Source organism: Streptomyces sp. NPDC059037 (assembly GCF_042740015.1).
Taxonomy (GTDB): domain Bacteria; phylum Actinomycetota; class Actinomycetes; order Streptomycetales; family Streptomycetaceae; genus Streptomyces.
Window position 1 is genome coordinate 1 of record NZ_JBHYIG010000002.1, and the last position, 57553, is coordinate 57553.

The following is a 57553-nucleotide window of genomic DNA, read 5'->3' on the forward strand; positions in this document are numbered from 1 at the left end:
GTGGGGAGGGCGCTGCTGAGCGTGGGCTGAGGCTCTGCCTCCGGCGGTTCTTTCCCCAACCCCGCCCCTTCCCGAACTTTCCGGCTCCGCCGGCCGCGAGGTGGCCGTAGATCACCGCCTTCGGCGAGTTCGTCCTCAAACGCCGGACGGGCCAAAAGTGCCATCTGCCGGGCAATCGGGTGGGTGGGCGGGAAAGAATCCGCCGCGAAGCGGCGGTCTTTCGGGAAGGGGCGGGTTGGGGAAGAAGAGTGCATGACCCGTGAGATCAAGGTGCACGGCACCACCGCAGCCGGATACGAAGCCGTACGGGACGAGTTCGCCGCTCTCCTCGCCGGGGAGAAGCCCGAGCATGCCGCGCAGCTCGCCGCGTACGTAAAGGGGAGGCAGGTCGTCGACCTGTGGGTGGGGCCCGACACGGACGGTGACACGCTCTTCGGGGTGTATTCGTCCACCAAGGGCGCCGCCCATCTCACGACCGCCCTGCTCGTGCAGGACGGGGTCCTCGACCTCGACAGGGAAGTGGCCCACTACTGGCCGGAGTTCAGCGCCGAGGGCAAGGGCGGCATCACCCTCCGGGAACTCCTCTCGCACCGCGCGGGCATCGTCGGCGCAGACACCGGCTTCACTCCGGAGGAGCTCGCCGACGACCGCGCCATCGCCGCCCGCCTCGCGACCCAGCGCCCCTACTGGCGCCCCGGTACCGCCTTCGGCTATCACGCGCTCTCCATCGGCGCGCTCGCCGGCGAAGTCGTCTTCCGGGTCACCGGGCGGACCTTGCAGGACATCTACGAGGAGCGTGTCCGCGCCCCCTACGGTCTTGACTTCCACCTCGGCCTCCCCGAGGCAAAAGAGCCCCGCTTCCGCTCCGTGCTGCCGATGATCCCGTCGGCCACGGAGCGCGCCTTCCTCGACGCACAGCCGCCGCAGCCGGACACCCTGAACTCCATCGCCTTCAACCGCAACGGTGCACAGCCCACCGACCTGGAGTCGCTCCCCAACTCCCGCCTCGTACGCGCCAAGGGGCCCGCCTCCGTCGGCGGTGTCGCCTCCGCGCGCGGTCTCGCCGGGATGTACGCGGCGGCGGTCGGCGGGCTCGACGGGCGGGAGCCGCTCCTGAAGGCGGACACCGTGGCCGAGTTCGGGCAGATCCATTCCAACGGGTACGACCTGGTGTCGCAGGCCCATAAATCGTTCGGGGTGGGGTTCCAGAACACCGCCGAAGCCGGGTACCCGTTCCTCGGCGCGGGGTCCATCGGGCACAAGGGCGTGGGCGGCTCGCAGGCGTTCGCCGATCCGCGCAGCGGGCTCGCGTACGGCTACACGCGGCGCAGGTTCCCCTTCCCCGGCGGACCGCCCCCGGAGGACGAGCGTCTCGTACGGGCCATCCATACGGCGGCGGTCACTGGCTGACCGGGGCACTCGCCGACCTGCCGGACCGCATGACAGAGGGCCGCACCCCTGCTTCGGGATGCGGCCCTCGTCACGTACGCGCGGTGCGGGTCAGGCGGTCGCCAGCTCCACCTTGATGTTGCCGCGCGTGGCGCTCGAGTACGGGCACACCTGGTGGGCCTGCTCGATCAGGGACTGCGCGGTGGCCGCGTCCACGTTCGGTATGGAGGCGGTGATCGCGACCTCCAGGCCGAAGCCGCCGGCCTCGTTCTGGCCGATGCCGACCTTCGCGGTCACGGTCGAGCCGGAGATGTCGGCGTTCGCCTTGCGGGCGACCACGCCGAGCGCGCCCTGGAAGCAGGCGCTGTAGCCGGCCGCGAAGAGCTGCTCGGGGTTGGTGCCGGCGCCGCTGCCGCCCATCTCCTTCGGCGGGTTGACGACGACGTCGAGCTTGCCGTCGTCGGTGGCGACGCGGCCGTCACGGCCGTTCTCGGCGGTGGCGACGGCGGTGTACTTGACGTCGATCTGCTGGATGGACATAAGTGCCGGTTCCTCCTGAGACGAGCCGCTCTGCGCGCCCACAGTGCGGCATTTTGGAAAGACTTTATCGGATGCCGGAAGGCGGCCATCCGTCGCCCGCCTCAGGAGGCCCAGCACAGCGGCTCAGACGAGGGAAACGATCATCTTTCCCGTGTTCTCGCCGCGGAGCATGCCGAGGAAGGCCTCCACGCCGTTCTCGACGCCCTCGACGAACGTCTCGTTGTACTTGAGCTCGCCGGAACGGATCCAGCCGCCGACCTCCGCGACGAACTGCGGCTGCAGCGCGGCGTGGTCGCCGACGAGCACGCCCTGCAGGCGGAGCCGCTTGCCGATGATCATGGCCATGTTGCGCGGGCCCGGTGTCGGCTCGGTGTCGTTGTAGCCGGCGATCATGCCGCAGATGGTGGCGCGGCCGTGCACGTTCATCCGGCTGATGGCCGCCTCGAGGTGCTCGCCGCCGACGTTGTCGAAGTAGACGTCGATCCCGTCGGGGGCGACCTCCTTCAGCTGCTCGGCCACCGGGCGCGGGTCCTTGTAGTTGAACGCCGCGTCGAAGCCGTACTCCTCCACCAGGAGCTTCACCTTCTCGTCCGAGCCCGCCGAGCCGACGACCCGCGATGCGCCCTTGAGCCGGGCCATCTGGCCGACCTGGGCGCCGACGGCACCGGCGGCGCCGGACACGAACACCGAGTCGCCCTCCTTGAAGGAGGCGACCTCGAAGAGGCCCGCGTACGCCGTCAGGCCCGTCATGCCGAGCACACCGAGGTACGCCGAGAGGGGCGCGGCCTTGCCGTCCACCTTGGTGGCGTGCTTGGCCGGGAAGGTCGCGTACTCGCGCCAGCCCGCGAAGTGCAGGACGTGATCGCCCACCGCGAGGCCCTCGGCGTTCGACGCGACGACCTCGCCGACCGCACCGCCCTGCATGGGCTCGTCCAGCTGGAACGGCGGGGTGTACGACTTCACGTCGTTCATGCGGCCGCGCATGTACGGGTCCACGGAGAAGTGCAGGTTGCGGACCAGGACCTCGCCGTCGGCCGGGGCGGTGACGGGGGCCTCGCGCAGCGCGAAGTCCTCCGGGACCGGCCAGCCGTGCGGGCGACGGACGAGGTGCCACTCGCGGCTGACGGCGGGGAGCTCTGCGGACTCGGGGGTGACGGACATGCGGGGCGCCTCTCGGAGAATGTTTCAGGTGGTGAAACAACCATGCGCCTATATATTTGATGATGTCAAGTAACGGGGTACTCTGATGCCATGGCCACCAGCAGCTCCCGCCCTCCGCGCACCGACCCCCTGACGCTCGAAGTCGTCGAGCTGATCGGCACGGTCGTGGCCCGCTACCACGAGGAGTACGAGGAGGCGGCGGGCAAGCACGCCCTCACCGGGGCGCAGGCGCGCGTCCTCGGCCTTCTCTCGCTCGAACCCGTACCGATGCGGCGCATAGCCCAGAAGCTGAAGTGCGAGCCGTCGAACATCACGGGGATCGTCGACCGCCTTGAGGCGCGCGGCCTGGTCGAGCGGCGCCCCGACCCGGCCGACCGCCGGGTGAAACTGGCCGCCCCCACGGACGAGGGCCGGCGGGTCGCACGGAGCCTGCGCGAATCCCTGAGCTTCGCCCGCGAGCCGCTGGCCGAGCTCACACACGAGGAGCGGCTGTCGTTGCGCGGGCTGCTGCGCAGGATGGTCGGCGAGAGCGAGGACTGAGCCTGCGCTACGTGCACCACCACAGGAACCGGTCGCACGTCTCCGACGGGGCCGGCTCCGGCTTCGGGTCGGGCTTCTGCGAGGTCGGCGGGGGCGCGGGGCGCGTGGTCTGCGGAGTGTCGGGGGTGTCCGGTGCGGAGCTGGTGACCGGGGCCTGGGAATCGGCCCCGCCGTCCGCCTTGTCCGCCTCCCTCTCCTTGGCCTCCTCGGACTTCTTCTTCCGCGCCGCCTCGTCCTTGTCGGTCGCGGACGCCGATGCCGTGGGGGTCGCCGACGCGGTCGCCGTGGCCCCGTCCTCGTACGCCGTCTCCTCGTCCCGGCCCGCCGACTCCCGTGCCGAAGGGCGCTCGCCCGCGTCCCCGTCCGGCGCGGACGCCGCCGTGGGGTCGTCGGACGGGCCCTCGGTGCCGAGCTCGGCCAGGCTCAGGCCGCCCGCGGCGAGTGCGAGGCCGGCCGTGGCAAGGAGGATCCTGCGGCGCCTGCGCCGGTGCGCCTTGCGGCCGCGCTCCTTGCGGCGGCGGCCCCGGACGCGCGGCGCCGCCACGTCGGACACACCCTCGGGGCCGTCCACCGCTTCCTGCTCGGCGGCGGCCTCCGCGTACTCACGGCAGGCTTCGGCCGGGGTTCCGCATCCCGGGCAGGCCAGGGCGCCGTTGAGGTGCCTGTGGCACGGGTGGCAGTAGTCCATGAGGCATGGAGGCTAGGTGAGCCACGGGGAACAGAGGAAGCGGCTGCCGTGAAGGTTGTGTGCGGAATCGAATGTTCCAGCGGAAAACGCCAGGTGGATGTGGTGCTACTCGGTCAACCCGGCCTGAAAGCACCGCTATCCGGCGAACGCCGCCTGTGCCACGCCCTGGCCCGCGCCCGGCACCACAAGGACCGAGCCGGAGAGCGGGTGCGGCGCGTCGAGTCCCGTGCGCGCGCTGGTGATGTAGAGGTCCCGCAGACCGGTGCCGCCGAACGCGCACGCGGTGGGGCGCGCCACGGGGAGTTCGATCACCCGGTCCAGGTCGCCGGACGGGGTGTAGCGGCGGACGGCGGCGCCGTCCCACAGGGCGACCCAGACGCAGCCGTCGGCGTCGACGGTGAGTCCGTCGGGGTATCCGGCGGTGTCCTCGACGACCGCCAAGGGGCGCCGGGAGCGCGGGAGTTGGTCGTCGCCGAGGTCCAGTACGTCGATGCGCCGGGTCGGGGTGTCGATGTAGTACATGTGGCGGCCGTCGGGGCTCCAGCCGATGCCGTTGCTCACGGATACGTCGCCGAACACCTCGGTGGCGGTGCCGTCGCCGGTGACACGGATGAAGTTGGCGGCGCCCGGTGTCTCGTCGTAGCACATGGTGCCCGCCCAGAGGGCGCCGTCCGGTGCGACCGCCGCGTCGTTGCCCCGGCGGCCCGGTACGGCATCGCGGTGCAGCCACCGGAAAGCGGAACCGTCGGACACGGCGTCGTAAAGACCCACTCCGTCCCGGAGGTTGACCACCAGGCCGCCGCCGGCGCGGGGCTTGGCGGCGCCGACGTGCTGCTCGGTGGCCATGACGGAGCGGTGCCCGGTCGACGGGTCGTAGGTGTGGACGCGTGAGCTCAGGATGTCGACCCAGATGAGCCGCCGGGCGGCGGCGTCCCACGTGGGGCCCTCGCCGAGTGCTGCCTGCGCGCGTACCGCTATGTCCATCCCGGCAGGCTACCCGCGCGCCGCCGATCGGCCCACCGGTCCCAGCTCTCCCCGCAACCTCCTTGCCCTCAGGACCAGTTCCAGCTCGAAGCGGCGGTCCGGGTCGTCCACCTCGTCGCCCCACAGTTCCCTGATCTGCCGCAGGCGGTAGCGCACCGTCTGCGGGTGGACGCCGAGCCGCGCCGCCACCTCGGGCGCACCGCCACGCGTCTCCAGCCAGGCGAGGAGGGTCTCGGCCAGGCGGCGGCCGTGTGCGGGACCGCAGTGGGCCAGGGGTGCGAGGCAGCGCCGGGCCAGGTCGTCGATGAGCTCCTCGGGCTGCAGCAGGACCAGGGCCTCGGTGTGCTCGGTGCAGTGCAGGACCTCGCCGGAGGGCAGCAGGCCGCGCTCCATCAGGCGGACGGCGGCCTGGGCCCAGCGCAGCGACTTGGCGGCGTCGGCCAGTGCCACGGGCGGGCCGATCGCGCCCGACCAGCCCGCCATGGCGCGACGAAGGAGTTCGGGGCGGCCCGCGGCATCGGGATCCGGGATGACCATGCGGGGCTGCTCGGTCTCCATGTCGAGCAGCACGCCTTGCCCGACGGCGGGCGCCACGGCCTCCCGCGCGGGCCTGAGCAGTACGCCGACGGCGACGCGTTCGGGCAGCTGCCAGCCGACTCGGGCGGCCCGTTCGTCGAGGGCGCCGCCCGGCTGTGCCGAAGCGGAGTACGGGCCACCGGCGGAAGCGGAATCGGCAGGCGCCCCGGTCCAGGGGTCGCCGCGCCGCTCGGAGAGCAGCAGCTCCATCAACTTCCTCTGCAGGCGCAGCCGTTCGCCCGCCTGCCGGGCCGCGGCCTCGGCGTAGCCGCGTACCGACTGGTCGACCAGGCCGTCGAGATACTCGAAGCCCGACTCGGCGAGTTCGTACATGGCGGGCGGCGGGATCTCGATCTGCTGGCCGATCTCGGCGAGGCGGCGCCAGGCGAGGCGCACGCCGAGCCGGTAGATGGCCTGCAGCGAGTCGAGGCTGCGGCCGTGCAGGCCCTCGCCGCGGCCGAATTCCTGGAAGACCTCCAGGGGATAGCACGGCCTGCCCTCGCCGGCCGCGATCTGCTGGACGAAGCCTTCGAGGGCGCGGCGGATGCCGATGAGCGCCATGGGCTCGCCCGAGTCGTCGAGGACCACGGGAAGCCCCGGGTACTCGGCGCGGATCTCCCGCAGGATGTCCTGGGCCAGCGCGGGCACCTCGTCCAGGGCGAGCGCGGCGAACTGCCGTACCAGCATCGGCGGGACATCCCGCCAGGCGGAACGGACGGACAGCGAACCCTGGCTCTCGCTCACGGGCACGGTCACTCACTGCCCCCGCGCGGCGGCTCGTAGTGCACGAGGGGCGTATTGGGCTGGTCCGGGGTCGCGTTCAGGACAGCGACGATGCCGAAGGCGGCGGCCACGGCGAGGGCGGCGGCGGCCACGGCGGTCAGTCCTGCGGCGAGCAATCGGTGCATGTCAGGGTCAGCCTCTCTGCTGGAGGTCGTCCCCACCCTGGTCGCACGGCTGGTGTTCGCACAGTCCCTTACCGGCCCCGCCCGGCGAGAGCACAGTCTCATCAATGCATTGACACAAAGTCAAGGGTCCGCCTAGCGTTCCGGCCCCATACGGCTCGGTAACCTTCGCCCCCGCCATCAGGAGTGCCGGATGCGCCGCACAGCCTCGCCCCTCTCGCTGGTCCTCCTGGGACTCGGCGTCTTCCTGCTCGTCCTGGCACCGCTGCTCGCGTGGTACGTCGAGCCGCGGGCAAAACGCACGCCAGTCGACATCGACACCATTACGGTCTTCAAGGGCAAAGGCAGTTATTTCGACACCGACAAGATCAAGACGGTACATAACAAGAACCTCACGATCACGCGTCAGGTACGCGGCAACGTGGAGGACAGCACCAAAGAGCACGCAGTCTGGGACGTGGTCACGTCGGTCGATCCCGACAAGTCCCTGCCGGCCGCGGACCCGCACGACTCGCTCCAGTTCACGCAGGAGCGCTGGGTCACCGACCGGGAGACCAACAGGCCGGTGCACTGCTGCGGCGAGAAGCCGTACTTCGAGGGCGAGGCCTACCTCAAGTTCCCCTTCGACGTGGAGAAACGCTCGTACGTCTGGTGGGACAACACCCTGGGTGCGACCGTCCCGCTGACCTTCCGCGGCACGAAGAAGATCCAGGGGTACGAGGGCTACCGCTTCACCGCCGAGGTCAAGCCCGCCAAGACCGGGACCCGGCTCGTGCCGGGGCGCCTGGTCGGGCAGCCCAAGCGCAGCAATGTGCTGGCCGAGGAGTGGTACGCCAACCACGGCGTGGAGCTGGTGGCCGACAAGACCACGGGCCGGATCATCTACGCCGCGGTCGGCCCCCGCAAGACACTGCGCGCGCCGGGCTCCGACAAGGACGCGACGGTGCTGCTCGACAGCGAGCGCATCGCGTTCACGGCCAAGACGCAGAAGACGCAGGTCGGCCTCGCCGACGACGACAGCAGCCGGCTGAAGCTGGTGGGCACGACGCTGCCCGTGGGTGCGGGTGCGCTGGGTGCGCTGCTCACCGCCGCGGGAGTCGTGCTCGTCATCAGGGGACGGCGGTCCAATAGCGGGGCAAATGGGTCCGGAGGGCCGGGTTCAGCAGCGGAGCCGGACGGTCCGAATAGTGATACGTCCCCAACCGCCCTGCAACCCACCACGATGTGATGAGACGTCAGCTAATGAAACCCCGGAAATTATCACTTCGGTGAGTAGCCGCGTCGAACAGGGCGGCGAAAACTATCCACCCCACCCGAACACAGTCCCCGCACCGCCCCCGCACAGACCGAGCACAGCACCTCCGCAAGACCCCGCACCACCTGAACACCCCCGCACCTGACCGAACGGTTCCACCCCCCACGGATCCGCACCCTGACGAGTTGGAGCACGCATGCCCCAGCACGTGCCATCCCCGCTGCGCGCCGCCACCCCTCGGGTCGCGCAGCGCCTTCCGGCGCCTCCCCCACAGCCGCGCCGGATCGTCTTCCTCGCCCGCCGCGACCTCGGCAATCCGGCCGCGGGCGGGTCCGAACTGCTCGTCGACCGGCTGGCCGACGGCCTGAGCAAGCTGGGCCATCAGGTCACCCTGCTGTGCGGGGGTCCTGCCGCCTTCCGCGACTACCGCGTGGTGTCGGCGGGCGGCGACCTCGGGCACTATCTGCGCTCGCGCTCCGCCTTCGCCCGGCAGGTCGGCGACTGCGACCTCCTTGTCGAGGTCTGCAACGGCATGCCGTACCTGGCGCCGCTGTGGCACCGCGGTCCCACGCTGTGCCTGGTCAACCACGTCCACACCGACCTGTGGGGGATGCGCTTCCAGGGCGCGCTCGCCCCCGCGGCCCGGCTCGGCCGAAGACTCGAGCACTGGTCGCTCTCGGGAGCCCAGCGCGGCAACCTGCTCGTGGCCGTCTCGCCGTCGACGGCCACCGCCCTGCGCGCGATAGGCGTGGAGCGGGAGCGAATACGGATCGTCCACAACGGGGTCGAAGAACCCGGCCCCCTCCATCCCCGCTCCGACGAGCCGCTGTTCCTCGCGATGGGACGGCTCGTCGAGTACAAGCGCATCGATCTGCTCCTGCGGCTCTGGGAGCGCGTCAGACCCGTCACCGGCGGCCGCCTCGTGATCGTCGGCGACGGTCCCGAACGGGCCCGCCTCGAACAGCTCGCGGGGCCCGGCGTGGAGTTCAAGGGCCATGTCTCCGAGGCGGAGAAGCACCGGCTGCTCTGCGAGGCCTGGCTGCTCCTGCACCCGTCGGCGGTGGAGGGCTGGGGCCTGGTCGTCACCGAGGCCGCCACGCGGTTCACCCCCGCGGTCGGCTTCGACGTACCCGGCATCCGCGACTCCATCGAGGACGGCGTCACCGGGCTCCTCGCCCGCGGCGAGAGTTCCTTCGCCGCCGCCTGGTGCGCCCTCGCACTGAGCGCCGAGCGGCGGACGGCCTTCGGCAAGGCCGCCGGCGAGCGGGCCGCCAGCTTCCGCTGGGCCAACTCCGTACGCGAGTTCCAGACGGTCGCCGCAGAGGCGGTCGCACATCACGCCTCCCAGGGGTCCGCGTGAAGGACCCTTCGCTGCGCCGTTCCCTGACCCTCTTCCGGGCCTTCCTGCGTGAGCAGCAGGAGCCCGAGCGGTGCTACACGCTGCTCGCCCGTGACGCCGCCGACCAGGTCGAGGCGTACGGCACGGTCAGGGACCGGATCGTCGTCGATGTCGGCGGCGGCGGTGGCTACTTCACCGAGGAGTTCCGGCGGCGCGGCGCGCAGAGTTTCCTCTTCGAACCGGACCCGGCGGAGCTCGGCGCCAAGCCCCCCGAGGGCTCGGTCGTCGCCGACGGCTATCTGCTGCCGCTCGCGGACGGCGTCGCCGACGTCACGTTCTCCTCCAACGTCCTTGAGCACGTGGACGACCCGCAGACGTTCCTCAGCGAGATGGTGCGGGTGACCAGGCCCGGCGGTCTGATCTATGTCTCGTTCACCAACTGGTACTCGCCGTGGGGCGGGCACGAGTGGGCGCCCTGGCACTTCCTGGGCGCCGACCGGGCCCGGGCCCGCTATGAGCGGCGTACCGGCAAGAAGGCCAAGCACACCCTCGGCGAGAACCTCTTCGCCCACCACATCGGCCCCACGCTGCGCCAGGTGCGGGCCAGGGACGACGTCTCCGTCGTGTCCGCACGGTCCCGCTACTGGCCGTTCCTGGCCGGCGGCATCACGAAGGTGCCCGGCGTGCGCGAGTTCGCCACCTGGAATCTCCTCCTCATCCTCAGGCGGTGTCCATGACCACGGTCCAGGCCCCACCCCCGGCGGCAGTCCGCCCCACGACTGCCGCCCCGGAACCCGAACGGGGGCCACGCTCCAAGCGCTGGCTGCTGGGGTTCTGGGCCGTTGTGCTCGTGCTCTTCCTCGCCGTCAAACCGGGGCGGATGACGTTCGACACCAAGCTCGGCGTCGCCGTCGACCCCTGGCAGTTCCTCTCCGATCTGGGCCAGCTCTGGCACGACCGGGGCGGCTTCGGCGGGATCCAGGACCAGTACGTCGGCTACGCCTGGCCGATGCTGCCGTTCTACGGCCTGGCCAAGCTCGTCCAGCTGCCGGTGTGGCTCGCGGAGCGGCTCTGGCTCTCGCTGATCGTGTCGGTCGCGTTCTGGGGTGCGCTGCGGCTCGCCGAGCGGCTGAAGATCGGCAACAGTGCGAGCAGGCTGCTCGGCGCGGTGGCGTACGCGCTGTGGCCGACGTTCACCGTGGTCGTCGGGTCGACGTCGGCGGCCGCGCTGCCCGGCGCGTTGCTGCCGTGGGTGCTGCTTCCGCTGACGAACGACCGGATCAGCGCGCGTCTGGCAGCGTGCCGCTCCGCGCTCCTCATCCCCTTCATGGGCGGTGTGAACGCGGCGGCGACGCTCGCGTCCCTGCTCCCGGTGGGCCTCTATCTCCTCTCCCGGCCGAACGGACCGCGCAAGCGGAAGCTGATCACCTGGTGGGTTCCGGGAGTGATCCTGGCGACCGCCTGGTGGGTGGTGCCGCTGCTGATGCTCGGCATCTACGGCGAGAACTTCCTTCCGTACGTGGAGAATTCGGCCACCACGACCGGCACGATGTCGGCCACGGAGACGCTGCGCGGCGCCGGCAACTGGGTCGCCTATCTGCACTTCGGCGAGGCCTGGCTGCCCGCCGGATGGACGGTCGCCACCTCCGTGATCGTCGTCGTCTGCTCGGCGCTCGCCGCCGCGCTCGGCCTCGCGGGCCTGGCCCGGCGTGATCTGCCCGAGCGGCGCTGGCTCGTCCTGACCGTGCTCTCGGTCGTCCTGGTCACCCTTGCCGGGTACGGCGGCGCGTTCGGCGCGCCCTTCCACGAGACCGTGCAGAGCTGGCTGAACGGCGGGCTCGTCCCCTTCCGCAACATCTACAAGTTCCAGACGGGCCTCGCGCTCGCGCTGGTCTTCGGCCTGATGCACCTGGTGGGCGTGGCCGCGCAGGCGCGCGGGGCGCGGCCGGTGAAGGGCCGCAAATACGCGCCGCTCATCGCCGCCGTACTCGTCCTGCCCGGACTCGCGTTCCCCTACCTCAACGGGTCGATCCTGCAGCCCGGTTCGTTCCAGAAGCTGCCCAACTACTGGCAGGCCACGGCCGACTGGCTGGAGAAGTACTCCCCCGACTCCCGCGCGCTCGTCGTGCCCGCGACCGCGCACGGCATCTACACCTGGGGCTCGCCCATCGACCAGCCCCTCGACGTGCTCGCCGAGTCCCGCTGGGCCCAGCGCGACTACGTCCCGTTCGGCACGCCCGGCAACCGGCGCGCGATGGACGCGGTGGAGCAGGCGCTCGCCACGGGCGGTGAAGTGCCTGGCCTGCGCGACTACTTGACCCGCGCCGGGATGTACTACGTCGTCGTACGCAATGACCTCGACCCCGACCAGATCGGCAACGTGCCGACCGCGACGGTGAAGCGGACCCTGGAGGAGTCGGGATTCGAGCGGGTCACCGGCTTCGGTCCCACCGAGACCGGCGGGAAGATCCCCAACGACACTCCGCTCCAGGTCGAGGGCCTGTATCCGCGCGAGCGCGCGGTGGAGATCTACGCCCCCGGCTCGGGCGCGGAACGCCCCGGCCAGGCCGGGATCAAGGCGGTCTCCAACACGGCCGTGGTGAGCGGCGGACCCGAGTCGCTGCTCCCGCTCTCCGCCGACCCCTCGATGCGGGACCGCCCCTCCGTCCTGACGGGCGACAACCACCCCGGGATCGGGGCGCCCGGACTCCAGGCGGTCGGTGACGGACTGCGCCGCGCGGACACCCGCTTCGGCCTGGTCAACAACAACACCTCCTATACGTACGGACCGGGCGAACGCAACGCGAGCGACGCCCTCCAGGACGCGGGCAAGAAGCCGCACCAGATCCTGCCCACCGACGGGATCGAGCACCAGACGACGGCGCAGCTGCGCGGCGCGAAGTCCGTCACCGCGTCGAGCTACGGCAACTGGCTCTTCCATCTGCCGCAGTACGACCCCGTGAACGCCTTCGACGGGAACCCCGGGACGGCCTGGGCCGAGGGCAGTCCCGGAAAGCCGAAGGGCTCGTGGATCAAGGCCGAGTTCCGGTCCAAGGAGTCGATCCCCTCCTCGATCAAGGTCATCCCGCTGCCGCAGGAGGGTGTGCGGGCCGCGCCCACCAAGGTGCGGGTGGAGACCGAGCAGGGCAGCGCCACCAGCACCCTGCAGCCCGACGGCATGCGGCAGCGGATCAAGTCGCCCGCCGGTGCGTCGAGTTGGCTGAAGATCACGATCCTGGACGCGCAGATCGGGCGCGCGGGTCTCACCGGTGCCGGGTTCTCCGAGATCACCGTGCCCGGTGTGAAGGTGACGAAGCTCCTGAAGATGCCGTCGGACACCGGCGGCTCGTCCAGGGACACCGCTGTCGGTGCCGACGCGACGACGTACTCGATGCACCGCTCGTCGGACCCGAGCGCGCTGTCGCCGGTGAACACCGAGTCGGGCCTGCACCGCCGCTTCACGACGCCCGCCGATGGCGACTACGAGGTGTCCGCGAGCGCGGTCGCCGTACCGGGCAAGGAGCTCGACAAGCTGCTCTACCAGGTGGCGCCCGAGCAGAAGGACCAGATCATCGCCACCGCAGAATCCACGTCGGGGCTCGGCTCAAGTCTGTCGCCGCGCAATCTGACGGACGGCGACCTGACGACGGGCTGGATCGCCGGCGACACTCCGGTCGTCCATCTGAAGTGGCCGGACAAGCAGGCGGTCGGCGAGATCGTCCTTCCGGCTGCCGGTGGTCTCTCGACGCGCCCCGAGAAGATCGAGATCAGCTCGCCGGACGGCGCCGCGATCGTGGGCGTCGACGAGAACGGCGTGGCGCGCTTCGCGCCGATCACCACGGACGAGATGACCATCACGATCACCGAGACCGCGCCGCTGACGGTGCACAACCCGGTGGCGGACGCCGAGTTGCAGCTTCCGGTGGGCCTGACCGAGGTGTACGTCCCGGCCCTGGACAAGTACCGCACCCCGCAGCCGGAGGCGTCCGCGACCTTCGAACTCGCCTGCGGCAAGGGCCCGGAGCTCGCCGTCGACGGCAAGCTGTACGCGACGAGCGCCAAGGGCTCGGTACGGGATCTGGTGGAGCGGCGTCCCGTCGAGGTGACGCTCTGCAGCCGGGGCGAGGAGAACACCAATGTGTCGCTCGGCTCCGGCGAGCACACCGTCGAGGCCGGTGACGCGGGTCCGCTGACCCTGATGGACGTCTCGCTGACGCAGGGCACGCCGGGCGCGATCGACCGGAAGTCCCGCTCCCTGGACATCAAGGACTGGCTCGGCGACCGGCGCGAGCTGTCGGTCGGCTCGGGCGCGGCCTCGTATCTCTCGACGTACGAGAACATCAACGACGGCTGGAAGGCGACGCTGAACGGCGAGGAGCTCTCGTCGGTACGCCTCGACGGCTGGCAGCAGGGCTGGCTGATCCCCAAGGGCGAGGGCGGCACCGTCAAGCTCACCTACGAGCCCTCGCGCGTCTACGAGATCGGCCTGATCGGCGGTGGCGTCGGCGTGCTCGCCCTGGCCGCCCTGGTCCTGATCCGGCGCCGCGAGCCGAACCCGGAAGGCCCGGACACGGCGCCGCCCGCGCCCGGACTCATCCTCGGCGCGGTCGCGCTGACGCTGGTCGCCGCGGTGATCGCGGGCTGGTTCGCGCTGATCGTGCCCGCGCTCGCCCTGCTCGCCTGGCGCCGCCACGCGCTGCTCGTGCCGCTCGCCTTCGTGGCGATGGCCGGGGCGGGCATCGCGGCGGCCATCGGTGCGGGCGAGCCGATCGCTTCGGACGAGGGGGCGTTCGGTCCCGCGGCCCAACTCCTGGCGATCATCGCGCTGTTCGCGGCGCTGGTGAGTGTGGGCTCCTCGGCTTCGGGGGGTGCGGTGCCTGCGGCTGCGGCTGCCGGGCCTGGGGGTTCGGATGATCCTTCCGGTCCTGACGGTCCTGGCGGCCCCGACTCCCCCGGCGGCCCCGGCAGCGGCGGCGCGACGCCATGGGGCCCGCCGCCCCAGGCCGCCCCGCCCGCGGCTCCCCCGCCGGCCCCGGACCCCTCGACGGGACCCCTCCCGCTGGGCCCCGACCGGGACCTGGGCACCCAGCCGCTGCCCCGCCGCAAGCGCGGGGAGAGCGGACCGGGGGCCGGTGCGGAAACGGAAGGCGAGTCGTCGGAGGGCGAGCCGCAGGCCGCCAGTTCGACCATCTCCGCCCGGGGGCCCGCGTCCGCCCAGCCGGAACCCGCCCCGCCGGGCGAGCGCACCACACGGTTCAGGCGGCGCAGGCCGAAGGCTTCGGGCGGGTTCGCGGGGACCGCGGCCCCGGCAGGCCCGGGGGAGGACACAGAGCGATGACCGCACTCGACCAGCCGGCACGTCACGCGGACGGACCCGAACGGCGGCCGAAACGCGTGCCGTTCCCCGTCGTCGACGAGGTCGCAAGGCACTGCCTCCAGGAGGAGGAGCCGGAGACGGTGCACATCGAGGTGCACCTGCCGGGCACCCCGGACCCGGCCCGGCTGAAGGCCGCGTTCACCGAGGCCCTGCGCCGCCACCCGCGCATCCTGATGCGGGAGGCGCCGGGGCCTTGGTACCGCCGCCGCTACGAGTGGGAACTGACGGCCGAACCGGACGTCGAGGTCGTCACGTTCCCGCCGCCGGAGCGGGACGCGCTGAAGAAGGCCCGCATACGTTCCCTCTCCGACTCGCCGCCGCTGAGCGCGTCGCCGCCGATCCGCATGGAGGTGATCGCTTCCGAGGCGGCAGACGGCCGCCCCGAGGACAGCACCCCCAGCGTTCTCTTCCTCACCATCAACCACACCGCCCTCGACGGCCCCGCCTGCCTCCGCGTGCTCGCGACCGCCGCCGAGCTGTACGGCGGCCAGGACAACTCACCCGCCGCTCCTCCCCCGTTGCGTACGGCCCCGTCGCCCGCCCCCGAGGCGGAACCGGCCCCGGTCGACACGCCCTCCGGGTGGGCGCCCCCCGCCCGGGTGTCCAAGGGGACGCCCGAGCCGTCCCCGGGCAACGGCATGCTCGTCGCGGAGCTTGCCGTGCCGCACCGGCCCAAGGGCTCGCCCTTCACCGTGAACGACCAGCTCATGGTGGCGACCGCGCTGATGATCGCGCACTGGAACCGGGAGCACGGCTCGCGCCCCCGGCCGTTCCGGATCACGATGCCCGTGGACGACCGGCCGCGCGACATGGAGATGCCGATCGGCAACGGCACCCGGCTCGTCGAAGTCCCCTTCAGTGCGGGCGAGTTGACCGGGAAGGAATGGGGACCCGAGGAAATCGGCGCACTGCTGCGGCGCACCGCCGAGCGCACCCGCGCCCTCAAGGCCCTCACCCGGCCCCAACTCGGCCACGGAGCCGCCCTGTTGACCTCCCCCGTGCTTCCCGTCACCGTCCGGGCCGCCCTCACCCGCGGGCTGCGCAGGGCCGCCGGGCCCTGGACCTCCACCACGCTGCTCAGCAACATCGGCCGCGTGCCGTACCCGCTCGACTTCGGTGACGCGGGACGCGCGTACGCCGTCTGGTTCTCCGCGCCCGCCCGCCTTCCGCGCGGCCTGACCGTGACCACCGCGTCCACCGCGGGCCGCCTCCATCTCGCCCTGCGCTGGTCGAAGACGCTGCTCAGCCATGGGGACGGGGCCCATCTGCGGGACCTCTTCGAGCACTATCTGCACGCCACGGAGGAGGGCACCTCGTCATGACAGCGCCCACCAGCTCCACCAGCTCCACGAGCAGCGCCCCCCGCGACCTGCGGGACTTCTACGAGGACCCGTCCGTCCCCGTCGCGTCCGGCGACGCCCGCAGCCTGCGCCAGGCCCGGATGCTCGCCGACGCCCTGGGCCCCGCCACATCGCGCACCGCCGTCGTCCTCGACATCGGCTGCGGCGACGGCACCGCGGCGGCGGCCGCTGCACCGTTCCTCGCGGGGCACCGCGTCATCGGCGTCGACTGGTCCCAGGACGCCCTCAAGCGCGCCCACTCCCATCTCTCGTACGTCGTACGCGGTGAACTCACCGACGGCGGGCTTCCGTTCGCGGACGGCTCGGCCGACGCCGTGCTGTTCAGCGAGGTCATCGAGCATCTCGTGGACCCCGACAGCGCGCTCGACGAGTTGCGCAGAGTCCTCAGGCCGGGCGGCCATCTGATGCTGTCCACGCCGAACCTCGCCGCCTGGTACAACCGCGGGCTGCTGCTCGCCGGGGTGCAGCCCGTCTTCTCCGAGGTGAGCCTGCGCGGCATCCACGGCCGCCCCGGCACCGAGGTCGTCGGGCATCTGCGGCTCTACACCGCGCGCGCCCTGCGGGAGTTCGTCGCCGCGTCCGGCTTCGACGTCGTCCGCGTCGCGGGCGCGCCCTTCCACGGCGTACCACGACCACTGCGCGCCCTGGACCGGCTCGCCTGCGCGGTGCCGAGCGCCTCGTCGATCCTGCTGCTGCACGCCCGAAGGACTTAGAGCCATGTGGTGGGGTGTGGCCGCCGCTCTGCTGGCGAACGTGCTCTACAGCACCGGGTTCGTCCTGGAGAAGCGGGCCCTGACTTCGATGCCGTCCGTCAGCGTGCGAAGCCCGGCGCGGCTCCTGAAGCAGGTGATCAGCAGCCCGCTGTGGATCGGCGGATCGCTGGCGCTCGCCGCCGGGTTCGGCGCGCAGCTCGCCGTCTACCGGACGCTGCCGATCGCCGCCGCGCAGGGCATCTTCGTATCCGGACTCGTCCTTCTGCTGCTGCTCTCCGCCAAGCTGCTCGGCGAGCAGACCTCCGGGCGCGAGCGGTACGCCGTCGGGGCCATCCTGGCCGCGCTGCTCATGGTGGTGCTTTCGCTGCGGGAGGGCTCGGACACGGTCAGCCGCAGCGCGCCCGTGCCGCTGGTCCTCGCCGTCTGTCTGCCCTCGCTCGCGGCGGGGGTCCTGCTGTACGGATCGGCCGAGCGCCGGGCCAGGCACCGGCACCGGCTTCCGACGACCGGCGTCGAGTACGGGGTGGCCGTCGGGCTGCTCTACGGCGTGAGCTCGCTCGCCATCAAGGGCGTCTCCAGCTATCTGACGACGGAGGGGCTCGGCTCGGCGCTGCTCGATCTGCTGGGCTCCCCGTATCCGTATCTCCTGCTCTTCACCGGCGTGTTCGGCCTGGTCATGTCGCAGGCGGCGCTGCAGCGCTGCCGGGCCTCGCTCATCGTGCCCGTGTGCACGACGGTCACCGCGCTGTTCACCGCCGTGCTCGGGACCCTGGCCTTCGGCGAGCCGCTGCCGGAGGAACCGCTGCGGCTCGCCCTGCGCATCGCGGGCACGGCGCTCGCGGTGTCCGTGCTGCTCGCCATGCCCAAGCACGACCCCCGACCCGATCCGCCTGCCCAACCCCCCACCCCCACCAAGGAGCTGACCAGCTGATGAACCCCGAAGACCCACTCCTCAAGATCCTCGCGTGCCCGCTGGACAAGGGCCCGCTGCACCTCCTTGAGCCCGAGGAACCCCTCGTGCCGGAAGAGGTCCTCTACAACCCGCGGCTGCGCCGCCGCTACCCGATCATCGACGGCATACCGCAGCTCCTCCCCTCCTCCGGCGAGCAGATACCGGAGGACGAGCACGAGCAGCTCCTGAAGCGGATCTCGCCGTGACGGGGCCCGACAAGACTGCGGCGGGGCCCCACAAGACCGTCGCCGCCCGCCTCGCCCCGCACCTCCCCGCCCGGCTGATCGGTGCCCTGGCCCGGCTCGTCTACCCCCGCTTCGAACCGGAGCTCGCCCGGCTCGGCGACCTCTGCCCGCGCGGCTGCTCCACGGCGGTCGACGTCGGCGGCTGGTACGGCCCGTGGTCGCGGCGCCTGGCGTCCCGCGCGCGCCGCGTGGTGACCGTGGAGCCGGTGCCGCATCTGGCCCGCCTCCTGGAGGACTCCACGCCCGGCAACGTCCGGGTGATCCAGGCCGCGGCCACCGACCGTCCCGGCACGGCGCGCCTCTGGCTGCCGCGCGGCGACCGGGGCGACCGGGGTGTCTCCTCGCTCATCCGCAGGGACATCCACGCGAAGGCGGTCGACGTACCCTGCCTGACGCTCGACGGACTCGGCCTGCGCGACGTCGACTTCATCAAGATCGACGTGGACGGCAACGAACTCCAGGTCCTTCGCGGCGCGCACGATCTGCTCGCCCGCGACCGCCCGGCGCTCTTCATCGAACTGGAGTCCCGTATCCAGCCGATCACCCCGATCGTCGACCTGCTCACCCGGCACCACGGCTACCAGGGCTGGGTCCTGCCGCACGACACCTGGCTGCCGCTGGCGGGCTTCGACCTGGAGGCGCACCAGCACGACACGGCGTACGTCGTGTCGCAGGGACTGCTGCGCAGAGCCCTCACGCCCCGGCACCCCCGGTACGTCAACTCGGTGCTCTTCCTTCCCCGCGGCCGCCGCCCGGGAGGCGCCGCGGTGCGCGACCATGGAGCCCATGTCCGCTAGCTCCGCCTCCGCCTCCTCGCCGAAGCCCGGCCCGTTCACGCCGCTCGACTTCCAGCTGGTCCTGTTGCGCCGCATGGCCGACCACAACCCGGACCTGGTGGAGGACGCCCGCCACGAGCTCGGCGTCTCCATCGCGGACATGCGCGAGGCCAACCGCCGCTGGCAGGCGATGACCCGCTCCCCTCGCGCACGGGGCTCGGCCTCCCGATACCGCTCGGTGCTCGGCCCACCGGCCGCCACCGTGCCCCGCCGCATCGGCGACCTGGAGTGCGAGGCCCTGCTGTGGCCGGTGCCGCTCTGGCCCACCCTGCGTTTCGAGGTGCTGCTCGCACCGAACGGCGCCGCGTGGAACGAGTGGCTGGTCCGGGCTCCGGGCACCCCCGGACCCGAACTGCGTACGGTGGACGACCTCACCCCCTGGTCGTGCACGGTCGACGAGGCCGCCCGCGCGTTCGCCCCGGCCCGCCCGATGGAGGGAACGGCACCGACACGCTGGCGGCTCGTCTTCACTGCTCCCGACGGTTCGGGTCAACCACGGCGCTGCGTCGCGGAGTTCACCTGGGGGCTGCTCCAGCGGGTGTCGTTCCCGGACGGCGCCTGAGGCCTGAGGAGTGCCACCGCGAGGGCCGACGCCACCAGCAGCGCGCTGACCCACAGCGGCGAGCGGTAGCCGAGCCCCGCGCCCAGGGCGAGTCCGCCGCCCACCGGTCCGATCGCGGCACCCACGTTGAGCGCGGCCGTGGCGAAGCCGCCCGCCAGCGTGGGGGCGCCGGTCGCGGCGTACAGCACCTGGGTGATCAGCGCCGAGCCGACGCCGAAGGACAGCCCGCCCTGGACGAGGACGAGCAGGACCGCGGCCACCGGGTTCCCCGCGGTCAGCGCGAAGAGCACCCAGCCCGCGAGCAGCGCGAGCGCGCCGCAGAGGAGGAAGGGGACGGGCCGCACGTCCGCGAACCGCCCCGCGAGGGTGACCCCGACGAACGACCCCACGCCGAACAGCGCGAGCAGCACGGGCACCCGACTCTCCGCGAAACCGGTGACGTTGGTGACCAGCGGCGCGAGGTAGGTGAACGTACAGAAGGTGGCGCCGTTCACCAGCGCCGCCAGGAGCAGCGTCACCAGGAGCCGCGGCGCGCGCAGCGACCGCAGCTCCCCGCGCGCGTCGGTCCCGGCCGTGTCGGGGGCGCCGGCGGGCACGGACCGCAGGATGGCGACGACGGCGGGCACCGAGACCAGCGCCACCGCCCAGAACGCCGACCGCCACCCCCAGTACTGCCCGAGCAGCGCACCGCCGGGCACGCCCGCGACGCACGCGATGGTGACCCCGCCGAGCAGGACGGAGGTGGCCCGCCCCTTGGCGTCCGGCGCGACCATGCCGGTGGCGGCGACGAGCGCCACGGCGAGGAATCCCGCGTTGGCGAGCGCACCGACGACACGCGTCGCGAGCAGCACCGCGAAGCTGCTGGTCAGCGCCCCGACGACATGGACGAGCAGAAAGGTCACGAGAAAGCCGAGCAGCGCGTTCCGGCGCGGCCGGCGGCGGCTGAGGACGGCCATCAGCGGGGCACCGACGACCATCCCCACGGCGAAGGCCGAGGTGAGGGTGCCCGCGGCGGACAGGGACACGTTCAGATCGGCGGCGATGTCGGGGCCGAGACCCGAGAGCATGAACTCGGAGGTGCCTTGCGCGAAAACGGCAAGTCCGAGCATGTAGATGGCAAAGGGCATGAAGAAGCTCCGCAGAAAGGGAAGGGGATGTCAGTCCACGACGGCGGAGCTCCAGGGCCGGAAGGGCCACAGAGATGCTCAGCCACCGGACATGCCGGGCCGGTGGCTAGAGTCTGTCGGACTCAGGACTGGACATGGCGGCAGGCTAATCACGCCGCACGCACCACGTCCACCCGATTAACTCGCGGCGGTCAGGATCTCCTCCGTCACCGCTGCCAGCGAGCCCGGATGCAGGTCGATGAAGAGGTTCGGCTCGACGAGTTCAAGCTCCATGACGCAGGGGTTCCCGGCCGCGTCGTCGACGAGGTCCACCCGGGCGTAAAGCAGCTCGGGCGCGCCCGGCACCGCGGCCAACGCCCGCTCGGCAACGTCGAGTTCAGCAGCGGTAGGCACCCACGTGCGCAGATCGGGGTGCGGCATCTTCTCATCGTCATAGGCCGCCCCCGGCGCAAGCACCGCACCCTTCTGGACGGCGTGCAGGAACCGCCCGCCGACAAAGACGAGCGCACGCTCGCCGGTCTCGTCTATGCGGGGCATATACGGCTGCACGATCGCGGTGAACCCGTCCTCGTGCATCTTCGCGACATGCTTCGACGCGGCCTCGTGCTCGCCCGCCCCGTACCGGGCCGCGAGACGCGCACCGGCCCCCGACGTCGGCTTCACGACGAACTCGCCGCCGCCGTCCGGGAACTCGATCGGGTCACCGGCCGCCAGAAACCGGGTGGGCACGACGGGGACCCCCGCGTCCGCGAGCTCCCCCAGGTACCGCTTGTCGGTGTTCCACCGCACCACGGACGCCGGATTGGCGAGGACGGTGAGCCGCGCGACGCGTCCCGCCCAGGCCAGGAACTCGGCGCCGCGCCAGCTGTAGTCCCAGGTGGACCGGATGACGACGAGGTCGAACCGCTCCCAGTCGACCCGGGGGTCGTCCCAGGTCACGGTGGCCACGTCAGCCCCCGCCTCTCCGAGCGAGCGCGCAAGCTCGGGGAGATCACGGTCGATGCCGGTCTCCAGCTGGATGCTGCTGGTGACCAGCGCGATCGTGGGGCGGTCGGGTGACACGGAGGCCTCCTGGGGTCGGTTGTGCGCACCGCAGGCTAGCAATCGCTCGACGTGCGCCCGACAACGCCCATGCGCAGGTCACCGGGGTGTTCCGACCAGGCCCGCCTCGTAGGCGATGACCACCAGTTGCCCCCGGTCGCGGGCACTACGCGGCGTGGCCCCTGGCGGCCGCCGTCGTCGCGGTGACGGCGGTGCACCGCCGGGATCAGTGAGCCGCAGCCACGAGCTTGAGCACGGCACCGAGCCCCCGCACGGACCCCGGCGCCGCCCCGCCCGGCAGCACATAGGACCGCAGGCCCGCGCCCGCCGCGCCGCCGTCCTTGGCGGGGTGGTCGCCGACCATCAGGGTGTCGGCTGGGGCCACGCCGAGTTCCGCGCAGGCGTGGCCGAAGAGGAGCGGGTCCGGCTTCTCCGTGCCGTGTTCGTACGAGTGGACCCAGCTCGAGAAGTAGCCGTCGAGGCCGTGCCGGGCGAACGTGGCCCGCAGATCCCAGCCCACGTCGCTGACGATGCCGAGCACGATGCCCCGCGAGGCGAGCGCGGCCAGGGTGCGCTCGGCGTCCGCGTACGGCAACCAGCAGTCCGGGGAGCGGAGTTGCTCGTAGAGGGTGCCGGCGTGCGGCGCGAGGGCCTGGGCGGAGGCGTACCAGGTGGTGAACGCGTGGCGGTGGGCCTCGGGCGAGACGTCGCGGGCGTGCTGTGCCGCGATGACCGCCGGGTCCGCGAGGCCCTCCTCCAGGGCGGTGAGGATGGCGTCCATCGTGGGCTCGTCCACCGGGTCCGGCAGTGCGGCGCGGATGCGGTCGGCGTACGGAGCGATCTGGAAGAGCGTCCCGGAGAAGTCGAAGAGCACCGCGCGGGGCGCGGTGACGGGCGCCGGGGCGGCGGCCCTGATCGGGCCCTCGGGGCCGCAGACGGGCGGGAGTTGGGGAGCTGGCGTCCGGTGCATCCGGTCTTCCTATCGCGCGCCCGGTAAGCGCGTGATCAGGAAAGCGGAGACACACGGCGCCCCGTGGGGGCAGGGCGCCGGTGCCGTCGGTGGGCTCAGAGGGGGAATCAGAGGATGAAGACGCTCTGAGCCGTTTCCGTGTAGTAGGTCTCGCCCGGGTAGACGAGCCACTCGACCGGACCCGAGCAGCCGGGGCCGCTGTGGACCTCGGCGATCGCGTCCGTGTGGTTGGTCACCGATGACGGGAACCAGTCGACGGGGTAGCAGCCGCTCGGGTCGACATATTCGGCGCCGTTGATGGTCAGGACGCCTTCCGCGGCGTACGCCGAGCCCGACATCCCGAGTGTCAGAGTCGCCGCTGCCGCCATCGCCCCCAGAGTCATGGCCATGCGTCGTCGTCGCATCATGAGTGACATCCCCTCCGCCGCACGGGCCGCTCCCTGCGCGGCCCGCTCAAGTCACCTAAAGTAGGCGATCAGGCACGTCACGTATCCGGCGTGCGGGGGCACATCCCGGCGGCACGTGCGCCGTTCACTTCCCTTCACCACATGGTCACGGCACAGCCGCACCATCACCATCAGAGCTCCCAACTGCGCCATCTGCAACGGGAGTTCGTATGATGCGGGCCATGGCAAGTCACGGGGATCTCATAGCGGGGCGCTACCGCATCACCACACCGCTCGGGCGCGGCGGCATGGGCACGGTCTGGCGGGCGAAGGACGAACTACTGGGGCGCGCCGTCGCGGTGAAGGAGCTGCACGTCGTCGCGGGCCTCTCGCCCGCCGACGCCGAGAGCCGGCGCGAGCGCACGCTGCGCGAGGCACGCTCGGTGGCGCAGGTGAGGCACCCTGGCATCCTGGTCCTGCACGACGTCGTCCAGCACGACGGGCAGCCGTGGCTGGTGATGGAGCTGATCGACGGCAGGTCGCTCGCCGACCGGATCGCCGTGGACGGCCCGGTGCCGCCCGCCGAGGCCGCCCGGATCGGTCTTGCGCTGCTCGCCGCGCTGCGTGCCGCCCACGCGGCGGGCGTCCTGCACCGTGACCTCAAGCCCGCGAACGTACTCCTGGAAGCGGCCACGGAGCGCGTGGTGCTCTCCGACTTCGGGATCGCCCAGGTCGACGGGCAGACGACACTGACCGAGACGGGTGCGTTCGTCGGCTCACCCGAATACACCGCGCCCGAGCGCATGTCGGGCAAGCGCACCGGCCCGGAGTCCGACCTGTGGTCCCTCGGTGTGCTGCTCTGCGCCGCCGTGGAGGGCGAGTCGCCGTTCCATCGCGACTCGGTGGCGGGGGTTCTGCACGCCGTCGTGATGGACGAGATCCAGGTGCCGGAATCCGCCGGTCCGCTGACTCCTGTCGTACGGGGACTGCTTGAGCGGGATCCGGCACAGCGGCTCGGCGCCGACGAGGCCGAGCAGGCGCTGCGCGGCTTCCTCGTGGAGGAGCGGATGCCGACCGTGCCCCGCACCCCGGTGGCCCGCAGACCCGCGGCGCCGCCCCCGTCCGACGACGCGATCGTGCTCGGCGCCGCCCCCGCACCCACCGCACGCCCCCGGATCCGTACGGCGCTCCTGGCCGGCGCCCTGGTGCTCGCGCTCGCGGCGGGCGGCACGGGCGCATGGGTCATGACGCGGGGCGACTCCGGCAGCACGAAGACGGACGCCACGGGGAGCGGCGGGCCTGCCGACGAGGTGAGCGAGAAGCCGGGGAGCGCGAAGCCGTCGAAGACTCCGACGAAGAAGCCCTCCAAGAACCCCGACAAGCCGAAGAGCCCCGGCAAGAAGCCGGCCATCGACCCCAAGCCCTCCGCCGACGGCACCGCCAAACCCACCCCCGCCGGGACGAAGACCCCCTCCAAGCCCGCCGAGGACCCCGCCCCCGCGGGGTATCAGACGGTCGACGACCCGACCGGGTTCAGCATGGCGACGCCCACCGGCTTCCTCCGCTCCAACGAACCGCCCCGCGTCTTCTACAACTCGGCGGACAACGCCTTCCGCATCGGCGTCCACCCCCAGCCCCTGGACCCGGACGGCCCCCTCGCGGTGATGCAGCAGGCCCACGAGGACGGCCCTTCGGACTACCCCGGATACCGCGACGGCTCGGTGCGCAAGACCACGCACAACGGCCACCCCGCCGCCGTCTGGGAGTTCACCTGGGACGGCGGCGCCGGTGACGGCGGGCCGCGCCGCACCTACGACCTGAGCTGGGACGAGGGCGGCAAGATGTACGACCTGTGGGTCTCCGCGCCCGCCGGGCGTGCGGCGGCGGGCGAGCGCCACTTCGTCGAGGCGCACCGGTCCTTCACCCTGGGCGGCTCCTGACGCAGGGGCTCAGGCCTTCCCCTCCAGCAACACGGACCGCAGCGTGGGCACATGGCTGTGCTCCGGGTCCCGCACCGCGGTGATCAGGGTGACCGTCCCGGCGTCCGCGAGCTCCCGCAGATGCAGGATCGCGTCCTGCTGCTCCGGCCCTTCGAGCTCGGCGCGGTAGCGGCGCGCGAACTCCTCGTACTCGTCCCGGTGCTGATGGAACCACGTGCGCAGCGCGCTGGAAGGCGTGACCTCCTTGGGCCATTCGCTGATGACGGCGAGCTCCTTGGAGACGCCTCGCGGCCACAGGCGGTCCACCAGGACGCGTACGCCATCGGCTTCGTTCGGCGGGTCGTACACGCGGCGCACGGGGAACGGCTGGGTCTCCATGCCCCCATCGTCGCGCCCCGCGCGGCCGCTCCTTCACCGGCGCGGCGGCAGCTTCACCCGAAGGCTGTAGAGGCGGGTGATCTGCTGCGGGAGTTCGTTGTCGTCGCTGACGAGCAGCAGCCGCAGCCCGCCGTGACCGCCGCGTCCGGTCACCGCCATGCCCTCGATGTTGTCGATCAGCGGGTTGTTGCCGGGCGGCAGGTTCGAGGGTGCGCCCATGGAGGGGCAGTCGGTGAGATCGGCCAGGAGCGTCTTGCGCATCACGCGCGTGTTCCCGTCCAGGTGCTCCACCGCGCCGGTCTCCTCGGCGCCGCGCACCTCGGCGACGTACAGCCGCACGGAGATCACGAAGTCCGGTGTGAAGCCGCGCTCCAGGACGAGGAGGCGGCCGCCCCCGGCCGGCGCGAGCTCGACCAGGCCCATGCCGGGGTCGACGGCGTACCCGTTCAGGGCGTCCGAGTAGCCGGAGACGGACACCCTCGGGGAGCAGGCCGCGCGGCCGGCGGAAGCGGCGCCGACGGGAGCGGCGCCCGTCGCCAGGAGCGCGGAAGCCAACGTCGCCACGTACACAGTCCTGCGAAATTCCATGCCGAACCCCCTGATTGACGGGGCGTCAGTACAGCATCCGATGCCGAAAATGCGAAGAAAACCTGAGCAGGTCCCACAAGGAGAAGCACCACCATGAACCTCATCACTGACGTCACCCGGAGTTCGCACAGCGATGCCGCCTCCCCCGTCCCGCGGGGAGGCGGCATCGCCGTGTCAGCGGTCAGCGCGTCAGGACTCAGCGCGTCGGATCCGGATAGAAGTCCCGCGCACCGCCCTTGCCGTCCTTCGCCTTGCCGAGCAGGCTCGCCGGATACTCGATGAGCCAGTAGCTCGCCGTGCCGACGGCCAGCGCGACCGCGAGCACGATCAGCGCAGCGAACGGGAAACCGGCCTGACTCGTCGGCACCAGACCGGACTTGATGAGCCACAGCATCACCGGCTCGTGCCAGATGTAGAGGCTGTAGCTGATGAGCCCGACCGCCGTCACCCAGCGCGCCCGCAGCACGCCGTGCCAGCGCACCTGTTCACCCGCCCTGACCTGCAGCGTGGTGTAGAGCAGCGTGAACCACAGCACGGACGCGATCGGGTGGTAGTAGGTGTGCGCGAAGTTCTCCGGGTCGGAGAGGTACGACAGGGCGTAGAGCCCCGCCAGCGCCCCCACCGAGAGCGGCACCGTCGCCCGCGCGCTCAGCCTGCCCCGCTCGCCCAGCGCCACGAGCAGCACCGCGAGCGCCATGCCCGCCGCGAAGCCCCCGAAGCGGGCCTGCGGGCCGAAGTACACCGGCCAGTTGGTGTGCGGCACCCCGACGACGTAATGCGCGACGGAGATCCAGACCACCGGCAGGACGAACAGCGCCGCGCACCCCGAAGCGCACACCGCGACACGGGCCCGCCGTGTCGAAAGCCTCCGGCACACCCGTACCGCCACCGGGCCGAGCGCGATGAGCGCCAGGTAGAAGGCGACCTCCAGGGAGAGGGACCAGGTGGGGCCGAGGGTGTAGAAGATCCGCTGCTGGTCGAAGATGTGCGTGAACGTGAGGTGTTCGACCAGGTCCCGCCAGTCCCCCGGCAGGGTCGGATTGCGGCTGGCCCAGACGACGAGCACCGCGAGGAAGTACAGCGGCAGGATGCGGATCGCCCGCCGGAAGAGGAAGCTCCGGCCGGTGCGGATCGTGCCGCCGTCGATGGCGGCGCGGGCGTACGACAGCGTGAGCAGATACGCGGACATCACGAAGAAGAGGTCGATCACCTCCAGTGAGACCAGCGCGCCCAGCCAGGGACTGTCGACGGGCGGGTGCGCGCCCGCCGCGTCGTAGGTGTACCACTCCTGCCATACGTGGAAGAGGACCGTGCTCAGGGCGGCGAGGCCGCGGTATCCCTGGAGTTCGAGCGCACGGCCGCGGGACGGGCGTGGAGCGGGAGCCGGCGTCCGGGGCCGGGTGGCCGTCAGGGCGCTCATGACCGCCCCGCGGGCTCGGGCGCGGCCGCGGACGCGGACGCCGCCGCCCGTGGCGTGACCCGCCACTGCCGGTCGCCGAGCGCCTCCTTCAGGTGCGCCTGGCGCGCCACCATGTTCTTGAAGTGGCTGTAGAAGAACGTCGACACCAGCAGATAGCGCCAGAACCACGCCTTGCGGCGGCGCAGTTCGGGCACCGCGAGCCGCCAGGCGAAGGCGGCCTGCACCACCCCGGCGGACATCGTGACGGCGGCCGCCATCAGGCAGACCGGCACCGCCCAGTCCAGCCGGTCCGCGCCGCCCGCGCGCCAGGCGGCGTGCGCCAGGATCGGCAGGATCTGCAGCGTCAGCCACGGCTGCACCTCACGCCAGCCGAGCAGCACGAAAAGGCCCGTCTTCTGGCGCCGCGAGAACACCGGCGAGCGCAGCGCGCCCCACAGATGCCGCAGCGACACCTGGAGCCAGCCCTGCGCCCAGCGCGAGCGCTGGTTCCACAGCGGCCGCAGCAGGGTCGGCGCGAGCTCACGCGAGATGAGTGTCCGGTCCATGGCGATCCGGGCGCCCTCGTTCAGGGCGCGCATCGTCGAGTCGATGTCCTCGGTGAGCATCGAGCCGTGCATCCGGGTCCTGGCGAGCAGGTCCGTGCGCCAGAAGCCGTTCGACCCGCCGAAGACCCCGAAGCCGTACATCCGGGTCCGGCCGGGATGGCTGACGGCGTAGATGGTCTCGAACTCGACGCCGACCGTCTGGGCGACCCACGAGCTGTCCCCGTTGCGTACGACGCAGTGCCCCTGCACGACGTCGTAGCCGTTGGACAGCCAGTCCCACGCGTGCCGGAAGGCGTTCGGCGCGGGATGGTGGTCGGCATCGAAGATGCCGACGAACTCGCCGTGCACCCGCGTCACCGCGGCGTTGATGTTCTGCGCCTTGGACGTGCTGCCGACGACCGGCAGGAGCACCAGGCGCGGGTCGCCGGCCGCCATGTCCCGCAGGGTGTCCTCGACGGGCAGCGGATGCGGTGTGTTGTACGCGAGGACGATCTCCAGCTCGCCGGGGTAGTCGAGCCGCAGGAACGACTCGACGGTGTCGACGATCGTCGCCGCCTCGTTCGGCAGATAGGCGGCAATGACGGCGCTGGCGGCCGGATAGGGCGAGCCTGCCCGGTCGGGCCTCGGCGTGGCGTCCAGCGAGAACAGGCACTCCAGCATGATCAGCAGCGCGGAGAGCACGAGCCCTGCCACCACCACCCAGTAGGCGAACCCGGCCGCGTCCCAGCCCAGTTCGTACGCCTGCTGGTAGAGCGCGAACGGCACGCCCACGCCGAGCACAAGGGGAAGCACGGGGGAGATCAGCCGGGTCAGCCAGGTGACCAGGACCCGGAACCCGGCGCGGGCTCGGCGGTGGCGGGTCGGGGCGCTCGCCCGCATCCACGGCTCGTAGCGCACCGGGCGCAGGTCCCGGTGGCGTACGGCCTCGGAGACGGCGTCCCGCGCGTGCTCGGCCGCCCTGCCGTGGTCGGCGTACTCGGCGAGCGGGGTCCAGCCGATCGCGGGGGTGAGCCGGACGTTCTCGTCCGCGACGACGAACCGGGTGCCCGCCACCGACGCGGCGAACTCCCGCAGGCTCCGCGTCGCGGTCTCCTCGTCGACACCGGGCATCAGCACGAGCAGCTGCCCGCCCTCGTCCCAGCCGAGCCGGTCGCAGACGCCGCCCATCTTCTCGGCGACACCGGCGAGACGCTCGGCGACCTCGCGCCGCACACGCGGCCCGAGCCGCGACTCCAGGGCGGCCATCTCGGCGACGCCGACGACGGCGAGCACACCGCCGCGCCGGGCGGCCGGCGGGCGGCTGAGCTCGCGGTCGAGCTCGTCCATGAAGTGCGGCCCCGAGTAGAGGCCGGTGCGCGGATCGCGCAGCAGGTTCTCGACCGGGACCGGGACGCGGTGCAGCTTGGCCGCTATCCGCGCGGACAGCTCACGCGGGTCGGACGCCTCCGGCAGGCAGTCGTCGGCGCCGCTCTGCAGCAGATCGGCGACGGTGCCGGGGGCGTGGGTGCGGGCCCCGGTGACCATGAGCAGCGGAAGCGCCTGCCCGGCGGGGTCGGCGCGCACCTCCCGTATGACGTCGGGGCCGAGGCGCCGCCCGTCCGGGCCGTCGTCGAGGGCCACGATCGCGTCGGGCGGCGCGAGCCTGACCTGACGGTGTACGTCGCCGGGTACGGCATGGGTGACTTCGTACCCGGTGAGCTTCAGCGTCCGGGTGAGCAGTTCACGGCTTGGCCCCGGCGAGCCTACGGCCAGGACGTGGCCGCCGGGGGGTGGGGCCGGCATGAGTGGATCGGGCCCCAGGGGCAGTTGAAGGGTCATCAGTGTGGTCCCATCCTGTTCGGATTGTGGGGGGAGGACCGGATTCGTTAGTTGAGCCGCCAACTAGCCCCAGAAACCGGGGCAATCGGCAACATCAGCCTCAACGATCACTGTGACACAGCACCTTCACTGGCGTAACGCCTGTATTACGACTCCGTGCAGGGGAAGCGCAGGCCCTGCGGGGTGCGTGCCCCCGCAGGGCCCCCGCCCCTACTTCACCCCCACCGCCCGAACGATCTCCTGCGTCACCGAACCACCCCGGTCATCCTTCGCCGACGCCCGCAGCGAGATGAACTCGGCAGACCCAGGAACCTTCAACTCGCCACCCCAGGCGGCCTTCTCGCCGTCCCGGTCCAGGGCGACCTGCGTCCAGTTCACGCCGTCGTCGTACGACACCTCCAGCTCGGCGCCGCCGATGGTCCCGACATCCACCGCTCCCTTGACGTACTCGGAGAAGATCCCGACGTCCACGGTCCGCCCACCCGGTACGTCCCCGGCGAGGTCCGTGTCCACGTCGAACCCGAGGTTCAGCAGGGGAAGGAACGTCTTCCGGTCGGCCGGGGTCTCCTTCGACTTGAAGGTCCACTCCGAGTGGCCCTGCGTCGCGAGCCGCCACCGCCCCGGGTCCAGCGTCGTGTCCGTCACGACCTTGTACGTCCGCTCGGCGGGATCCGCGTCCCACACATAGACCCCCGAACTCTGCCGCCGGTCCACCAGCTCCCCGTCCGCGTACACCGCACTGACCTGCGTCATCGAGTCGTCGTTCCACACGTCGCCGAACCCCGTGTGATCGGGCCCGGAGTCGCCCCACCCGGGGACGTTGAACTCCAGTGAGTTCCCGGCCCGTTGCTGCCCCCAGCCGAGCCCGGTACCCAGCCACGGATGCCACACCGGCTTGAACCAGTTCAGCGTCCCGCGCTGACCGCCCCGGTACTTCACGAGGCCGCCGCGTTCCTCCAGGGCGCCGGGGCCGACCGACACGGACTCGTGCCACAGCTGGCCCGCCCCCGTCGACGCGTGGTCCGTCCGCTCGACGGGATAGTCGATCTTCTCCTGGAAGCCGAAGCCGATCGCGAAGGTGTCCGTCAGGGAGTAGCGGAACTCGCCGCCCGGCACCGGCTTCACCGCGTGGAACTTGGTGTCCAGGACGGCGAGTTCACGCTTCGACGGCTCGTACGTCAGGTCGCGCGGCACCGCTCCCTTGTGGCCCTCCGACACGTCGTACACGTACGGCGTGCGGGATGTCGCCGTGGTCTCCACGGCCCTGCCCGCCTTCGCCGCCGCGATGAGCCGTGCGCCGTCCGCCGCGCCGACCGTGCCGATCTGCAGCGGCCGGTCCGCGTTGTCGTCCGTGCCGAACCAGGCGTTGAGCCGCCCCGGCACGTCGTCCGTCACGAACAGCGCCTTCGCGCCCGCGTCCTGGGCGGCCTGCCCAAGGTCGGCGGGTGTCGCCGCCGCCGAGCGGCGCGCGACGACGGCCTTGCCCTTGACGTCCTTGCCCGCGTACTCGGCGGCCGTGCCGCCGCCCACGTCGACGAGCGGCAGCTTGCTGCGGCCGTCGGTGACGGTGCCACCGGGCTGCGCGACGACCTCGCCGAGGCCCTTCACGTCCAGGGTGGGCTTGCCCAGGCGCCAGACGGTGCGGTACTCGAAGCTGCCCTGCCGCACCTTCTCGGTGGGCGCCGCGAAGACGCTGTCGTACTTGACCGGAACCTGGACCGCGCCCATCAGCTCGGCGCCGTTCGCCTTGCGGTCGTACTCCATCAGGAGCTGACGGGTCTCCGTGCGGCGGCCGACGTCCACGCCGATCTCGCGCAACTTCCGTCCGTCCAGGGTGACTTCGCGGTCCTTGTCGAGGACGATCTCGGGCGCGGCGAGGTAGCCGAGGCCGAGGGAGTCCTTGCCGCCGGCGCCGCGCACGTCGAGGAAGGAGGAGAGGGCGTACGTTCCCGGCTTCAGGCGCAGCTCCAGCGTGCCGGAGTCACCGACCTCCGCCTGGAAGGGGTCGACCCCCTCGGCGAGGCGCTGCAGCACGAGGCCCGCCCCGGTCGCGGCGCCGTCACGGTCCTTGACGCGGACGGTGAGCGTGTACCGCTCCTCCTCCTTGACCAGACCGAACGCGGTGTGCGCGACCGGCTTCCCGGCGGCGCTCGCGACGATGCGGCCGCTGGTGTTGCCGACGGGCGCCTTCGCGCCGTCACCGGTCACCGTGGTCGAGGCGGTGCCGTGCGCGGGGACGGTGAGCGTCTTGTCGGCGAGCGTCGCGACACCCTCCGCCGCACCCTCGGCGGCGAGCGTCAACTCCACCGCCGCGTCTGAGGAGTTGGTGTACGTGAGCGTCCTCGTGACCGGCTTGTTGTCGCCGTACGGCCAGGAGTAGAAGCCGAGGTCGGCGCTGCCGCTCGCGGTGATCCGGGCGTCGATCGCGCCGGGCACGCTGACGCGGCCCGCGCCCAGCTCATAGGCCGAGGCGTCGAGCCGCGCGGACGTCGACATCAGCGCGTCCTTGAGCCGCGCGCCGCTCCAGTCGGGGTGCTTCTCGGCGAGCAGGGCCGCGGCGCCCGCGATGTGCGGGGTCGCCATCGACGTACCGCTCATCTCGGTGTAGTAGCCCTCGCCGCCGACGAGTTGGGAACGGGCGGCGAGGATGTCCACGCCGGGGGCCGACAGATCGGGCTTGAGGGCGTTGTCGCCGAAGCGGGGGCCCTGGCTGGTGAAGTACGCGGCCTTGTCGGCGGAGTCGACGGCCCCGACCGTCAGCGCGGAGTCGGCGGCGCCGGGCGAGCCGATCGAGGAGGGGGCGCCGGTGTTGCCCGCGGCGATGACGAAGAGGGCGCCAGTGTCCTTGGAGAGCGTGTCGACGGCGACGGCCATCGGGTCGGTGCCGTCGCTGGCCTCCTGCGAACCGAGGCTCATCGACACGACCTTGGCGCCGACGTCCTTGGCCGCCCACTCCATGCCCGCGATGATCTGCGACTCGCTGCCCGAGCCCGCGTCGCTGAGCACCTTGCCGACGGAGAGGGCGGCGCCGGGCGCGACGCCCTTCTCCTTGTCGCCGTCGGAACCGGCGCCGCTGCCGCCGACGGTCGAGGTCACATGGGTGCCGTGGCCGTTGCGGTCGGCGACCTCCTCGCCCGGGATGAAACTCTTGGTGGCGTCGACACGGTCCTTGAGACCGGGGTGGGAGATGTCGACCCCGGTGTCGAGGACGGCGACCTTCACGCCCTTGCCGGTGAGCCCCGCCTCCCAGGCCTTGGGGGTGCCGATCTGCTCGTTGCTCTGCGCCATGTCGGCCTCGACGCGGCCGTCGAGCCAGATCTTCCCGATGCCGTCGGCGAGAGCACCGCCCGAACCACCCTTCGTACGCGCTGACTTGGTGGCGTCCGGCGCCACCGCCCGCCAGAAGTCACCGGGCGCGTCCGCCTTCACCGCGACGCCGCCGACGCTCGGCAGCGACCGCACCTTGTCGGCACCGCGCGGCACTTCCTGGCCCGCGGCACGCGCCTTCTTGTCGTACGTCACGATCAGCGGCAGGGCGGCGCCCGCCTTCTTCCCGGCGAGCCCCTGCCGGATCAGCTCCGTGACGTCGAAGAGCCGCTCGTCGAGGGTCCCCGCGTTCAGGTAGGGCCGCGCCTCGTCCGGTACGACGGTGATGCGGCCGCCCGATATCTCGCTCCGGACGGCTCCGGTGGCCCCTTCTGGCCGGTCGACGGTGACGGTCTTCTTGCCGCCGCCGAGTTCCGTGACGGTGACCTTGTCGCCGGTCACCAGGGTGACGGTGTGGGCGGCGCGGGCGGCGTGTGCGGCCCGTCCCTGCGGCGCGTCGGAAGGGGCCGCGGTGGCGGCCTGCCCTGCCGGGAGCAGGGCGAACGCGAGCCCGAAGGCCGGCAGCAGCCTCGCTCTTCGCCACGCGGGTGCTCTGGTCATGGGTGCCCTCTCTTCGTCGGACCCGGGCGGGGGTGGTTCCCGGGTGCTGCGACGAGTGTCAGGGGGCTTGTGTTGCGGGGGTGTTGACCGGTCCTGGCGGGAAGCCGCCAGGGCACCTTCCCGCCAGCCACACCTGTCTCAGGCCGTTGCCCGGAAGACGGCTGACAGCGACGAGCACCTTCCGTGACAATGCAGTCGGCAGACAGTCAGGATGTGCGGCACGTGGTGCGCGGGGTTCGACGGGGGCAGTGATGGACGATCTGGTGGAGTTCAGGACCGATGACGGCGCACGCGTCGTCATGGCCGACGTGGACGACCTGCACGGCTCCCACCTCATCTCGCGCCACGGCGAAGGACCCGCGCAGGCGGCCCGCACCTTCGAGGGCTCACTGGCCGGGGCGCGAGCGGCCGCGGAGTCCGCGCTGCGGGTGTTCCGGGACGGCAGCCTGCGCCCCGACTCGGTGGAGATCGAGTTCGGGGTCCGGATGACGGCGGAGGCCGGCGCGGTGATCGTGAAGGGCACGGCGGAGGGCCATCTGGTGGTGCGCCTGGCATGGACGCCCGGCCGGTCCCCGGCGCCCGTCGCCGATCCCCCGGCAGACCTGCCCCCGGAGGCCACCGCCACCTCATGAGCAGCGCATCGTGGCATGCCCGGATCGTCTGCGGCGGCGAGGTCGGGGCCGGGTTCCTGGTGTCCGAGCGGCATGTGCTGACCTGTGCGCATGTCGTGCGGGGCAGCGGCCGGGCGGCGGTCACCGTTTCCTTTCCGCACCGCGGGGACCTCGGCGAGGTGTCCGCGGCCGTCGGTGCGCACGGCGGGTGGGACGGGGCGGGCGCCGATCCGGGTGACCTCGCCGTCCTGGAGCTCGCGCACCCCGTGCCGGTGCGGCCCGCCGAGTTCGCGGCGCCCGACGACGCGTACGCCGAACCCCGGCCCAGACTCCTCGTGTACGGCTTCCCCAAGGGCTATCCGGAGGGCACCATCGCCGAATACCGGGCCACCGCCGCCCAGTTGATCGCCGACGAGTGGGTGCAGCTGGAGGCGTGGAGCGCCCACGGGCAGCCCCTCGCACCGGGGTTCAGCGGCGCGGCGGTGACCCTCGCGGACAGCAACCGCGTGGTGGGCATGGTGTCGGCCGCCGCCCGCGCCTCCACCGGCGTACGCAACGGCAGGATGCTGCCCACCTCCGTCATGGCCCGCTACTGGGCGCCGCTCGGCGACCTCATCCCGACCCCCGGCCACCACCGGGCGGCGAAGGAGCGGCTTCGCGAGCTGGTGGAGCGCGCGGCAGGCAGCGGCCCGGCGGTCGACCCGGAGCGGCTGTACAACGACGCGGTGGGCCCCTTCGGCCCGCCCGTGCCGCGCGGCGGCTTCGGCTCGCTGTGGTCGGCGGCCTGGTACGTGCTCTCCGAGGTCGAGGAGCCGGAAGCGCTGACCCGCCTGGCCGACCGGCTCACCGGGCTGCTCGACGCACCCCGGTCCACGGCCCCGTCCGGTGCGCCGCCGGACTGGTCCCCGATCCTCGTCGAGATCGACCACAGCGGCGCGGGCGACGACCAGCTCCTGGTCGAGGTCTCCGCGTACCGCGAGGGTCACCGCCATCCCGTCGGCTCGGACACCCTGGCCTCCGGCAGCGTGCGGACCTACGTCCAGGAGCGTGTCGACGACGCCTTCTCCCATCTCGCCCCCGGTACGGACGAGTTGCTGGCGTTCGTGCTGCCCCGCGCGCTGCTCAACTGGCCGGTGGCCCGGTGGGAGTGCGGCGCCGACGACCCGACGCCGCTCGGCTGCTCCTACCCGCTGGTCGTCACCGAGCGGTCCCGCCGCAAGGGCGGCCTGCGACATCAACTGGCCCGCAAATGGGAGCACTTGGACGGCCGCCCGGCAGCCTCCCTGCACCGCGTCGAGTGCGGCACCCAGGAGAAGCCGAACAAGCTGCGCTTCCGGCTGCGGCGGGACGGCGCGGACCTCGCGGGGTTCGGGGCACCGCCCCCGGCCGACCGCACCGGACCGGGCGCCGACGTCACGCACTTCGACGTCTCGCTGACCGCCCCCGTGCCGGTGCTGCTGTGGCCCCGCACGGGCTGCGACGGCGCCGACGGCCACGGCCCGGCGGACGCCGGCTGCCCCGGTTCGGAGTTCCTCGACCGCATCGCGGCCCATGTGGACGGAACTTCACCCGCCGAACTGCCGCGCACCATACTGGCGTTGCGCGAGTCCGCCGAGGCGGCGGACGAGCCGGAACGACACTGGGCGCGGGACGTGCAGCTCCTCTGGGACGACCCGCGCTGTTTCCCCGACGCACCCGCCGCCCACCGCAACTCCCCCGTCGCCTGAGCCGCCGTACGAAACCGTGAGCCCGCCGTACAGAACCGTGAGCACGCCGTACGAATACACCGACGTACGAAACCGGAGAACCCAGACCATGTCCCTGTGGCCCGTCTACACCGGCACGAACGAGCCCCACGACGGGATCACCGAGCTGCCTCCGCCCCCGCCCTGGCGCGCCTTCGACGGCGGCCCGGTCCTCGCGACCCCCACGGACGACGGCTCGGCGACCTCCCCGGACCGCGTGCACCGTGCGCACACGTACCGCGCCACGGACACCTGCGTCCAACTCGTCAACGCCGCCCTGTACTTGAGGCGCCCGCTCCTGGTGACGGGCCCGCCCGGCAGCGGCAAGTCGAGCCTCGCGTACGCGGTGGCACGGGAGCTCGGCCTCGGCCCGGTCCTCCGCTGGAACATCACGAGCCGCAGCGCGCTGCACGACGGCCTCTATCAGTACGACCCGCTCTCCCGCCTGTACGCGGCGAAGGACCAGGCCGCACGGGAGCCGCGGCACGGCCGCTCCCGCGGCGTCGGCGCCGAGGAGCGCCGTTCCGGCGCGGGCGTCGAGGACCACCTCCGCCTCGGCCCGCTCGGCACCGCGCTGCTCCCCTACGACCGCCCCCGCGCCCTGCTCATCGACGAGATCGACAAGAGCGACCTCGACCTGCCCAACGACCTCCTGAACATCCTGGAGGAGGGCCAGTACGAGATCCCCGAACTGGTCCGCATCGCCAAGCACACCCCGAAGGCCGACCTGCTGACCGACGGCTCCGACGACCCGGTGACGGTCGAGCGCGGCCGGGTACGCTGCCGGGCCTTCCCCTTCGTCGTCCTCACCAGCAACGGCGAGCGCGAGTTCCCGCCCGCCTTCCTGCGCCGCTGCGTCACGCTGCGCCTCCGCCAGCCGCGGGACGAGCATCTGGAGGAGATCGTCCGCGCCCACCTGGGCGAGCCCGACGCCTACGCCCGTTCCCTCATCGCCCGCTTCCTCGAGCGCGGCACCGGCGGCGAACTCGCCACCGACCAGCTGCTCAACGCCATCTATCTGACCGGCGCTGCGGGCGTCGACGCCGCATCGCGCGACGACCTCGCGCGGCAGCTCATGCCGTATCTGACGCAGTCGGCGGATCCGGGCCCCGATGCCCACTGACGAGCCCCGGGACCGGGGGCCCTTCGCCAGGCTGGCCGATCTCCTCTCCCGGACGGCGGACGGCTCCCGGCCGACGTCGATCGAGCTGGCCGAACTGGTGTGGCTGGCACGGCAGATGGGCGGCGCCGAGGTCGCGCCGCCGGATGCCGCCGACGACGTATCGCATCCGACGCCGTCCACGCCACAGCCGACGCGCGTGTCACCACCGAGCGAGGCACCCGCTGAACGCACCACTCCTCCGGACGAACGGGTGCCGCTGCGGCTTCCGGCCCCGACGGGCAACGGCGGTCCAGCCCCGGCCCCCGGGGCGGACAGCGCACCGGAAGCCGCCTCGGACCACACACCCCTCCGCGTTCCCGTCCCCCCGATGGTGACGCACCCCCTCGCCCTGCAACGCGCCCTGCGCCCCCTCAAACGCCGGGTCCCCTCCCCCGTCGGGCAGGTCATCGACGAGGAGGCGACGGCCCACCGCATCGCCCGCATCGGCGGACATCCGCGCGGCTGGCTTCCGGTGCTCCGCCCCGCCGATGAGCGCTGGCTGCGCCTCTGCCTGGTGTACGACGCGGGCCCGACGATGCCGATCTGGCGCCCCCTGATCCACGAACTGCACACCGTCCTCGCCCAGTCCGGCATCTTCCGCACGGTGGAGCTGCACCGCGCGACACCGGACGGCAAGCTCCCGCCGCAGGCCGCGCACGCGCCCGCGACGGGCCGCACGGTCGTCCTCCTGATCAGCGACTGCATGGGCCCGCAGTGGCGCGAAGGCCCCGCGGGCACCCTCTGGTACCGCACCCTCCACCGCTGGGCCTCCCGGCTGCCGCTGGCCCTGCTCCAGCCACTCCCGGAACGCCTCTGGCGCACCACGGCCCTCCCCACGACCCCGGGCACCCTCTCCGCCCCGCACCCGGCGTCCCCCTCCGCCGCCCTGACCTTCACGCCGTACGGGACGGCCTCCGCGCCCCCACCCTCTGGCGCGACGCCGATCCCGGTACTGGAGCCGTCGCCGACGTGGCTGTCTCACTGGGCATCACTGGTGGCGGACGCGGGCGGCAGCCAACTCCCGGGCTCGGTGGCCTGGTTGAGGCATACCCCGCCTGCCCCGGAGCCCGAGGCCGAGGCCGTCGGCGACCTCACCCCTGAGGACCTGGTACTCCGCTTCCGCTCCACGGCCTCCCCCGAGGCCTTCCGCCTCGCGGGCCACTTGGCGGTGGGCGAGCCACAACTGCCGGTGATGCGCCTGGTCCAGGCGGCGGTGGAGGAACGCCCACGCCCACAGCACCTGGCGGAGGTGATCCTGAGCGGCATGCTTTCCTCGGGCGCGGGCGCCGGGGCGTATGAATTCCGCCACGGCGTACGCGAGTTGCTGCTCCGTACGCTGCCGAGGACCGCGCGGGGGCGTACGCGGGAGCTGCTGGCCCGGGTGGGCGGGTTGATCGACGAGCGGGCGGGGGTGGCGCCCGGGGAGCTGCGGGCGGTGGCGCCTTCCGCCGGCGGGGGCGCCGAGGGCCGGGCTCCTGCGGGGGAGCCGTTTGCGACGGTCACTCCGGAGAGCGTGCGGCAGTTGGGGGGCGGGGCCGGGCGTTCGGAGCTGGTCGGGGGGCGATACCGGCTGATGGAGCGGCTCGGAGAGAGCAGCTGGCTCGCGCAGGACACACGGGAGGAGGGGCGGGCCCTTGTGGTGCAGCGCTTCCCCCGGTGGCCCCGGCGGCACTTCACGCAGGCCGCAGAGGAGCTTTTCCGGTTCCGGCACACGCATGTGGCGACCGTCCGGGACTACGTCGCCCGCGACGATGTCCCGTTCCTGGTGGTCGAGTTCGTCGACGGCCGCAGCCTCGCGGAGCTGCTGGCCGATCACCCCGACGGGCTGCCCCACGATCTCCTCGTGGAGCTGATCCGGCCCATCGCCCGCACCGTCGCCGCGCTGCACGCGGGCGGCATCGCCCATGGCGCCCTCTCCCCCAGCCACGTACGGCTCTCGCGGCGAGGCCCGGTGCTGTGCGGCTTCAGGCTCGCCCCCTTCTCCCCCGAGACCCGCTCGGCGGACCTCCGCTCGCTGGGTCTCCTCGTGCGCGCGATGCGCGAAGGCGCCGAAGCAGCAACAGCGCCGGGAGCGTTGACCCGGCCTCCGAGGACCGCGCGCCTCGCGCGCGGCGAGACGCTGAGGTCGGCCGTCGGCTACCTGGACTCGACCGATCCGGCTCGCTGGGGAGCAGGCCTGCGCCTCCTTGAGCAGCTCGCCGCACCCAGGTCCGGCGACTGCGTCTACTCCGTCCTGGGCCCTCTCCGCGTAACCCGGCAAGGCCACCCCCTCGCCATCGAAACCCCCGAAGAGCAAGCCCTCCTCTGCATGCTCCTGCTCAAGCGCGGCCGCCCCGTCCCGTACGCCGAGCTGACGGAGGGAATCTGGGGCCCCTCCGCCCCCGAACGCGCCGAAGGCGATCTCCGCGCCTGCGCGCACCGCCTGGCCAACACGCTGGCCCCCGAGACCTTGATCGCCGGGGACGAGGGCTACACCCTGCCCCTGCCGTCAGGCCCCGACGGCGTCGACCTGTTCCACTGCCAGCGCCTCGCGGCGGACGCCCAGGACGCCTATTTCGCGGGCGACTTCACCCGCTCCCGGCAGCTCGTCCGATCCGCCCTGGAACTCTGGCGCGGCACCCCCCTGCTCGACGTCCCCGGCCCGGCGGCCCTCGCCACCCGCGTCACCATCGCCGAACTGCGGCAGTCCCTGCTGCGCACGTGGGGCGATCTGGAAGGCCGGGACGGAGATTCCACGGACGAGGACGCCGCCGAACTGGCCGACCTGCTCCGGGAGTTCGACACAGAGGACGACGTCCTCGCCCCCCACGAGGAACTCCCCAGCGCCCAGCTGAACGACCTCGGCGTCAGCCGGGAACTGCCGGACGACCAGCCCACACCCCCGAAGACCACCCTCACCTTCGAGTACTTGACCCACCCCACCGGCACCCAGTCGGAGACCCTGCACCGTCTTGGCCGCGAGATCTCCCACCTCCTCATCACCGGCGGCATCGGCCCCGACCGCTTCGAGCTGCTCCCCCGCCCGCGCGGCTGGGACGTGGCCGTCGCCCCGGAGGTCCACGTACTGCACGCACTGACCGCGGCCCTCCAGCAACTCCCCGCCGCTCTCGCGGAGTTGCCGCACATCGGGCTCGGCGTCACCGTTACCCACGAGCCGGACCCCACGGTGTCCGCCCCGGCCTTCCCCGCCGAACTGCGGCCCGTCTTCGACCGCCCCGGCAGCCGCGCCGTCGTGATCGTCTCCAACGACCTGCACGACCGCCTCGTCCGCTCCGGCCGGATGAGCGACGCCCGCTTCGCGCAGGTCCCGCAGTCCGACGACTGGTACTGCGAGGTCACGGCACCCGCGGACTCCCGGCCGACGGCCTCCCTCAGCACCCCGTTCGCCGGCCGCAGCGCCGTGATCCTCGGCTTCGACGGCCCGGTCGTGCCGCTGTTCCCGGCCTCGCGGGCCCGCGAGGCCGTGCTCGACCTGATGGGCACCCTCACGGAGGCCCGCGGCGTCGACGACGCTCTTGAGGGCAGGCCACCGCTGTCCAGGGCGCTCAATGAGTACGAGGGTGGTGTCCACCCGATGGACCTGCTCCGCGCCCATCAGGACCACGCGTCCGCCGGTGAACTCCGCACCCGGCTCCGGAACATCGAACAGCATGGCCTGAAGAACGCCCGGCCGACCCCGCGCATCCCCGCGCTCCTGAACGCCCTCTCGGAACGGGGCATGGCCGTCGCGGTCGCCGGGGACTGCGACTCCGACGTCATGGCGGAGCTGCTCACCAGGCACGGCCTGGCCGCCAGGGTCCCCGGGGGCACGCACGGCCGCCGCACGGGCTCTCCCCTGCTGCCGGACCCCGACTGTCTGCACCGTGCGCTCCAGGCACTGGAAGCCGAGCCGGGGCAGTGCGTGATGGTCGGCTCATCCGCGGCGGAGCTGCTCGCCGCACGGCAGATCGGGCTCCCGTTCATCGGCTACCGGCGCGACGAGCAGTCCCATCGCCGGCTCCAGGCGGACGGCTGCGAGCAGACGGTGGACTCGCTCGCCTCCCTGGTCGACGCGGTCCGCGGCACCTGACCCCGCCCGGGGCCCCTCACGCCTCCGGCGCCTTCGCGTCGTACCGCGCAAACCCCCGCCACTTGAGCGCGAGCAACCCCACGGCGACGACACACGCGACCCCGCCGCCCGTGACCGCGAGCACCGGCGAGGCCACATCCCCCACCGTCCCCGCCACGAAGTCCCCCAGCCGGGGCCCGCCCGCGACCACCACGATGAAGACCCCCTGCAGGCGCCCCCGCATCTCGTCCGGCACCGCCGCCTGCAGCATCGTGCTGCGGAAGACCATCGAGATGGTGTCCGCGCACCCGGCGAGCGCCAGGAAGAGCAGCCCCAGCCACAGCTCGCGCGTCAGTCCGAAGACGGCGACGGCCGTCCCCCACCCCGCCACCGACAGCAGGATCGCGAGCCCGTGCCGCCGGATCCGCCCGATCCACCCGGAGAAGACACTCCCGAGCAGCGCCCCCACCGCGGGCGCCGCGACCAGCAGGCCCACCGTCGTCGCGTCGCCCCCGAACCAGGCCACCGCCACGGCGGGGAACAGCGCACGCGGATGCGCGAGCACCATCGCGCACATGTCCGTGAAGAACGTCATCCGCAGGTTCGGCCGGGTGGCGAGAAACCGCAGCCCGTCGAGGACCGAGGCCCGCTTGGCCCCGGCCCCGCCCCCCTCCGGCCGCATCGCGGGCAGCCGCCACATCGCGTACAGGGAAGCGCTGAAGGCCACCGCGTCCACCGCGTACGCCGCCTGATAGCCCCACAGGCCGACGATGAGACCGCCCAGCATGGGGCCGAGCATCATGCCCCCGGTCGTCGTGATCGACGACAGGGCGTTGGCCGCGGGCAGCTGCTCCGGTGGCAGGAGCCGCGGGATCATCGACGTACGCGCCGGCGAGTTCAGCGCCCCGCAGACCGCCTGCAGCGCGACCACGGAGTACAGGAACCACACGTGGTGGAAGCCCGCGAACGCGCCCGCCGCCAGCGCGATCGACAGCGCGCAGGAGCCGAGCGCCGAGTACAGGCCCAGCTTCCGCCGGTCCACCGTGTCCGCGATCGCGCCCCCGTACAGACCGAACACGATCAGCGGCACCAGGGAGAACAGCCCGACGAGGCCCACCGAGAAGCTGGAGTGCGTGATGTCGTAGACCTGGAGGGAGACCGCGAGGGAGGTCATCGCCTGGCCGATCCAGGAGATCGTGTTGCCGGCCCAGAGGCGGCGGTAGTCGACGGACGTACGCAAAGGCGTCAGATCGGCGAGTATCCGCCTTTTCGCGACGGGCCCGTGGGGCTCCACTGGGAGCGGGGGTATCGGGGGGTTGCTGTCGGCTTCGGGTGTCCGGGGGCCTTCGGCTTCGTCTTCTTCCGGGGGCGTATGCGTCACACGGGATGCTAACCGCGCGGCCCGCGAGGCGACCAAGACCACCCGTACGGCCGCACCCCGCCCGGCTCAGCCCAGCGCGCGCGCCGCCCGCGGCCATCGCACGATGCGAGACAGGACCGTCGTCCGACGGTCCGTACGGTCTGTGCTCTCGGGAGGATCTGCCATGACCGTCAGTCTGGAGCAGTTGCGCCGCTGCCACATCGCCGTCGACCTGGGTGCCGCGAGGACCCGGGTGTTCGTGAAGGGTGCGGGTCTCGTCGTCGACGAGCCGAGCGCCGCCGCCGTGAACACGCGCACCGGCGCGCTGATCGCGGTGGGCCAGTTCGCCGAGAAGATGACGGGCCGCACGCCCGGCTACATCCGCGTCGTGCGCCCCGTCTCCGGCGGCACCGTCATCGACATCGAGATGGCCCAGCGCATGCTGCGGCACCTGCTCGGCGAGAAGCTCCGCCGCGCTCTGCGCCGCAAGCCGCGCCTGCGCGCCGCCGCCACCACGCCGCACGACGCGGATCCGCTGGCCCAGCGCGCCGCCATCGAGACGATGGTCGGGCTCGGGGCGCGCCGGGTCGAGCTCGTGGACACGCTGATCGCCGCGGCGGTCGGCTGCGGGCTGCCCGTCGAGCAGCCGGAAGCGACCATGATCCTGGTGTGCGGGGCGGCGACCACGCAGGTCGCGGTGTTGTCGCTCGGGGCGATCGTGACGGCCCAGCGGATCCCGGTCGGCGGCGAGGCCATCGACCACGCGATCGTCCAGCATCTGCGCCACCACCACGAGCTGATGCTTCCCAGCCAGTCGGTACGTCCCCTTCAGCTCGCCCTGCACGGCAACGGGCTCACGCCTCAGGGACCCGAGTCGACCGAGATCCACGGCCGTGACGTCGCCACGGGGCTCGCCCGCTCGGTGCACGTCGACACCGCCGCCGTACGCGACGCGATCCACACCCCGCTGACCGCCGTGCTCGACGGCATCGGCAAGGTGCTGCGCGACTGCCCGCCCGATCTGGTGGCCGACCTGGCCGACCGCGGAATCATGATGGTCGGCGGCAGCGCGCTGCTCCCGGGGCTCGACCAGATGCTGCGGGACGCCACGGGGATGCCGGTGGAGATCGCCGAACGGCCGGATGCGTGCGCCGTCCTCGGGCTCGGGGCGATGCTGGAGGGCAAGATCCAGCCGCTGGTCCTCGACCCGCTGTCCGGCTGATCGGGCCGGCCCCTGCCGATACGGGCCGGCTGCCGCCGATCCGAGCTCAAGGGGAGACCGTCCGCATGTCGAAGCCGATACAGAAGCCACTGCCACTGCAGAAGCCGAAGCCGACGGCCACGCGGGGCGCCGGAGCGCGCACGGGCGCCCCGCGATGAACCCCGCAGGCCCGCCCCTCCCCCTCGACCCGCTGCTCGACGCGGTGCTCGGCGTCGGCACGGACCTCGAACTGCACACCACGCTGCAGCACCTGGTGGACAGCGCGGCCGAGCTGACCGGCGCCAGGTACGGCGCGCTCGGCGTCATCGACCCCGCGCACGGCAAGGTCACCGACCTGTTCACGACGGGCCTGACGGAGGCCGAGCGCAGCCGCATCGGCCGCCTCCCCGACGGCCACGCGGGCATCATCGGCGCGCTGATCACCGACCCGCGGCCGCTGCGGATCGACGATCTGACGGCCGACCCGCGCTCGTGCGGCGTACCGCCGGGGCATCCGGAGATGCACAGCTTCCTCGGCGTACCGATCCACGTCCACGAAGAGGCGTTCGGCAATCTCTATCTCACCGAGAAGCGCGGCGGCCCCTTCACGGAGGACGACCTGCAGCTCCTGCGGGTCCTGGCCAGCCAGGCGGGCATCGCGATCGGCAACGCCCGTCTCTACGAGGCGGCCAGGCAGCGCGAGCGGTGGATCGACGGCGCGGCGGCGGTGACCACGGCCCTGCTGACCGGCGAGCCCGCGGCGGACGCCCTGACGACGGTGGCGGAACGGGCCAGAATCCTCGCGGACGCCACGGCGGCGGTCATCCTGCAGCCCACGGACCAGGGCGGCATGCGGATCGTCGCGGCGGCGACGGAGGACGACGCCCCCCGGCCTGCGCACGCCCGCTCCCTCCGGTCCCCCCAGAGCGACCTCATCGGCACCACCATCGAGCCCGGCAGCGCCGTCCTTGAGCAACTGCTCGGCGGGGAGCCGGTGTTCATCGAGGACTCCGCGACCGACCCCCGGATGACCACCCGCGTACGGACCCGCTTCGGGCCCAGCATGATGCTGCCGCTGCAGGCGGGCGGCAGGCTCATCGGGACGCTCGCCCTGCCCCGCTCCCGCGGCGCCCGCGCGTACACCTCGGTGGAGCGCCTGCTCGCGACGCAGTTCGCCTCACAGGCCGCCCTGGCCCTCGTCCTCGCGGACGCCCAGCAGAGCAGGCAGCGCCTTGCGGTGTTCGAGGACCGCGACCGCATCGCCCGGGACCTGCACGACCTCGTGGTCCAGCGGCTCTTCGCGACCGGCATGATGCTGGAGTCGACCCGGCGCAGGGCGGGCTCACCGAAGGTGGAGTCCGCCCTCGACCAGGCGGTGGACGAACTGGAGTCGACCATCCAGGAAGTGCGTACGGCGATCTTCGCCCTCCAGCAGCCGCCCGCCGACGCCCCGACGACGTTCCGCGGCAAGGTGCTCCGCGAGACGGCGGGCGCGGCGGCCGTCCTCGGCGTCCAGCCCTCGGTGCACTTCACGGGCGCCGTCGACACCCGCGTCACGGACCCGGCGGCGGCCCATCTGCTCGCCGCCCTGCGCCGCGCCCTGGCCGCCGCGTCACGCCGCCCCGACGTCACCCGTATCGAAGTGGCGGTGGACGCGCGGGCGACGCTGCCGGACGGCCGCACAGGGGTGCGGCTCACGGTCTACGACGACGGCACGACGGACGGCGTCGGCACGGGCACGACGGTGACCTGGCAGGCACCGGTCTCATCAGAGATCGGCCCGGGCTGACGGGCGCCGCCGGAAGGGCGAGGCGGCTCCGGGCAAATAGGGTGACCACTGGACATACTTCGTACGGCGCCGTCGGAGTGACCGGGAGCGCTTGGCATGACGGAGGCCGCTTACGGCCGGGCGGGAGCGATGTGATCCGTGTTCTTCTCGTCGAGGAGACAGACCTCGTGCGCGGGGCACTCGCGGCCCTGCTGACATCCGAAGAGGACATCGAGGTGGTCGGGGAGGCACAGGGGAACGAACAGACCGTCACCCGGGCTCTGTTGTACCGGCCCGATGTGGTCGTCATCGACATCGACGGCGGTGCGGACAGGGCGCTCTGCGCCTCGACGGAGCTGGGCGTGCGGCTGCCGGAGTGCCGGACCCTGCTGGTGGCCGGCTCGACGCCCCCCGATTACCTCAGACAGGCGCTGGCGGTGCGCGTCGCGGGCATCATCGGCAAGAACAACCCCTGCGACGCCCTCGCCGCGGGGATCCGCAAGGTGGCGGCGGGCGAGCGGTTCGTCGACCCGGAGCTGGCGGTGCTTGCGCTTTCCTCGGCGGAGAGCCCGTTGACCCCGAGGGAGCTGGAGATTCTGCGCCTCGCGGGGGACGGCACGCCGACGCGTGAGATCGCCGACCGGCTTTCGCTGTCCGTGGGAACGGTCCGCAACCACCTGAACGCGGCCTCCAGGAAGACCGGGGCACGCAACCGCATCGACGCCATCCGGATCGCCCGGGAGTCGGGGTGGCTGTAGGCCCTTGTAGGCCCCGGTTGCGGCCCCCGGTTGCGGGCCCCCTTCAAAGGCGGCTTCGCCACCGCTTCGCTCCGCCGCTCCCGACGGCGGCCTGCGGTTGCTCCAAGCCGCCCCAGTGGCCGACCAGTTCACGGTAGAGGGCGCAGTCGGCGGTCAGCTGGTCGTGGGTGCCGATGCGGCAGCGCGGGCCGTCCATGACGAGCACGAGGTCGGCGCGCAGCGCGGAGCTGATCCGGTGGGCGCAGACGATCAGGGTGGCCGGGCGGCGGGCGAAGGCGCGTTCGGCGACCGCCTCGGCGGCGGGGTCGAGGTGGCAGGTGGCCTCGTCGAGCAGGACCAGGCGGGCGGGCGGCAGCAGGGCGCGGACGAGGGCGATCGACTGGCGCTCGCCGGCCGACAGCCGGGCCGGGTCCACGGCGGCGTCGTAGCCGCCGAGGCGTTCGGTGAGCGGTCCCGCGCCGATGGCGTGGACCGCGGCGTCGAGATCGCGCTTGGTGGCCTCGGGGTGGAGGTAGGCGAGGTTCTCGCGCAGGGTGCCCGCGAAGACGTACGCCTCCTGCGGGATCAGCACGCGGGACCGAATCAGCCGGCCGTTGTCCTGCGGCCGGACCGGGACACCGCCCAGGCGGATGCGGCCGGCCTGCGGTTCGAGCACCCCGGCGATGAGCGCGGCGAGGGTGGACTTGCCGGCGCCGCTGGGACCGACGACCGCGAGGTGGGTGCCCGTCGGCAGGTCGAGGTCGAGATCCTGGACGACCGGTTCGGCGGAGCGGGCGTAGCCGAACGTGACGCCGCGCAGCTCGACCCGGCCGTCCACATCCCCCGGTTTCCCTGAACCGGCGGCCCGGGGCGGGTCTTTCCCCGTCTCCTTTGCCGTCGCCGGGGACTCCTTGTCATCCTCGGCCGCCTCCAGGATGCGGCCGATGGTGACAAGGAGCCACAGGCCGCTGCCCCCGAGCCCCTGGACGAAACTCCGCAGGGCCGGTTGCAGGCTCTGCGACACATAGGTCAGCGCGCCCATGATCGCGCCGGCCGTCGCCCCGCCCCGGACCAGCCACGGGGCCGCGGCCAGGATGAGCACGACGGGCAGCCAGCCGCCGACGCCCAGGGCGGCGGTCCGCAGGGCGGTGAGCCGGGCCAGGGCGCGGGCCGCACTCGCCGCGTCGTCGATACGGACACCGGCCCGGCCGCGTACGCGTTCCTCGGCGCCGCAGGCCGTCACGTCCCGCAGGCCGCCGGCCACCGCGCCCCCGTACCCGGCGATGGCTTCGTCGGCGAGGACGACCGCCCGCTGCCGGGCCGCCATGGCCCGCAGGGCCGACAGGAAGAGTCCAAGACCGGCCGCGAGGGGCGGCGCCACAAGCAGGAGCAGGGCGGGATCGAGTGAGGCGAGGCCGATCAGCACGCTCACCGCGGTGACGGCGAAGGTCTGCACGAACATCACGACCGCCCCGTACGCCTCCCGGGCTATCTCCACCTGCTCGGTCAGCCGGGCCACGCCCGCCGTGTCCGCGGGCTGCCCGAGGCGGGCGGAGCGGTGCAGCGTGCCGGTGGTCACGAGATCGACCAGAACGTCGCGGAACGGCTCGACGATCCCGGCCAGTTCGAGCGTGGCCCGCCGGGTGCCCCAGGCGCCGACCAGGACGGCGCAGGCAAGCAGTCCGAGCCAGCCGAAGCCCGCCGCGCCGCGCCCGGCGAGAAAGCCGTCGTCGACGGCCATGGCCACGAGCCGGCCGGACAGCAGCGCGGGCACGGCCTGCACCAGCGACCAGCCGGTGAGCCGGATGAGCTCCCGGCGCCGCGTGTGCAGTGCGGAGCGCAGCAGACCGCGCGGGCCCCCGTTCACCGCATGCCCCCGTCGAGTTCCGGTTCCGGCGAGAAGACGGCCCGGTACGCCGGCTCCGCCCACAGTTCACGGTGCGTGCCCTGCCCCTGGACACGGCCCGCGCCGAGCCACACGACGAGGTCCGCGCGCGCGGCGGTGGAGGCCCGGTGGGTCACGACGAGCCGCGTACGGCCCGCAAGCGCCCCGTCCCCCGTCAGCACCTGTTCGATGTGGTGTTCGGTGACGGTGTCGAGGCTGGCCGACACGTCGTCGAGGACGAGGACCCGGCCGGCCTGTACGAACGCGCGCGCGAGGCCGACCCGTTGGGTCTCCCCGCCGGACAGCGGGGCCTCGTCGAGCGGGGTCCGGTACCCCTGGGGCATGGTCCGTATGAAGGCGTCGGCGCGTGCGGCGGCGGCCCCCGCAAGGACCTCCGCGTCGGAGGGCGTCCGCGGCCCGAACCCGATCGCGTCGGCGAAGGTCTCGCCGAGCAGCACCGGGCGTTCGAAGCCGTACGCGACGGCCCCGCGCAGCTCCGCGCGGTCCACGTCGCGCAGCGGCACCCCGTCGAGCCGCACCTCGCCGCCGTCCGGGTCGGTGAGGCGCCCGGCCAGCGCGGCCAGCAGGGACTTGCCGGATCCGGAGCGCCCCACGACGGCGGTCAGGGCGCCCGCCGGCAGGTCCAGGTCGACGCCGGCAAGGACGGTGTCGCCCTCGGCGGTGCGTACGGTCACCCGGTGGAACTCCAGGCGGCCGCCGCCTGTGTCGGGCAGGCGCGTGCCGCCGTACGCCGGCACGGGTTCGTCCAGTACCTCGGCGACCCGCCCGGCGGTGGCGCGTGCGAAGGCGAGCCGCCTCGCCGTGGCCACCAGTGAGCTCACGCCGGTGGCCAGCAGGACGTACTCGCCGGCGGCCAGCATCTGACCCGGTGTGATGCGGCCCCGTGAGAGCTCAAGGCCGGCCACGGCGAGCACGGCGATCGTAAGGAGGGGGACGATCGCCGCGTCCCGCGCGGAGACCCGGGCGTACGCACGCCACAGCCCCATGCCGTGGCGGTGCAGTTCGGGCAGCGGCTCAAGGACCCGGTCCGCCTCGCGCGTCGTGGTCCCCGCCGCGGTGATGGTGCGGATTCCCGCGAGCGCGTCGGTGAGCCGGGCGGCGATCCGGCCCTGCGTGGCGAAGTAGCGGTCGTTGAGGTCGGAGACGTCGCGGACGAAGGAACGGACCACGAGGACGATCAGCGGCAGTCCGGCGCAGAAGGTGAGGCACAGCCAAGGGTCGATCAGGGCCAGGGCAACGATGGCTCCGACCGGGGGGATCAGGTCGGTCACCCCCCACACCAGGCCCGCCGGGGCGCTGCCGGCCCGGGCGGTGTTGCCCACCAGGCGCGCCACCAGGTCACCGGGGGTGTAGCGGCGGGTGGCGCGGGCGCCCATGTCGAGGACATGCCCGAGCAGGGAGTGCCGGAGCCAGGCCGTGGAGCGGGAGTTGGCGACGGCACCCGCGTAGTCGTCCGCGGCGTCGCACACCACGAGGAGCGCGACGGCGACGGCGGTAAGGGTCAGCCAGAGCGACGAGTCACCGCGTCCGAGGACGGCGTCGACCGCGCGGCCCATGAGGGCGGGCAGGACGACATAGACCGCGGCGAGCAGAAGGGACGTGGCGGCCAGGACGCCACCCCAGGCACCGCCTCGCCGGACGGTCGCAAGGAGCAGACGGTCCGCCGCACGTCGGTCCACGGGCCGCTCCCGTCGTCGTACGGTTTCAGAGAAAGGGGCGGGGACACCGGAAGCGTCCCCGCCGTAGTGGTGAGAACTAGCAGAACAGCAGGCTGAGACGGCTGCCTGCGTCTCCGCCTCCGGTGCAGGCCTTGCTGGCCCGGCTGCCAGGCGGCGGACGGTGGCCGTTCTCCGGTTCGATGGTCAGCCCTTGGAGTTCGAGGAGTGACATGGATTCCTCACCTCCTCTCTGGTACTCGGATGGGGACGGGAACGTCGGGGGGTGCGGCCGAATCCGGTGTCAGGAACGGGAGTCCGGTGGGACGGGAGTGGAAGGCGGCGCCCAGGGCGAGCAGGACGCCCGCACCGCCGGTGGCCAGGTCCATGGACAGCCGCATCAACTGCTCGCCGGGGAAGGCAAGCCGGCCGTCGAGCAGGCAGGCGTGGCGGGCCAGACGGCGTACGTGGTCCGCGATCAGGGGGTCCCGCGCGACCGCCGTGCCGGGCGGGTGCGGGTGGCTGAGGTGGAGGATCATCCCGGCGAGGCCGTCGAAGAGCCCGGGTTCGATGTAGAAGGACGCCCTGGCCGCCTTGCGGATCGCGTCGGCGGCGGCCGAGAACTCCTCGTCCGCGCGGTGCGCCAGGTACGCGTCGAGGACCATGCCGATGCCCACGCTGCCGTCGGCGAGATAGGGCATGGTGCGGAAGCCCTCGTTCACCTCCATCGCGCCCTCCTCGCGCACGAGGCAGCGGCGCAGGTCCTGGCGGAGCGCGGTGGCGGCCAGGTCGAGGTGGGCCGGGTCGCCGCCGTGTTCATACAGGCGCAGGAACATCAGCGCGGGCCCGGACGCCCCGTACATCAGGCCCGCTCTCGGATGGGCGCCGCCGCTGGTCGTCGGCACTGCGTCGGCCGGGCCCAGGCGGTCGGCGACGGCTTCCGCGACGCGGTGGGCGGCGTCGAGGCAGGCGGCGTCGCCGGTGGTGGCCGCGAAGTGCAGCAGGTTGAGGCCGATGCCGGAAAGCCCGCTCTTGAGGTCGAGGGCCAGGGTCTCCCAGCGCTCGCCCAGGCACATGTCGAGGGCCTTGGCGGCCTCCTCGTGGCGTCCGAGGTGTTCGAGGACGTACGCGATGCCGTGCATGCCGTTGTAGAAGCCGAGGCGGGTGCCGGGTTCCGGGTTCAATGCGCGCCGGATCAGCCAGTCCTCGTGGTCGGGGTGGCGTCCTGCGCCCGTCACGTCCAGCGCGTACAGCACGCCCGCAGCGCCGTGCGCCAGGTCGAGGCCGCCGCCCGGAAGGGCGAACTGCTCGATGTCGCCGGGGAAGAGCCGGTCGTCGCGCTGCGGTGTGGCGGCGGCCAGGATGGCGCCGGAGATCGACTCCCGCGCGCGCAGCCAGCCGGAGTGGTCGGGTTCGATGCGGGGCACGTCGTCCGCCCGGGCGGTCATCCCGCCGTCGCCGGTGATGGTGCGTACGGCCTCGTCGAGGAACCGGCGGGGTACCGGGAACAGTTGGACGGCTTCCCTGGCGAGCTGCCCCGCCTTGCCTCCGTCCAGGTCGATCAGACCTGTCAGCGGCATGAAGAGGAAGAGCCTCAGGCAGGCCAGCGCGTACCGGTCGATGTCGAAGCCTCTGGTCCCGCGCGGGGCGAGGAAGCCAGGAGCCGCGAGGACCTGCTGCCGCGCCTGCGCGACGTCCGACGCGCCCTCGAAGTCGATCAGCACCACCCTGCCGTCGGGGCGGACCAGGACGTTGTCGCTGTGGACGTCGCCGATCACGATGCCCCGCTCGTGGACGGCGGCGACCGCGTCCTCCACCTGCCGGGCGATGTCGAGGGCCCAGGAGGTGTAGTCGGCGAAGGCACCGGCGTCCGGGTCCAGTTCGGTGAGCGGATAGCGCTCGACGAACTGCCTGTGCAGGGCCGTCCCCTCGATGAACTCCTCTACGAGGAAGCGGTGGCCGCCCAGTTCGAACTGATCGCGGAGCGCGGGGACGCAGGGCAGGCCGCTCAGCCGTTCCAGGGCGTCCCGCTCGCGCTCGAGGCGCACGACGGCGTCCGCGCCGTCCGGCGTGAGCCCCGCGTGGGGCCGGGCCTCCTTGAGGACGACACGCTCCTGCGTTCGGGTGTCCACCGCGGCGTACAGTCCGCCCGCGTTGGAGAAGTGCAGCGCCTTCTCGATCCGGTAGGGCAGGTCGGCGACCGTGGTCCGGCGGCTCTCGGCGAGGTGGGGCTCGAGGAATCCGGGCAGCCGCACCCACGGGGGCGGCTGGAAGGTGGGGCCGCGCACATCGGGCACCAGACGCCCGGAGGGATCCTCCACCGCCTGCTCCAGTACGCCGTCGGCCGACACGCAGTACCGGTCGGCGAAGGCCCCGTACCTGACATGGAGGGGACCGTCCCCCCAGCGCAGATCGCTGAGAATGTACGGTCCCGGCCTGCCGTCGAGGACGGCTCCCAGCTCGGTGAGCACACACTCACACTGGGCCTCGTCGGCGGGGTAGACCGTCACGAACTTCCCGCTCGAACCGCGATACGCGTACTTCGTGTTGGCGAGGAACAGGGCATCCATGCCGGGAAGGAACTTGAAGGCGATACGGCGCGGGACGCAGTAGTCCCACACCGCTTCCAGGATCGACTCCGCGTTGTCCGGACACGCCGAGACGTGGATCTTCCAGCCCTGCGGCGGGAGCACCACGTCGGTGGGACGGCAGACCAGCCACTCGCCGAGTTCCTCGCGGACCCATGATGCGGAAAGCGGACGCCCGGCCTGCGGGAAGCGGCCACGCGTCCGGCCATGGTGCGGCGCATCGTAGAAATGCGGGTGAGTGAGGCAGTACACCTCGTAACGCTTGTCCACGAAAAGCCTCCCGGTCAGGCGCGCGCTCTCCTCCTGGGCGGATGCCTCGCAGTGCTGGGGCGGCGCCGGACGGCCGGGCTGATCAGGCCACCTTCCCGGAGCCTCTTCTTCCACGATGGCAGTGTTCGTGGGCACGAACATCGTTCGTCTGTCATCGGACGTCCATGAGATGCGCATGGCCCACCCGTGCGCATCTCATGGAGAAGTCGGTCGGTATGCCGCCTCCTGGACACGGCCGGTGTCCCGCGAACGGGCGGCTCGGTTACCGCAGACGGACCACGATCGCTTTATCCGTGCGGCGGACTGGTGAGGCCTGGAACCCGAAAGGTCCGTTCCCTCACCAGGAGGTACCCCATGCGTCTGCGCACGATCCTCGCCACAGTCGCGCTCACCACGGCCGCCGTCATCGGCGGAGCCGGCGCGGCCGCCGCCGATCCCTTCCCCGGCGCCTACGCCGTGGGCGCGGCGAAGTACTCCCCCGGCATCCTCAGCGGCAACGTCGTCCAGGTGCCCGTTCATGTGCCCGTCAACGCGTGTGGGAACACAGTGAACGTCATCGGAGCTCTCAACCCTGCAATTGGCAACCGCTGCTTCATCAGGTGAACCGACCCGTGAGGGCACTCACTTCATCCCCGTAACCAGACCGTTCCGCCTCACGCCGAACGGCTCCCGCCCCGTCGCGTACCGGATGCGACGGGGCTTTCCCATCTCTGGAGACCTCATGGCCCGGCCCCTGGTTGCACCGGGAAAGTGCCGGGCGGACGATTGAGGGAGTAGGTCTGTGGCCGCCAGGACGAGGGGCCGTCCCACAGCTCCGCACCCATGAGTCCGATGAGAACGACCGGAGGTGGCGGGCGATGACCAAGTTCATGGATGTCCACCACGACATGAAGGGCATCACTGCCGAGCAGCTCTCGGCAGCACACAAGGCGGATCTGGCGATCGAGGGCGAGGAAGGGGTGCACTTCGAGCGTGCGTGGGCCGACCCCGACGACGGAGTCGTGTACTGCCTCTCCGAGGCACCCTCCGCGGACGCCGTGAAGCGCATTCACGAGCGCACAGGACACCCGACCACGGAGATCCACTCCGTACCGCTCTCGGTCTAGCCCGGCCCAAGGCGCCGAAAGGGCCCCCGCCGATGGTGGGGGCCGCATGTCACCCCTGCTTAAAACGTTCCTGCATGGGCAACAGATGGTGGGGCGGGTGGGACTCGAACCCACGGCCGACGGATTATGAGTCCTTTTCGGATCTTCCGAACAGGTCCGAGTCTTGCCTCGATAGTGCTGTTTCCGCAGGTCAGACGACTGCGCGCATGCGCTTCGCGTTCTGTCTTTCCTGGTCCTTCCTGGTCCTTCCGTCCACTGCGTGTCCACTACTGGGCCCTGCGACCCCATCGTGGAGCGCCGAGCGAGCAGGCCCCAAGGCATCGGTGCAGGTTGCGGTATCGCGGCACTGAGCGATCTGAACCCACGCGCAGCGGAGTTCCTTACCGACGAACAGGGGCTCCACCCTCTTCGCCCGAGGGTGGAGCCCCACGGCATCTTCACTGGTCAGCCGCCTACTGAGAGCGTAGTTCGTGGGCACTCCGAACACGTCGACGCCTCCGCGCTTCGTCACCCAGGCGCCACGCCTCAAGGGCGAATTGGGCTGGATCGTGGGTCACTGAGAGGAGGGCAAGCCGAGGAGACATCAATGGACACACGAACGAGCGCCGACGGAATCTTCCCCGAAAGGTTTTGGACATATCTAACCTCAGAAGTCATGCCTGCGGCACGCGAGGCTGCGAAGCCCTTTGAGTCGGCCCAAACGGAAAAAATTCTAGTCGAAATTAGCACACCCAGTAACGACACCGGGACGGTTGGACGCCTATTGGATTATGTCGACTTTCAGTTTCGGTGGGCCCTGGCTGTTGAGCCTCTCCTGTCCGAGGAATCCGCCTACGCGAAAGCAATCGGGTTTCCCTTTCGCATCAGTCCAGCCAACTTCAAAGAGGGGATATTTCAGATCACAAGCCTTGAGGTTGGCTCCGTCAAGGCGAAACTCATAGCCACCGCCGAGGCTCTGACAGTCCTCATGGGCGCACTGACAACCGCCGCCGTAACCTTTACAGCGGTCATGGGCATGTCTCCTTACGAGTTCACGATCGAGCAAATTGACTCTGGTAAGCCCTCTGACGTGCACGCTCCAGCCCTACCCAAACCACACGAAGACCAGGTAGATCAATTCTGCTTCAGCCCTGCGCCGTTCGAAATCGTGGTCGACATCACGCTGTCAGATGGCCACGAAGTGAGAGTTTGCGCCAAAGTCCCCCAAGGCAACTCACTGAATACCGACAGGCTTTACAGTGACACTATGCGAGAAGCGGCTTCTTTCGAGTAATCCCCGGCGTGGGCTGAATCGTCACACCGAGGGGCCCAAGCAGCAAATGCGGACGTGCGCGCGGCCCCGGCTGTCGCCGGGGCCGACGTCGTGATCAGCCTGTGTGGATGTCCGCCTGGTCCTCTTCGACCTGCCGGTGGTTGGCCGCCCGGATGCGTGTGAGAAGCCCGTCCCGGTCGGTTCGGCTGTTCATGGCGTCGTGTAGCAGGTCCGCCATCAGGTAGGTGGGGCCGATGGTCAGGGCTTCTTTGATCGCGTGGCGGGCGGTGACGATGTCGTCTTGGCGCCAGGCGACCCACGAGAGCAGCGTGAGTAGCGGCAGGGCCATGCGGCTGTGCGGCGGGACGCAGCGCCGGGCGAGGTAGGCCCACAATTGCCGGGCGATCGGAAGGTCGTCGCCTTCGCCGTACACGAGGGCGTTGTCTCGGGCCCTGGGGTCCTGCAGGCCGATGATGATGCGGGCGGCTGTCTCGTCCATGAGCTGCGGGTTGCCGTTGTGGAAGTCCTTGAGAGCTCCGCTGATGATCTTGGTGGTGTTGTCTCGGGTGAGGAGCTGCCCGAGGCGTGTTTGGGTCTGCTCCTCGATGTCGGCAGCCACGTCCTCGAGGGCCGCCCGGTAGCGCGCTGCGTTCGTTGTAGTCGGACGGTATTCGCTGGCTACGTCACTGCTGCTGCGGGCGACGGTGCGGCCGAGTCGAGCGAGCTGGGCTGTGACGCTGTTCGGGTCGTCGGGGCTGGGGAGCGGCTCGCCTTCACAGCATCCGGGGAGGTCGCACTCGTATCCCCACCAGCGGTTGCCCACAAGGCCGATGGTGTGCCGGACGGGCGCGAGGCCGAGGTCGTCGAAGATGTCGGCGAAACAGTCGGCCAGGTGCATGAGGAGTTCAGCGGTCTCCTCGGCGGTCTGGCCGGGGCGCGGGGTTCGGCAGAGGAAGACGACGATGTCCTGGATGTCATGCTGCCCACGCCCCTGGGTGACATGAAGGAAATGGGGTGCGAAGGCTTCGGCGACTGCTTCCCAGGTGGCGGGGTCTTCGGGAAGCGGCAGGGTCATGGTCGGTCCGGTACCGAAGCCGGTGGCGATGACCCCGTGAAGGACGATGGTGTCCTCGGGTCGGTAGCCGATGAGGTACGGCATGATCTCGGCGAACCCTGCGGGGCCGTCGATCTTGATGCGAGGGTCGGAAGCGGTCACGAGTGGAACTCCTTCGTGGGGTTGGTGTGCTGCTTGCTGTCGGTGGCTTCGGCGTTGGGCTGGTACACGGCCCCCGGGGTGGGCTGTTGGACCTTCTTCGGTTTGCGGGTGAGCGCGGGCATGAGTTGGTCGGGTACGACCGAGCCGAGCGAGGCTGCGAGGTCGTCGGTGTTCCGCGTCGCGACGGTGGCGTGCCAGGTGCGTCCCGGTTGAAGGCGGGCGTCGTTGGCGGCTTGCGCTTCGGCCTGTTCGATGTCTGTGCCGTCGGGGATGGGCGGCAGGTTGGGGCCTGCGGTGATCCAGGTCTGGATGACGAGGCCGCGGGGCTGGACGCGAAGGCCGAGGCGGTGGCCGTCGGGATGGTGGTAAGTGGCGGTGCGGTCAGGCGTGTCGGTGTCCTCCTTCTGCCAGGGGGGTTCGAGGGCAGGGGCGATCTGGTCGAGTGGCGGCACGTCGATCGCGTCGCGGGGCCCGGCGAAGGACGGGCGTCGGCGGCGAGCGGTACGGGTGGTGCCGGGCCGGGTGAAGTCGTTGGGCTCGGTCACGCGGCCGCGGTCTCGACTTCGTCGAGGAGCGCGAAGGCCCGGCGCCAGGCGACGATGGTGTTGGCGGTGTCCATGTAGCGGTCGCGTTCCTCGAAGGCTTCTTTGGCTTCGGCGCGGGTCTTGGCGTAGTCGTCCTCGGGGGCCAGGGAGTCGGCACAGCCGATGAGGCAACGCGGGCCCAAGTCCCAGACGATCGCGTTGATGGCGGCGCACCCGGCGGACAACGCGTCGATGTCGACGCCGTACCAGTGGAAGTCGTGCGGGTTGAGGCCGAGGTCGCGCAGGCGTTGGGCGACGGAGCGGAACATGGTGCCGCTGCCGACGGCGGGTTCGTGGAAGGACATGCCCGGCTTGGCGAACTCCTTGTCCACTGTCACGTTGGCCATCAAGTCGGTGATGCACGCTGGCGTGTGGTACTCGCCGCGCCACTTCTTGTCGCTCTTGTGCCGCAGGCCGGTAAGTAGAGGGCTGAGGACGTCGGCTTCGGAGCGTTGCCAGGGGTCGTCGTGGCCGGTCAGGTCCAGAAGGCCGGTACTGATGGCGGCGCGGGTGACGGCGTGGACAGCGCGGAGCTGCTGCTTGTCGGGGTCGGGGTTCCAGGCCCAGTCGTGCAGGCGTAGCGCGCGGTTGATCAGGTCGGGGCGGTTGATCCAGTGGCCGAGGTAGATCTCCGTGAACAGGCGCGGGAGTTCCTCGGGTTGGAGGTTGAGTATCCAGTCGGCCAGGCCGGGCACGTTGCGCACCAGGCACAGCGCGGCGACGGTGCCGAGGGGTACGTCGATGCTGTTGCCGCCGAAGTTCTGGTACCAGGCTTCGAGGA

Annotated in this window: 46 protein-coding genes (1 of these 46 cut by a window edge); 23 read left to right on the top strand and 23 right to left on the bottom strand. The window is 71.9% G+C overall.

The window, feature by feature from the left end:
• The first annotated feature begins 252 nt into the window (after positions 1 to 252).
• Positions 253 to 1410: a serine hydrolase domain-containing protein gene (locus ACFWY6_RS00590; protein ID WP_384684474.1), complete on the top strand. Its 1158-nt coding sequence runs from the start codon at positions 253 to 255 to the stop codon at positions 1408 to 1410.
• A 90-nt stretch (positions 1411 to 1500) separates the two neighbouring features.
• On the opposite strand, the gene ACFWY6_RS00595 is transcribed toward ACFWY6_RS00590, so the two are convergent.
• Both ACFWY6_RS00595 and ACFWY6_RS00600 read right to left on the bottom strand, forming a co-directional pair.
• Entirely contained in the window at positions 1501 to 1929 is a 429-nt protein-coding gene (locus tag ACFWY6_RS00595) for an organic hydroperoxide resistance protein (RefSeq protein ID WP_384684477.1), read from the bottom strand.
• Positions 1930 to 2052: 123 nt separating this feature from the next.
• Positions 2053 to 3090 carry an NADP-dependent oxidoreductase gene (locus tag ACFWY6_RS00600; protein WP_384684480.1) on the bottom strand — a complete coding sequence of 346 codons (1038 nt, stop codon included), beginning with the start codon at positions 3088 to 3090 and terminating at the stop codon, positions 2053 to 2055.
• Between the two features lie 90 nt (positions 3091 to 3180).
• Here ACFWY6_RS00600 and ACFWY6_RS00605 point away from each other — a divergent pair, with 90 nt between their 5' ends.
• Positions 3181 to 3630 carry a MarR family winged helix-turn-helix transcriptional regulator gene (locus ACFWY6_RS00605; RefSeq protein WP_384684483.1) on the top strand — a complete coding sequence of 150 codons (450 nt, stop codon included), beginning with the start codon at positions 3181 to 3183 and terminating at the stop codon, positions 3628 to 3630.
• Positions 3631 to 3637: 7 nt separating this feature from the next.
• On the opposite strand, the gene ACFWY6_RS00610 is transcribed toward ACFWY6_RS00605, so the two are convergent.
• The 4 genes from ACFWY6_RS00610 to ACFWY6_RS00625 form a co-directional block, all read right to left on the bottom strand.
• Positions 3638 to 4318, bottom strand: coding sequence for a hypothetical protein (locus tag ACFWY6_RS00610; RefSeq protein WP_384684486.1), 681 nt, complete (start codon positions 4316 to 4318; stop codon positions 3638 to 3640).
• Positions 4319 to 4453: 135 nt separating this feature from the next.
• Complete coding sequence (locus tag ACFWY6_RS00615; protein ID WP_384684489.1) at positions 4454 to 5302, bottom strand: SMP-30/gluconolactonase/LRE family protein; 849 nt, start codon at positions 5300 to 5302, stop codon at positions 4454 to 4456.
• Between the two features lie 9 nt (positions 5303 to 5311).
• Positions 5312 to 6565, bottom strand: coding sequence for a helix-turn-helix domain-containing protein (locus tag ACFWY6_RS00620; RefSeq protein WP_384684767.1), 1254 nt, complete (start codon positions 6563 to 6565; stop codon positions 5312 to 5314).
• A 65-nt stretch (positions 6566 to 6630) separates the two neighbouring features.
• Positions 6631 to 6786 (bottom strand): hypothetical protein, encoded by a 156-nt coding sequence (locus ACFWY6_RS00625; protein WP_360762496.1) that lies wholly within the window; start codon positions 6784 to 6786, stop codon positions 6631 to 6633.
• Between the two features lie 190 nt (positions 6787 to 6976).
• Here ACFWY6_RS00625 and ACFWY6_RS00630 point away from each other — a divergent pair, with 190 nt between their 5' ends.
• From ACFWY6_RS00630 to ACFWY6_RS00675, 10 genes are all read left to right on the top strand, one after another.
• Positions 6977 to 8011 carry a DUF3068 domain-containing protein gene (locus tag ACFWY6_RS00630; RefSeq protein WP_384684493.1) on the top strand — a complete coding sequence of 345 codons (1035 nt, stop codon included), beginning with the start codon at positions 6977 to 6979 and terminating at the stop codon, positions 8009 to 8011.
• Positions 8012 to 8234: 223 nt separating this feature from the next.
• Positions 8235 to 9398 (top strand): glycosyltransferase family 4 protein, encoded by a 1164-nt coding sequence (locus ACFWY6_RS00635; protein WP_361822860.1) that lies wholly within the window; start codon positions 8235 to 8237, stop codon positions 9396 to 9398.
• Positions 9395 to 10114, top strand: a complete 720-nt coding sequence (locus tag ACFWY6_RS00640; RefSeq protein WP_266867377.1) for a class I SAM-dependent methyltransferase — start codon at positions 9395 to 9397, stop codon at positions 10112 to 10114. The genes ACFWY6_RS00635 and ACFWY6_RS00640 overlap by 4 nt, the downstream gene beginning before the upstream one ends.
• Positions 10111 to 14715, top strand: a complete 4605-nt coding sequence (locus tag ACFWY6_RS00645) for a DUF3367 domain-containing protein (RefSeq protein WP_384684770.1) — start codon at positions 10111 to 10113, stop codon at positions 14713 to 14715. Before ACFWY6_RS00640 ends, ACFWY6_RS00645 begins: the two co-directional genes overlap by 4 nt.
• Positions 14712 to 16076 carry a condensation protein gene (locus tag ACFWY6_RS00650; protein WP_384684497.1) on the top strand — a complete coding sequence of 455 codons (1365 nt, stop codon included), beginning with the start codon at positions 14712 to 14714 and terminating at the stop codon, positions 16074 to 16076. Before ACFWY6_RS00645 ends, ACFWY6_RS00650 begins: the two co-directional genes overlap by 4 nt.
• Entirely contained in the window at positions 16073 to 16828 is a 756-nt protein-coding gene (locus ACFWY6_RS00655; RefSeq protein ID WP_384684500.1) for a class I SAM-dependent methyltransferase, read from the top strand. The genes ACFWY6_RS00650 and ACFWY6_RS00655 overlap by 4 nt, the downstream gene beginning before the upstream one ends.
• A 16-nt stretch (positions 16829 to 16844) precedes the next feature.
• Positions 16845 to 17759, top strand: coding sequence for a hypothetical protein (locus tag ACFWY6_RS00660; protein WP_384684773.1), 915 nt, complete (start codon positions 16845 to 16847; stop codon positions 17757 to 17759).
• Entirely contained in the window at positions 17759 to 17986 is a 228-nt protein-coding gene (locus ACFWY6_RS00665) for a Trm112 family protein (RefSeq protein WP_266867372.1), read from the top strand. Before ACFWY6_RS00660 ends, ACFWY6_RS00665 begins: the two co-directional genes overlap by 1 nt.
• Complete coding sequence (locus ACFWY6_RS00670; RefSeq protein ID WP_384684503.1) at positions 17983 to 18822, top strand: FkbM family methyltransferase; 840 nt, start codon at positions 17983 to 17985, stop codon at positions 18820 to 18822. The genes ACFWY6_RS00665 and ACFWY6_RS00670 overlap by 4 nt, the downstream gene beginning before the upstream one ends.
• Positions 18803 to 19423, top strand: a complete 621-nt coding sequence (locus tag ACFWY6_RS00675) for a hypothetical protein (protein ID WP_384684506.1) — start codon at positions 18803 to 18805, stop codon at positions 19421 to 19423. Before ACFWY6_RS00670 ends, ACFWY6_RS00675 begins: the two co-directional genes overlap by 20 nt.
• On the opposite strand, the gene ACFWY6_RS00680 is transcribed toward ACFWY6_RS00675, so the two are convergent.
• The 4 genes from ACFWY6_RS00680 to ACFWY6_RS00695 all read right to left on the bottom strand — a co-directional run bounded on the left by ACFWY6_RS00680 (position 19351) and on the right by ACFWY6_RS00695 (position 22950).
• Positions 19351 to 20550, bottom strand: coding sequence for a Cmx/CmrA family chloramphenicol efflux MFS transporter (locus tag ACFWY6_RS00680; protein ID WP_384684509.1), 1200 nt, complete (start codon positions 20548 to 20550; stop codon positions 19351 to 19353). The two genes, ACFWY6_RS00675 and ACFWY6_RS00680, sit on opposite strands and share 73 nt — an antisense overlap.
• A gap of 177 nt (positions 20551 to 20727) precedes the next feature.
• Positions 20728 to 21612: a RimK family alpha-L-glutamate ligase gene (locus tag ACFWY6_RS00685; protein WP_384684512.1), complete on the bottom strand. Its 885-nt coding sequence runs from the start codon at positions 21610 to 21612 to the stop codon at positions 20728 to 20730.
• 205 nt (positions 21613 to 21817) lie between these two features.
• Positions 21818 to 22561: an HAD family hydrolase gene (locus ACFWY6_RS00690; protein WP_384684515.1), complete on the bottom strand. Its 744-nt coding sequence runs from the start codon at positions 22559 to 22561 to the stop codon at positions 21818 to 21820.
• Positions 22562 to 22668: 107 nt separating this feature from the next.
• On the bottom strand, positions 22669 to 22950 hold the full coding sequence (locus tag ACFWY6_RS00695; protein ID WP_384684518.1) for a hypothetical protein: 282 nt from the start codon (positions 22948 to 22950) through the stop codon (positions 22669 to 22671).
• A 239-nt stretch (positions 22951 to 23189) separates the two neighbouring features.
• Here ACFWY6_RS00695 and ACFWY6_RS00700 point away from each other — a divergent pair, with 239 nt between their 5' ends.
• The gene (locus ACFWY6_RS00700) at positions 23190 to 24887 is read left to right on the top strand and encodes a protein kinase (RefSeq protein ID WP_384684521.1); all 1698 of its coding nucleotides are present in this window, start codon (positions 23190 to 23192) and stop codon (positions 24885 to 24887) included.
• Between the two features lie 9 nt (positions 24888 to 24896).
• On the opposite strand, the gene ACFWY6_RS00705 is transcribed toward ACFWY6_RS00700, so the two are convergent.
• The 5 genes from ACFWY6_RS00705 to ACFWY6_RS00725 form a co-directional block, all read right to left on the bottom strand.
• Positions 24897 to 25265 (bottom strand): DUF488 domain-containing protein, encoded by a 369-nt coding sequence (locus ACFWY6_RS00705; RefSeq protein WP_266867358.1) that lies wholly within the window; start codon positions 25263 to 25265, stop codon positions 24897 to 24899.
• Between the two features lie 33 nt (positions 25266 to 25298).
• Positions 25299 to 25853, bottom strand: a complete 555-nt coding sequence (locus ACFWY6_RS00710; protein WP_384684524.1) for an esterase-like activity of phytase family protein — start codon at positions 25851 to 25853, stop codon at positions 25299 to 25301.
• A 196-nt stretch (positions 25854 to 26049) separates the two neighbouring features.
• Positions 26050 to 27273 carry an acyltransferase family protein gene (locus ACFWY6_RS00715; RefSeq protein ID WP_384684527.1) on the bottom strand — a complete coding sequence of 408 codons (1224 nt, stop codon included), beginning with the start codon at positions 27271 to 27273 and terminating at the stop codon, positions 26050 to 26052.
• Positions 27270 to 29600 carry a glycosyltransferase gene (locus ACFWY6_RS00720; RefSeq protein ID WP_384684530.1) on the bottom strand — a complete coding sequence of 777 codons (2331 nt, stop codon included), beginning with the start codon at positions 29598 to 29600 and terminating at the stop codon, positions 27270 to 27272. Before ACFWY6_RS00720 ends, ACFWY6_RS00715 begins: the two co-directional genes overlap by 4 nt.
• Before the next feature lie 246 nt (positions 29601 to 29846).
• Entirely contained in the window at positions 29847 to 33563 is a 3717-nt protein-coding gene (locus ACFWY6_RS00725) for a S8 family serine peptidase (RefSeq protein ID WP_384684533.1), read from the bottom strand.
• Positions 33564 to 33814: 251 nt separating this feature from the next.
• Here ACFWY6_RS00725 and ACFWY6_RS00730 point away from each other — a divergent pair, with 251 nt between their 5' ends.
• The 4 genes from ACFWY6_RS00730 to ACFWY6_RS00745 all read left to right on the top strand — a co-directional run bounded on the left by ACFWY6_RS00730 (position 33815) and on the right by ACFWY6_RS00745 (position 41150).
• The gene (locus ACFWY6_RS00730; RefSeq protein WP_384684536.1) at positions 33815 to 34195 is read left to right on the top strand and encodes a CU044_2847 family protein; all 381 of its coding nucleotides are present in this window, start codon (positions 33815 to 33817) and stop codon (positions 34193 to 34195) included.
• Complete coding sequence (locus ACFWY6_RS00735; RefSeq protein WP_384684539.1) at positions 34192 to 35901, top strand: trypsin-like peptidase domain-containing protein; 1710 nt, start codon at positions 34192 to 34194, stop codon at positions 35899 to 35901. Before ACFWY6_RS00730 ends, ACFWY6_RS00735 begins: the two co-directional genes overlap by 4 nt.
• 88 nt (positions 35902 to 35989) lie before the next feature.
• Positions 35990 to 37042: an AAA family ATPase gene (locus tag ACFWY6_RS00740; RefSeq protein ID WP_384684543.1), complete on the top strand. Its 1053-nt coding sequence runs from the start codon at positions 35990 to 35992 to the stop codon at positions 37040 to 37042.
• Positions 37032 to 41150: an SAV_2336 N-terminal domain-related protein gene (locus tag ACFWY6_RS00745; protein WP_384684546.1), complete on the top strand. Its 4119-nt coding sequence runs from the start codon at positions 37032 to 37034 to the stop codon at positions 41148 to 41150. The genes ACFWY6_RS00740 and ACFWY6_RS00745 overlap by 11 nt, the downstream gene beginning before the upstream one ends.
• A gap of 16 nt (positions 41151 to 41166) precedes the next feature.
• Here the strand turns inward: ACFWY6_RS00745 and ACFWY6_RS00750 are convergent, their stop codons facing one another.
• On the bottom strand, positions 41167 to 42423 hold the full coding sequence (locus tag ACFWY6_RS00750; RefSeq protein WP_384684549.1) for an MFS transporter: 1257 nt from the start codon (positions 42421 to 42423) through the stop codon (positions 41167 to 41169).
• 250 nt (positions 42424 to 42673) lie between these two features.
• On the opposite strand from ACFWY6_RS00750, the gene ACFWY6_RS00755 reads away from it, so the two are divergent.
• From ACFWY6_RS00755 to ACFWY6_RS00765, 3 genes are all read left to right on the top strand, one after another.
• Positions 42674 to 43711, top strand: a complete 1038-nt coding sequence (locus tag ACFWY6_RS00755; protein ID WP_384684552.1) for a rod shape-determining protein — start codon at positions 42674 to 42676, stop codon at positions 43709 to 43711.
• 154 nt (positions 43712 to 43865) lie between these two features.
• Positions 43866 to 45479, top strand: coding sequence for a GAF domain-containing protein (locus ACFWY6_RS00760; protein ID WP_384684555.1), 1614 nt, complete (start codon positions 43866 to 43868; stop codon positions 45477 to 45479).
• A gap of 131 nt (positions 45480 to 45610) precedes the next feature.
• Positions 45611 to 46216 (top strand): response regulator transcription factor, encoded by a 606-nt coding sequence (locus tag ACFWY6_RS00765; RefSeq protein WP_384684558.1) that lies wholly within the window; start codon positions 45611 to 45613, stop codon positions 46214 to 46216.
• Positions 46217 to 46259: 43 nt separating this feature from the next.
• On the opposite strand, the gene ACFWY6_RS00770 is transcribed toward ACFWY6_RS00765, so the two are convergent.
• From ACFWY6_RS00770 to lanKC, 4 genes are all read right to left on the bottom strand, one after another.
• Complete coding sequence (locus ACFWY6_RS00770; protein ID WP_384684561.1) at positions 46260 to 48062, bottom strand: ATP-binding cassette domain-containing protein; 1803 nt, start codon at positions 48060 to 48062, stop codon at positions 46260 to 46262.
• Complete coding sequence (locus ACFWY6_RS00775; RefSeq protein WP_384684564.1) at positions 48059 to 49780, bottom strand: ABC transporter ATP-binding protein; 1722 nt, start codon at positions 49778 to 49780, stop codon at positions 48059 to 48061. The genes ACFWY6_RS00770 and ACFWY6_RS00775 overlap by 4 nt, the downstream gene beginning before the upstream one ends.
• A gap of 76 nt (positions 49781 to 49856) precedes the next feature.
• Complete coding sequence (locus ACFWY6_RS00780; RefSeq protein ID WP_384684567.1) at positions 49857 to 49991, bottom strand: SapB/AmfS family lanthipeptide; 135 nt, start codon at positions 49989 to 49991, stop codon at positions 49857 to 49859.
• Between the two features lie 7 nt (positions 49992 to 49998).
• Positions 49999 to 52614 carry a class III lanthionine synthetase LanKC gene (gene lanKC / locus ACFWY6_RS00785; RefSeq protein ID WP_384684570.1) on the bottom strand — a complete coding sequence of 872 codons (2616 nt, stop codon included), beginning with the start codon at positions 52612 to 52614 and terminating at the stop codon, positions 49999 to 50001.
• Positions 52615 to 52968: 354 nt separating this feature from the next.
• Between lanKC and ACFWY6_RS00790 the strand changes: the two genes are divergently transcribed.
• The 3 genes from ACFWY6_RS00790 (at position 52969) to ACFWY6_RS00800 (ending at position 54993) form a co-directional block, all read left to right on the top strand.
• A complete protein-coding gene (locus tag ACFWY6_RS00790; protein ID WP_384684573.1) occupies positions 52969 to 53217 on the top strand; it encodes a chaplin in 249 nt (82 codons plus the stop codon).
• Between the two features lie 254 nt (positions 53218 to 53471).
• Positions 53472 to 53720, top strand: coding sequence for an SCO4226 family nickel-binding protein (locus tag ACFWY6_RS00795; protein WP_384684575.1), 249 nt, complete (start codon positions 53472 to 53474; stop codon positions 53718 to 53720).
• Between the two features lie 586 nt (positions 53721 to 54306).
• Complete coding sequence (locus tag ACFWY6_RS00800; RefSeq protein ID WP_384684578.1) at positions 54307 to 54993, top strand: hypothetical protein; 687 nt, start codon at positions 54307 to 54309, stop codon at positions 54991 to 54993.
• A gap of 94 nt (positions 54994 to 55087) precedes the next feature.
• Here the strand turns inward: ACFWY6_RS00800 and ACFWY6_RS00805 are convergent, their stop codons facing one another.
• The 3 genes in view from ACFWY6_RS00805 to ACFWY6_RS00815 are tightly spaced (each overlapping or abutting the next) and all read right to left on the bottom strand, a layout consistent with a single transcriptional unit that may run on beyond the window.
• Positions 55088 to 56188: a DUF4192 domain-containing protein gene (locus ACFWY6_RS00805; protein ID WP_384684581.1), complete on the bottom strand. Its 1101-nt coding sequence runs from the start codon at positions 56186 to 56188 to the stop codon at positions 55088 to 55090.
• Entirely contained in the window at positions 56185 to 56733 is a 549-nt protein-coding gene (locus ACFWY6_RS00810) for a hypothetical protein (protein WP_384684584.1), read from the bottom strand. Before ACFWY6_RS00810 ends, ACFWY6_RS00805 begins: the two co-directional genes overlap by 4 nt.
• Positions 56730 to 57553, bottom strand: partial view of an N-6 DNA methylase gene (locus ACFWY6_RS00815; RefSeq protein ID WP_384684587.1) — the 3' portion only. The gene runs 181 nt beyond the window's last position; only the last 824 of its 1005 coding nucleotides appear in the window; the start codon falls outside the window, past its right edge — the gene reads right to left on this strand; its stop codon occupies positions 56730 to 56732. The genes ACFWY6_RS00810 and ACFWY6_RS00815 overlap by 4 nt, the downstream gene beginning before the upstream one ends.

Bases quoted from the DNA above. Each gene is read 5' to 3' on its own strand.
- ACFWY6_RS00725 (WP_384684533.1), bottom strand. From the start codon at position 33,563: ATGACCAGAGCACCCGCGTGGCGAAGAGCGAGGCTGCTGCCGGCCTTC.
- ACFWY6_RS00665 (WP_266867372.1), top strand. From the start codon at position 17,759: ATGAACCCCGAAGACCCACTCCTCAAGATCCTCGCGTGCCCGCTGGAC.
- ACFWY6_RS00635 (WP_361822860.1), top strand. From the start codon at position 8,235: ATGCCCCAGCACGTGCCATCCCCGCTGCGCGCCGCCACCCCTCGGGTC.
- ACFWY6_RS00625 (WP_360762496.1), bottom strand. From the start codon at position 6,786: ATGCACCGATTGCTCGCCGCAGGACTGACCGCCGTGGCCGCCGCCGCC.
- ACFWY6_RS00675 (WP_384684506.1), top strand. From the start codon at position 18,803: ATGGAGCCCATGTCCGCTAGCTCCGCCTCCGCCTCCTCGCCGAAGCCC.
- ACFWY6_RS00720 (WP_384684530.1), bottom strand. From the start codon at position 29,600: ATGCCGGCCCCACCCCCCGGCGGCCACGTCCTGGCCGTAGGCTCGCCG.
- ACFWY6_RS00695 (WP_384684518.1), bottom strand. From the start codon at position 22,950: ATGGCCATGACTCTGGGGGCGATGGCGGCAGCGGCGACTCTGACACTC.
- ACFWY6_RS00700 (WP_384684521.1), top strand. From the start codon at position 23,190: ATGGCAAGTCACGGGGATCTCATAGCGGGGCGCTACCGCATCACCACA.
- ACFWY6_RS00745 (WP_384684546.1), top strand. From the start codon at position 37,032: ATGCCCACTGACGAGCCCCGGGACCGGGGGCCCTTCGCCAGGCTGGCC.
- ACFWY6_RS00655 (WP_384684500.1), top strand. From the start codon at position 16,073: ATGACAGCGCCCACCAGCTCCACCAGCTCCACGAGCAGCGCCCCCCGC.
- ACFWY6_RS00645 (WP_384684770.1), top strand. From the start codon at position 10,111: ATGACCACGGTCCAGGCCCCACCCCCGGCGGCAGTCCGCCCCACGACT.
- ACFWY6_RS00740 (WP_384684543.1), top strand. From the start codon at position 35,990: ATGTCCCTGTGGCCCGTCTACACCGGCACGAACGAGCCCCACGACGGG.
- ACFWY6_RS00615 (WP_384684489.1), bottom strand. From the start codon at position 5,302: ATGGACATAGCGGTACGCGCGCAGGCAGCACTCGGCGAGGGCCCCACG.
- ACFWY6_RS00680 (WP_384684509.1), bottom strand. From the start codon at position 20,550: ATGCCCTTTGCCATCTACATGCTCGGACTTGCCGTTTTCGCGCAAGGC.
- ACFWY6_RS00590 (WP_384684474.1), top strand. From the start codon at position 253: ATGACCCGTGAGATCAAGGTGCACGGCACCACCGCAGCCGGATACGAA.
- ACFWY6_RS00755 (WP_384684552.1), top strand. From the start codon at position 42,674: ATGACCGTCAGTCTGGAGCAGTTGCGCCGCTGCCACATCGCCGTCGAC.
- ACFWY6_RS00735 (WP_384684539.1), top strand. From the start codon at position 34,192: ATGAGCAGCGCATCGTGGCATGCCCGGATCGTCTGCGGCGGCGAGGTC.
- ACFWY6_RS00705 (WP_266867358.1), bottom strand. From the start codon at position 25,265: ATGGAGACCCAGCCGTTCCCCGTGCGCCGCGTGTACGACCCGCCGAAC.
- ACFWY6_RS00730 (WP_384684536.1), top strand. From the start codon at position 33,815: ATGGACGATCTGGTGGAGTTCAGGACCGATGACGGCGCACGCGTCGTC.
- ACFWY6_RS00620 (WP_384684767.1), bottom strand. From the start codon at position 6,565: ATGCTGGTACGGCAGTTCGCCGCGCTCGCCCTGGACGAGGTGCCCGCG.
- ACFWY6_RS00630 (WP_384684493.1), top strand. From the start codon at position 6,977: ATGCGCCGCACAGCCTCGCCCCTCTCGCTGGTCCTCCTGGGACTCGGC.
- ACFWY6_RS00650 (WP_384684497.1), top strand. From the start codon at position 14,712: ATGACCGCACTCGACCAGCCGGCACGTCACGCGGACGGACCCGAACGG.
- ACFWY6_RS00600 (WP_384684480.1), bottom strand. From the start codon at position 3,090: ATGTCCGTCACCCCCGAGTCCGCAGAGCTCCCCGCCGTCAGCCGCGAG.
- ACFWY6_RS00610 (WP_384684486.1), bottom strand. From the start codon at position 4,318: ATGGACTACTGCCACCCGTGCCACAGGCACCTCAACGGCGCCCTGGCC.
- ACFWY6_RS00605 (WP_384684483.1), top strand. From the start codon at position 3,181: ATGGCCACCAGCAGCTCCCGCCCTCCGCGCACCGACCCCCTGACGCTC.
- ACFWY6_RS00595 (WP_384684477.1), bottom strand. From the start codon at position 1,929: ATGTCCATCCAGCAGATCGACGTCAAGTACACCGCCGTCGCCACCGCC.
- ACFWY6_RS00800 (WP_384684578.1), top strand. From the start codon at position 54,307: ATGGACACACGAACGAGCGCCGACGGAATCTTCCCCGAAAGGTTTTGG.
- ACFWY6_RS00790 (WP_384684573.1), top strand. From the start codon at position 52,969: ATGCGTCTGCGCACGATCCTCGCCACAGTCGCGCTCACCACGGCCGCC.
- ACFWY6_RS00710 (WP_384684524.1), bottom strand. From the start codon at position 25,853: ATGGAATTTCGCAGGACTGTGTACGTGGCGACGTTGGCTTCCGCGCTC.
- ACFWY6_RS00690 (WP_384684515.1), bottom strand. From the start codon at position 22,561: ATGCACCGGACGCCAGCTCCCCAACTCCCGCCCGTCTGCGGCCCCGAG.
- ACFWY6_RS00795 (WP_384684575.1), top strand. From the start codon at position 53,472: ATGACCAAGTTCATGGATGTCCACCACGACATGAAGGGCATCACTGCC.
- ACFWY6_RS00715 (WP_384684527.1), bottom strand. From the start codon at position 27,273: ATGAGCGCCCTGACGGCCACCCGGCCCCGGACGCCGGCTCCCGCTCCA.
- ACFWY6_RS00780 (WP_384684567.1), bottom strand. From the start codon at position 49,991: ATGTCACTCCTCGAACTCCAAGGGCTGACCATCGAACCGGAGAACGGC.
- ACFWY6_RS00760 (WP_384684555.1), top strand. From the start codon at position 43,866: ATGAACCCCGCAGGCCCGCCCCTCCCCCTCGACCCGCTGCTCGACGCG.